Raw genomic sequence first — 55,868 nt, 5'->3', positions numbered from 1 at the left:
GTTTATTTTTTCCCCTGAAAAAGCAAGAAAAAGTCATACACAATAAGGTCATTTATTGGTGAGTGCAAAATTGATCTTATTTTTTGTATTGAGAGTTTTTAGAGGTTCCCTACTGTTTAGTAAATATAAAAATATCAGTGTTCACTATACCCCTTGCGACAGTTTAGTTTAACACGAGGTAAACATGGCAATAGTTCGTATAAAAATTAATGTATATTATGAGCAGAGAGAAACCATTACCGCCCATACAGCTTTGATGGATTTGTTTCATATTACACGGCAAATTGATGTCTTTTTTAACCAAGGAAAAGCTTGGTACTTAACTGGCTACTCCCGAAAGGAGGCCCTAAAACATCTTGTGTTTGATGAACAGGGAGCAACGGAGGTTGCCATAAAAAGTTTCGAAAAAGATTATAAGAAAAATTTTCCTGCTCTTATTAATGGAATATGGGATGGTGAAAAGGATGAATTATCCAGTGGCATGAGTTATAGAAAAATGTTAATTGATCGCCCTAATTGGGTCTGGCTGGAAATGAACCTAAGGATTGACAGTCATCAGTTTGATGTTTCTCGATTAATTGATTTTGTCAAATATTTAGCGGCTAGTCGTGATTTTCCTTATATTCAAGTCGAAAATAATGGTTATACCGTAAAAGGCAAACAAGTTTTCCCTGATCGCCTCAGTGTTGGCTGGATGCTTTACCAGCCCTGCATTATTGACAAATCTTATCTGCCTATGGCGGAGGATGTGCTTCCTGTGTATCAAAATAATGAACAGATAGGCACCCTGATTATTACCAAAAGAGGCATCTTTGATGGAAGGAATCAGGATGATATTGATAAATCCAATGATGTTGAAATTCAGTTGGTGAATCTGGGATTACTGCCATTAATTACCGAAATTTGATGAGGAATGATGCTATTTACCAATCGAAAAACGATGGAGAACTTTAATGTCAAAGGCGGTTATTCTGCTGGGTGATACAACAGATCATGGCGGTAAGGTGATTACCGCTATTGATGAATATACTCACAATGGTGTTCCTATTATTGTAAAAAATAAGATAAGCAGGAGACGTTAATATGCCAATACCATTATTAGCCCCTGTTGCAGTGGGAGCGGCTGAATATGTCGCAAGCGCCTGTGCCGGGGTATTAATTGCCGTCGGTATCATGGAAGCGGGTAAAGATAAATCCGTAATAGATGATGACAATATTCAACATAAGAAAACGGATTTTGTAATCAGCCCTGACATCACGGATGAAGATCGAAATATTGTCTGGAGTGCTGAAGCTCATGCGGATTTTTGGGAGGACGATGATTTAGGGGAAGAATCCGTTGATACCAGTGCAGTTCAGACTAAAGTCCAGTCTAAGACGGAAGAGTGTGAAGAGTCGGGTACTAAAAAAGAGTGTCAGGCTTGCCTGGCTATTCCGGTGACAGGTGAAAAATATCGTAAGGTTAGTCGCTGGAGCGCCATCACAATTAACTATCAGCGATTTATTGCTAAAACTAAATATGACCTGACCAGACAAATGATTCAGGAGTTTCAGTGCCTGAAAGTGACCTTTGATGGCTGGCGACCGGCGTATTGCCTGTTTCTGGAGGCCAAAGCGCGGTATGACCAGTTTTTTGATATTCAGGGTAAACCCAAAAATTGGTGGAAGGGGATGAAAGCAGGAAGAAAACAAGGTGCTCGACAACAAGCTGTATGTGACGTATTAGATAATACTCCTCATGTGGAATGGCATTTTTTACAGCCCATAAGTTGTGCTTATTTTAAGTCACTGTTTATTGAACATAAAAACATTAGTGTTCACTATACACCCTGCTACGATTTGATGGCAACAGTTTAACCCGAGGTAAATATGGCGATAATTCGTATAGAAATCAATGTACGTTATGAACAGCAGGAAACCATTATTGTTAATACTGCGTTAATGGATTTATTTCGTATCACACGACAAGTTGATATATTTTTCGGGCGGAAAAAAACGTGGTATTTAACTGGTTATTCACGACAAGAAGCACTAACGCACATTGTGTTTGATGAACAAGGGCCAACAGAAAAGACCGTGAGCTATTTTGAAAAATCTTATAAAAAGGATTTTCCATTACTTATTGAAGATATGTGGGATGGCGAAGAGGACAACCTATCTAGTGGTATTAGCTATAGTAAACAGTCAATAAAACGTCCTAACTGGGTTAAATTAGAACTGAACCTAAAAATTGACAGCAGTCAGTTTGGTATTTCCCAGTTAATTGAGCTTGTCAAATACCTAGTGACTAGCCGTGATTTTCCTTATATTCAGGTCGAAACCAACGAATATACATTACGGAATAAACAGGTTTTCCCTGATCGTCTCAGCGTTGGCTGGATGCTTTACCAGCCCCGTATTATTGATAAAGCCTATCTGCCAATGGCGGAGGATGTGCTCCCTGTGTATCAAAAAAATGAACAGGTCGGCACGCTGATTATTACCAAAAAAGGCATTTTTGATGGAAGGAATCAGGATGATATTGATAAATCCAATGATGTTGAAATTCAGTTGGTGAATCTGGGATTATTGCCATTAATTACCGAAGTTTAATAGGGATATTATTTCTCAATTGAAAAACGATGGAGAACTTTCATGTTAAAAGCAGTTATTCTGTTAGGTGATCCGACAGATCATGGCGGTAAGGTTATTACCGTTATTGATGAATAGACTTACAATGGTGTGCTTATTATGGCAAAAAATAAGATAACCAGGAGACGTTAATATGCCAATACCCTTATTAGCTCCGGTCGCAGTGGGTGCGGCTGAATATGTCGCAAGCGCCTGTGCCGGGGTATTAATTGCAGTCGGTATCATTGAAGCGGGTAAAGATAAATCCGTTATAGATGATGACAGTATTCAACATAAGAAAACTGACTTTGTAATCAGCCCTGACATCACGGATGAAGATCGAAATATTGTCTGGAATGCTGAGGTCTATGCGGATTTTTGGGAGGACGATGATTTAGGGGAAGAATCCGTTGATACCAGTGCGGTTCAAGTTAAGGCTCAGTCTAAGACGGAAGAGTGTGAAAAAACGGAAACTAAAAAAGAGTGTCAGGCTTGTCTTGCTATTCCGGTGACGAGTGAAAAATATCGCAAGGTGAGTCGCTGGAGCGCCATCACGATTAACTATCAGCGATTTATTGCGAAAACTAAATATGACCCGACCACACAAATGATTCAGGAATTTCAGTGCCTGAAAGTGACGTTTGATGGCTGGCGGCCAGCGTATTGTTTATTTCTAGAGGCCAAAGCGCGGTATGACCAGTTTTTTAATAGTGAGGGGAAACCCAAAAGTTGGTGGAAAGGTGATGAATCAGGCAAAAAACAGGCTGAAAGGCATCAAAAAGTCTGTGATGTTCTAGAAGGCACACCTTATGTAGAATGGCATTTTTTACAACCAATCAGTTATGCTTATTTTAAGGTACAGTTTAGCGAGTATAAAAATATCAGAGTTCATTATACCCCCTACGACAGTTTATTTTAATCTGAGGTCAACATGACAATAGTTCGTATAGAAATAAATGTACGTTATGAACAGCAAAAAACTATTACTGCTAATACGGCATTGATGGATTTGTTTCATATCACACAGCAAATCGATATATTTTTCGGGAAGAAAAAAACATGGTTTTTAAAAGGATATTCCCGAAAAGAGGCATTAAAACATATTGTGTTTGATGAACAAGGGCCTACAGACGAAGCAGTAAGTTATTTTGAAAAATCTTATAAAAAAGACTTTCCTTCACTTATTGAAGGTATATGGGATGGTGAAAAGGATGAGTTATCTAGTAGTGTTAGTTATAATAAATTGTCAACAAAAGGTCCTAACTGGGTTAGGTTAGAACTCAATTTGAAAATTGACAGTAGTCAGCTTGGTATTTCCCAGTTAATTGAGCTTGTCAAATATCTAGTGACCAGCCGTGACTTCCCTTATATTCAGGTCGAAACCAACGAATATACATTACGGAATAAACAAGTTTTCCCTGATCGCTTAAGTGTTGGTTGGATGCTTTACCAACCCCGCATTATTGATAAGTCTTACCTGCCTATGGCGGAAGATATGCTCCCTGTGTATCAAAATAATGAACAGGTCGGCACTCTGATGATTACCAAAAAAGGTATTTTTGATGGAAAAAATCAGGATGATATTGATAAATCTAATGATGTTGAAATTCAGTTGGTGAATCTGGGATTGCTGCCATTAATTACCGAAGTTTAATGGGAGTGATGTTATTTACCAATCGAAAAACGATGGAGAACTTTCATGTCAAAAGCGGTTATTCTGTTAGGTGATATGACAGATCATGGCAGTAAGGTTATTACCGTTATTGATGAATGTACTCACAATGGTGTACCTATTATGGCAAAAAATAAGCTAAACAGGAGACGTTAATATGCCAATACCCTTATTAGCTCCTGTCGCCGTGGGTGCGGCTGAATATGTCGCAAGCGCCTGTGCCGGAGTATTAATTGCAGTCGGTATCATGGAAGCGGGTAAAGATAAATCCGTAATAGATGATGACAGTATTCAACATAAGAAAACGGATTTTGTAATCAGCCCTGACATCACGGATGAAGATCGAAATATTGTCTGGAGTGCCGAAGCTTATGCGGATTTCTGGGAGGATGATGATTTAGGGGAAGAATCCGTTGATACCAGTGCGGTTCAAGTTAAGGCTCAGTCTAAGACGGAAGAGTGTGAAAAAACGGAAACTAAAAAAGAGTGTCAGGCTTGTCTTGCTATTCCGGTGACGAGTGAAAAATATCGCAAGGTGAGTCGCTGGAGCGCCATCACGATTAACTATCAGCGATTTATTGCTAAAACTAAATATGACCCAGCCACACAAATGATTCAGGAATTTCAGTGCCTGAAAGTGACGTTTGATGGCTGGCGGCCAGCGTATTGTTTATTTCTAGAGGCCAAAGCGCGGTATGACCAGTTTTTTGATAGCGATGGTAAACCCAAAAGGTGGTGGAAAGGCCGTATATCAGGGAAAAACCAAGCAGATAGGCAACAAGCTGTATGTGATGCATTAGATGAAACGCCTCATGTGGAGTGGCATTTTTTACAGCCTGTCAGCTATGGATATTTTAAAACGCTATTTATTGAACATAAAAATATCAGTGTTTATTATACTCCTTGCAAAGATTTAATTTAATTCGAGGTCAACGATGGCAATAATTAATTTGGAAATCAATGTGCGTTATGAACAACAGGAAACTATTACCTTAAATATGGTGTTAATGGATTTATTTCATATTACACGGCAGATTGATATTTTTTTCGGGCAGAAAAAGACGTGGTACTTAACAGGTTACTCTAGAAAACAGGCTTTACAACATATTGTGTTTGATGAACAGGGACCAACTGAAGTTGCTATCAAAGACTTTGAAAAAGAATATAAGAAAAGTTTTCCTTTTTTCAATAATGCTATATGGGATGGTGAAAATGATGAATTATCTAGTAGCATTGATTATTATAAATCGAAGCCAAACCATCCTAACAAGGTTTGGTTAATATTAAACTTAAGAATTGACAGTACCAAACTTGATACTTCCCGATTAATTGATTTAGTTAAATATTTAGCGACTAGTCGTGATTTTCCGTATATTCAAGTAGAAACCAACGGCTATATCTTAAAAGGCAAACAAGTTTTCCCTGATCGTCTCAGCGTTGGTTGGATGCTTTACCAGCCCTGCATTATTGATAAATCTTACCTGCCTATGGCGGAAGATGTGCTCCCTGTGTATCAAAATAATGAACAGATCGGCACGTTGATTATTACCAAAAAAGGTATTTTTGATGGCAGAAATCAGGATGATATTGATAAATCCAATGATGTTGAAGTTCAGTTGGTGAATCTGGGATTACTGCCATTAATTACCGAAGTTTAATGAGGGATGATATTATTTGCCAATTGAAAAACGATGGGGAACTTTCATGTTAAAATCAGTTATTCTGTTAGGTGATATGACAGATCATGGCGGTAAGGTTATTACCGCTATTGATGAATATACTCACAATGGTGTTCCTATAGCAGGTAAAGAAGATTTGGTCGCGTGTCCCCAATGTAAAGGCATTTTTCCTATTATTCAGGGTACTGATTCTTTAAAATATAAAGGAAAAGCGATTGCGCTTGAAGGAATGCAAACTGCCTGTGGGGCAAAATTAATTGCCAGTCAGAGTAAACTTACCCATGATTTTTGAAATGTTTAACCCTGATCTTCAGCACTCTTTGCCAATCAAGACAGCCTTGGAATCCCCTGATCAAAAATCCGAGCAGCAGTTTAAAGATATTCTTTGTATTGCAAAAAATAAGCTAACCAGGAGACGTTAATATGCCAATACCATTATTAGCCCCTGTTGCAGTGGGAGCGGCTGAATATGTCGCAAGCGCCTGTGCCGGGGTATTAATTGCAGTCGGTATCATGGAAGCCGGTAAAGATAAATCCGTTATAGACGATGACGACATTCACCATAAGAAAACGGATTTTGTGATAAGCCCTGAAATCACCGACGAAGATCGAAATATCGTCTGGAGTGCTGAAGCCCATGCGGATTTTTGGGAGGACGATGATTTAGGGGAAGAATCCGTTGATACCAGTGCGGTTCAGACTAAAGCCCAGTCTAAGACGGAAGAGTGTGAAAAAACGGAAACTAAAAAAGAGTGCAAGGCTTGCCTTGCTATTCCCGTGACGAGTGAAAAATATCGCAAGGTTAGTCGCTGGAGCGCTATCACGATTAATTATCAGCGATTTATTGCTAAAACTAAATATGACCCGGCCACACAAATGATCCAAGAGTTTCAATGCCTGAAAGTGACCTTTGATGGTTGGCGACCAGCATATTGCTTATTTCTAGAGGCCAAAGCGCGGTATGACCAGTTTTTTAAGGATAATAAACCTAAAAGATGGTGGAGAGGACGTTATTCAGCTAGAAATCAAGCAGAAAGGCATCAAACGGTTTGTGATGTACTAGAGGGGACACCTCACGTGGAATGGCACTTTTTGCAACCAATCAGTTATGGATATTTTAAGGTACTGTTTAGTAAACATAAAAATATTAATGTCCACTATACCCCCTGCGACAGTTTAGTTTAATCCGAGGTCAACATGGCGATAATCCGTTTAGAAATCAATGTGTATTACCAACAGCAGGAAACCATTACCGCGAATACGGTATTAATGGACTTGTTTAATATCACACGGCAAATTGATATCTTTTTTGGGCAGAAGAAGACTTGGTATTTAACAGGTTACTCTAGAAAACTAGCTCTGCAACATGTCGTGTTTGATGAGCAGGGGCCAACTGAAGCTGCTATAAAAAGTTTCGAAAAAGATTACAAAAAAAACTTTCCGGCGCTTATTACTGGCATATGGGATGGTGAAAAGGATGAATTATCTAGCGGCATAGATTATAGCAAAATGCCAAGTGTTCGTCCTAACTGGGTTTGGCTGCAATTGAGTCTAAATATTGACAGTCATCAACTTGATGTATTGCGGTTAATTAATTTGGTTAGCTATTTGGCCTTAAGCCGCAATTTACCCAATATTCAGGTAGAGTCGAATGAATATACCTTAAAAAGCAAACAGGTTTTCCCTGATCGCTTAAGCGTCGGTTGGATGCTTTACCAGCCCCGTATTATTGATAAATCTTACTTGCCTATGGCGGAAGATGTGCTTCCTGTGTATCAAAATAATGAACAGATAGGAACTCTGATTATTACCAAAAAAGGCATTTTTGATGGAAGAAATCAGGATGATATTGATAAGTCTAATGATGTTGAAATACAGTTGGTCAATTTGGGATTACTGCCATTAATTACCGAGGTTTAATGGGGATATTATTTACAATTGAAAAACGATGGAGAACTTTCATGTTAAAAGCAGTTATTCTGTTAGGTGATACGACAGATCATGGCGGTAAAGTTATTACCGCTATTGATGAATATACTCACAATGGTATTCCTATAGCAGGTAAAGAAGATTTGGTCGCGTGTCCCCAATGCAAAGGTGTTTTTCCTATTATTCAGGGTGCTGATTCTTTAAAATATAAAGGAAAACCTATTGCGCTTGAAGGAATGCAAACAGCTTGTAGAGCAAAATTGATTGCCAGTCAGAGTAACGGCCTATCCCAATAGGGCTATTTTATTTGCCATTTTGAACCTGGGCAGTGCTCAAAATCCTCACGTACTACGTGTACGCTCCGGTTTTTCCGCGCTGTCCGTGTTCAAACTGTCTGCAACAATTACTCCTATTGGGATAGGCGCTAAATTTACCCATGACTTTTGAAATCAATGGAGCTGACGTCCAATAAGACGGGCTCCACGATAAGCAAACTCCATAAGATCTCTAGAATAGTGATGAATTGGTTTTTTCAGTCACACTAATCACGTTCAATACACATGAATATTGAATATAGGAGCCCATAAATTAAAGATAGTGTCTGTTCAGTTCACTTTATTGGCTATTATCACCGTAATATGAAGTTGAAAATTTAAATCACTTTATGTGGGCCAAAACATTCATAGTGAATAAATTGTTCATCTATTCCCATATCCAATAACTGTTTCGCTACATATTGCATAAAGGGAACTGGACCACAGAAATAGAAGTGCATTCCTTCTGTTTTCAATGCCTCATTCAGAACGGCCAGATCCATAAAACCTTTGTATTGATAATGGATACCTTGTTGATCTTCATCCCTTGGTTCGCGATACCAAATTATGCTGTCGAAATTCGGCATTGCTTGCGCAATCGCGGCGACTTCATTACTAAACGCGTGATGGCCGCCGTGTTCTGCCGCATGTAACCAGTTAATTTGGCTATTATGGTTTTGCTGGTGGAGGTGATGCAACATGCTCATCATGGGAGTCAGGCCAACGCCCGCAGAAATCAAAGTAACCGGCATTTCTGATTTAATATCAAGGAAAAAATCGCCGCGTGGGGCGGCCAGCCAGACGGTATCGCCTTGTTGCATCTTATCGTGCATATGGTTGGAAACGATTCCTTGTGGCTCACGTTTAATCGCAATCCGGTAGCTGGAACCGTTTGGGGCTGCCGTCAGTGAATACTGGCGAATTTCTCGGTTAGCAAAACTATCATCTGCCAGATAAATGCTCAGATACTGACCAGGTTTGTAATCCATCACTTTCCCGCCATCCTGTGGCACAAATTCAAAGCTGCAAATTACCTCACTTTTTACCTCTTTCCGGCTGATACGGAATGGACGTAAGCCACGCCAGCCACCATCTGTTGATTCTCCGCTATGATAAATTTGCTCTTCACGATTGATAAAAACATCAGCGAGCACGCCGTAAGCTTTTCCCCAAGCATCCAGAATCTCATTTCCTGGCTGGAACATTTCATCCAGCGTTGCCAATAGGTGCGTACCGACAATCTGATAATGCGCTGGTTGGATATTCAAACTGGCGTGTTTATGAGCAATTTTTTCCACTGCCGGCAGTAGTACTTCTAGGTTATCAATATTGGCTGCATAGGCGCAGATCGCATTGAACAGAGCTTCACGTTGATCGCCATTAAGTTGATGACTCATATTAAAAATGTTTTTCAACTCAGGATTGTGTTTGAACATCCGCTCGTAAAAATGAGCAGTCAGTTTTGGGCCAGTAGCAGAAAGTAAGGGAATAGTGGATTTGACAGTGGCAATAGTTTGGCTATCCAGCATGGTGAAGCTCCTGAATTTCTTTCAAGTGGGTAATGAAATTTATAACATGTAATTTAAATGCAACTTATACCTTTTTGGGGATCTTGTAAATATAGAATGTGGTCTTTATGGTAAAAAAATAGTCATAATGGATATTTGTACTAAGGGAGGGACTTCTTTAGGCCGTAAATTCTGACAAAGAGGAAAAATGGAGCGTAATTTTCATTACCCTACTTTAGAGCAGATACTTTGCTTGCAATCGATATGCAATCGTTTGCGTAAAATATTTTGTCAAGACTATCTCATTAGGTGAAAAGGGTTTACACTGTGTGCCATTCGGCCCCTTGGGGTGTTGTTTGAAGAGAAGTTAGCTGAGTCAGGAGAACCCAATGTTAAAGCGTGAAATGAATATTGCTAGTTATGATCCCGAACTATGGCAGGCGATGGAGCAAGAAGTTGTTCGTCAAGAAGAACATATCGAATTAATTGCCTCTGAAAACTATACCAGCCCAAGAGTTATGCAGGCACAGGGCTCTCAACTCACTAACAAATATGCCGAAGGTTATCCGGGTAAACGCTATTACGGTGGTTGTGAATATGTAGACGTTGTTGAACAATTAGCTATCGATCGTGCTAAGGCGCTGTTTGGTGCTGATTATGCCAACGTTCAGCCACATTCTGGTTCTCAAGCAAATGCGGCAGTTTATATGGCTTTGTTGCAACCGGGCGATACGGTTCTGGGGATGAATTTGGCACATGGCGGTCATTTGACCCACGGCTCTCCGGTTAACTTCTCTGGTAAGTTATATAACGTTGTGCCTTACGGCATCGATGAAAACGGCAAAATCGATTATGACGATATCGCGGCACAAGCTCAAAAACATCAGCCAAAAATGATTATCGGCGGTTTCTCGGCTTATTCCGGTGTGGTTGACTGGGCAAAAATGCGTGAAATTGCAGACAGCATTGGTGCTTATTTGTTCGTTGATATGGCACACGTTGCCGGCCTGATTGCCGCAGGAGTATATCCTAACCCAGTTCCTCATGCTCACATCGTGACTACCACGACGCACAAAACATTGGCGGGTCCACGCGGTGGTTTGATCTTGGCGAAAGGCGGCGACGAAGATCTGTATAAGAAGCTGAACTCTTCAGTGTTCCCTGGCTGTCAGGGTGGGCCCCTGATGCATGTGATTGCAGGCAAAGCGGTGGCATTGAAAGAAGCAATGGAACCAGAGTTCAAAGCGTATCAACATCAGGTTGCTGATAACGCGAAAGCGATGGTTGAAGTGTTTTTGGCACGTGGTTACAAAGTCGTTTCTGGCGGTACAGAGAACCATTTGTTCCTGCTGGATCTGGTTGATAAAGACATCACTGGTAAAGATGCCGATGCTGCGTTGGGTCGAGCTAACATTACGGTAAACAAAAATAGCGTGCCTAATGATCCGAAGAGCCCATTTGTAACTTCTGGTGTGCGTATCGGTACGCCTGCGATTACCCGCCGTGGCTTTAAACAAGCAGAAGCGCGTGAATTGGCTGGCTGGATGTGTGATGTATTGGACAACATCAATGATGAAGCGACTATTGAAACAACTAAGCAGAAAGTTCTGTCTATTTGCGCAAGATATCCTGTTTACGCATAAATTAAAATTTCAATAAGTCTTACAAAACCTGCTCCGGCTAACATTGTTTGCTTAAGTGGGATATTGAGGAGTGATGCGTGGATTTTCCCCCGGGGAATATCTACTTCAAGATAACTCTCAGTATCTTAATTTCTTGAGCTAATCAAGTTAGGTAAGGGCGGGTTTTTTGCATTTTTTACCAGGGAGGACTAATGGTTATTCGATCGACGCGCTGGCTAGCGTTAGATTACTTCACATATTTCTTTTCTTACGGGATATTTTTACCTTTCTGGGCAACCTGGCTACAGGGTGAAGGTATAGAGCACGATATGATAGGGGTTCTATTGGGTGCAGGTTTGATTTCCCGTTTCTTGGGCAGTTTATTAATCGCACCTACAGTTAAAGATCCCGCAAAACTTATTTTTGCGCTACGTATATCAGCATTGATAACCTTTATTTTCATCGTTGGCTTTACATTAGGAAATCATTGGGCGTGGCTCCTGTTCGTCATGGTTGGCTTCAATCTATTTTTTTCGCCGATGATGCCATTGAGTGATGCGCTGGCGGGAACATGGCAAAAACAATTTCCTTTTGATTACGGCAAGATACGGGTTTGGGGTTCAATTGCCTTTATTATCAGCTCAGCATTAACCGGGGAATTGATCTCTGTCTGGGGACATCGTGCCATCCTCATCACGATATTGTTTAGCGTCTTCTCTACGTTGTTGGTGACATTACTTAGGCCCTCTATCATGCCTGTTGGTGAAGTCAAATCCGCCAAAGTGGATGTTGTGTCATTTAAGCAGTTGTTGTCTGAAAAACCGGTATGTCGGTTCCTGTTATGTGTCGCTTTATTGCAGGCGGCTCATGCGGGATATTACAGCTTCAGTGCGATTTACTGGAAAAATGCAGGCTATTCTGCCTCGGTAGTCGGTTATCTCTGGTCATTGGGCGTAGTGGCTGAAGTTATTATTTTTACTTTGAGTAATAAATTATTTCGGCGTTGGAATGCTCGTAATCTTTTGCTGCTTTCTGGTATATGTGGCGTTGTTCGCTGGGGATTGATGGGAACATTCACCTCATTACCGGTGTTAATTATCGTTCAAATTTTGCATTGTGGTACGTTCACTGTCTGCCATTTGGCAGCGATGCGTTTTATCGGTGCGAGAAGAGAAGGGGAAATTGTGCGTTTACAGGCGGCTTATTCTGCGTTGGCAATGGGGGGAGGTATCGCTGTCATGACGGTAATTGCTGGATTTATGTATGATTATCTGCACAGTGGCATTTTCTGGATGATGGCTTTGGTTGCTTTTCCTGCTATTTTCTTACGACCACAGGTTAAAGCTCATAATTATTAACAATATACATTTAGTTTCTTACAATATTTTTGTAAGAAACTAAATACCTCAATAAGATTTTTATGAGATATCATGTTGAATAAATTAACAATAAAAGATATCGCGCGCTTGGCTAATGTCAGTAAATCAACTGTCTCGCGAGTATTAAACAATGAGAATAGTGTAAGCCCACAAGCACGTGAAAGAGTTGAAATGATTATCCAACAAAATAATTTTATTCCATCTAAATCAGCAAGAGCGATGCGAATAAAGAGTGACAAAATCATTGCCTTAATTGTGTCGCGTCTGGGATCTTTCTCAGAGAATTTATCGATAAGTGCCATGTTACCCCTGTTTTACCAGCATGGTTACGACCCCATTATTATGGAAAGCAATTTTGATCCACAGCTTTTACAGGAACATCTACGTCAGTTGGCATTACGTCATGCAGATGGCATTATTTTGTTCGGTTTTACTGGATTGTCAGAAGAGTCCCTCTTCCCTTGGCGTGACAAAATAGTGGTATTTGCCCGTGAATATATGGGTTTTTCTTCTGTATGTTATGACGATATTGGTGCTGTCCGTTTATTGATGAATGAATTCTATCGGCGGGGGCACAGAGATATTAGTTTTCTTGGCGTAGATGATAGTGATACCACGACAGGTTTTCTTCGCCATCAATCTTATCTAACTTGTTGTGAACAGCAAGATTTGCGTCCGCTTGCTGTTCAATGTGATTTAAGCTATCAGAGTGGGTTTCAGCATGTTAATAAGGTATTGAGAAAGAAAACGACAGCTTTAATCTGTGCAACCGATAGTTTGGCATTAGGTGCATATAAATATTTGCAGCAAAATAATCGGGAAGATGTACAAATAGGTAGCATTGGTAATACACCTTTATTGAATTTTTTATACCCCAACACGCTTTCCATTGATTTGGGTTATGGTGAGGCGGGTAAATATGCGGTTGATCAATTAATTTCTCAAATAAATCGTCAATACCCAAAACAACAAGTAATCATTCCGAGTAAGTTGGCTTAAAAATAAGAAATATTTTCGTCTCAATGTGATCTTCAACCCATTTTTGGGAACGTTCCCATGACAAGCATAACCAAATGATATTAGGATAAAATTAGTTTACTAAGCATGCTAATTAGTAATTGATACTAACTTATGATGACTGGCTATTATGAAAAACAAAATAAATTCTAAAGATATAGAAAAACTAATTACATTAATCGGTGGTTGTGAAAATATAGCCAGTGTAACTCATTGTATTACCCGATTGAGGTTTATATTAGTTGAACCAGTTAAAGCCAAGCCGGATGAGATAAAGAATTTATCGATGGTTAAAGGCTGTTTTACCAATGCAGGGCAATTCCAGGTAGTGATAGGTACGAATGTTGGTGATTATTATCAGGTTTTAAATCGTTATCTTGGTCAATCTGAATTGAATAAAAAAGATAAACAGCAGGTTGAGAAGAAAAACATGAAATGGCAAGAGCGCTTCATTTCTAAGTTTGCGGAAATATTTTTTCCTCTCTTACCAGCATTAATTAGCGGTGGGCTTATTCTAGGTTTCCGTAACATTATTGGTGATATTCCTTTTAGTGAAGGCAAAACTTTAGCTCAAATATATCCTATTTGGAAAACGATATATGATTTTTTATGGCTGCTAGGAGAGGCAATATTTTTCTATCTGCCAGTGGGTATTTGTTGGTCGGCGGTTAGGATGATGGGTGGAACACCGATATTAGGCATTGTATTGGGAATAACACTGGTCTCGCCGCAATTAATGAACTCTTATTACTTAGGGCAACAAATCCCTGATATATGGAATTTCGGCCTGTTCACGATTGGAAAAGTGGGTTATCAGACGCAGGTTATTCCGTCACTTTTGGCGGGTATTACTTTGGGGTGGATTGAAATTCAGTTAAAACGGGTGGTTCCTAGTTATCTCTATTTGGTGATTGTTCCAGTAGTCTCGTTAATATTGGCAACCTTTTTAGCACATAGTCTTATTGGGCCATTTGGTCGGTTACTTGGTGATGGAGTAGCTTGGGTTGTTAAGGCGTTGATGACCGGAAGTTTTGCTCCTATTGGTGCAGCTTTATTTGGATTCCTTTATGCGCCGTTGGTGATTACCGGTATACATCAGACCACATTAGCCATAGATATGCAGATGGTTCAAAGTATAGGTGGAACACCGATCTGGCCTATTATTGCATTATCCAATATTGCTCAGGGATCGGCGGTTGTTGGTATTATTTTAGTCAGTAAGAAGCATAATGAACGTGAATTATCCGTACCTGCGGCTATCTCCGCTTATTTGGGCGTTACTGAGCCGGCAATGTACGGTATTAACATTAAATATCGATTTCCTATGTTCTGTGCCATGATTGGTTCCGGTTTAGCTGGGTTGATTTGTGGGTTGAGTGGTGTATTGGCAAACGGTATTGGCGTGGGTGGGCTGCCAGGTATTCTTTCGATCAAACCGCAATTTTGGCTAATTTACGCATTAGCTATGCTTGTCGCCATCATTGTTCCGTTGATTCTCACGACCGTTGTTTATCGAAAGAAGAATATGACCGGTATGTTAGCTGTTGAATAATGCTGTTAAATCTTCACAAGTAACAGATATAAAAATATACCCTATGGATTTCAAGATGGATCGCGACGGCAAGGGAGCGAATCCCCGGGAGCATAGAGAACTATGTGACCGGGGTGAGTGAGTGCAGCCAACAAAGAGGCAACTTGAAAGATGACGGGTATAACCATGTGGTTATTCAATTCAGGAAATATATTAATAAGGTGTTTTTGATGGACAAAATCATTCCGTGGTGGTTACAAGGCGTCATCTATCAGATATATCCTAAGAGTTTCCAGGATACTACGGGTAGCGGAACAGGCGATCTTAATGGCATTACTTACCGGCTTGATTATTTGAAGAAACTGGGCGTAGATGCTATTTGGGTGACGCCTTTTTACCTCTCACCACAGGTAGATAACGGTTATGATGTCGCTGATTATTATGCGATTGATCCGGCTTACGGCTCAATGGATGATTTTAAGCGTTTGGTTGATGAGGCACATCAACGTGATATCCGTGTCATCGTGGATATTGTTTTCAACCATACCTCGACTCAACATCCTTGGTTTAAACAAGCGCAAGATATTGATAGCCCTTATCGGCAATATTACATTTGGCGGGATGGGGTACCTGGAACCCCGCCTAATAATTGGTTATCGAAATTTGGTGGTAATGCTTGGGCGTGGCATGAAGCAAGCAAACAGTATTATTTGCACCTGTTTGCTGTTGAGCAGGCTGATCTAAATTGGGAACATGAGCCAGTACGGGCTGAACTGAAAAAGATTTGTGAATTCTGGGCTGGCCTCGGTGTTGATGGCTTCCGTCTGGATGTCATTAACTTGGTTTCTAAGCAGCAAGACTTCCCTGAATCAACTCAGGGGGATGGGCGTCAGTTCTACACTGATGGCCCGCGTATTCATGAATTTCTGCAAGAAATGAACAGAGAGGTATTCCAGCCTGCCGGAGTGATGACCGTCGGGGAAATGTCTTCTACTTCACTGGAACATTGTCATCGCTATTCTTCATTAGATGGTGAAGAGTTGTCGATGGTTTTTGCTTTTCATCACTTAAAAATCGATTACCCTAATGGTGAAAAATGGGTTGCAGCGCCACCCGATTTTATTGAATTGAAGAAAATTTTTGCCAAGTGGCAGCAAGGCATGTACGAACGGGCATGGAATGCGCTGTTCTGGTGTAATCACGATCAACCCCGTATTGTTTCACGCTTTGGCGGTGAAGGTGTTTGGCGGGTGCCGTCCGCTAAAATGTTAGCAATGGTACTGCATGGTATGCAGGGAACCCCTTATATCTATCAAGGGGAAGAGCTGGGAATGACTAACCCTCACTTTTCTCATATTGAAGAGTACCGGGATATAGAAAGTTTAAATATTTATCAAGAGAAGATTGAGCAGGGCAATGATAAACAACAAATCTTATCGGTCTTAGCGAAGAAATCTCGTGATAATGGGCGAACGCCAATGCAGTGGGATACGACTGCTAATGCAGGGTTTACTCAAGGGGAGCCGTGGATAGCGCTGAATAGTGATTACCAGGATGTGAATGCTGAAAACGCTATGCAGGATGATGATTCAGTTTTTCATTGTTATGCCCGTTTAATCAAGTTGCGTAAGGAATATCCTGTATTGACTTATGGCAGCTATGAAGACTTATTACCATCTCATCCTTCTCTTTGGTGCTATGTGCGTCGTTGGGAAAATCAGACGTTGTTGGTTATTGCTAATCTCAGTGTTGAAGTGCAGGAATGGTCGCTGGACGCTTCTTTATCCGATTGCTCATGGGTTAAATTGATGGGGAACTATCCTGAAAACCATTTACCTGCAAAAGATATGCAGCTACAGCCTTATGAAGCTGTTTACTGGTTAGTGGAGTAACAACGGTCTTTGTTGCTATACCCGTCATCTTTCAAGTTGCCTCTTTGTTGGCTGCACTCGCTCACCCCGGTCACATAGTTTGCTATGCTCCCGGGGATTCGCTCCCTTGCCGTCGCGATGCATCTTGAAATCTTTAGGGTATAGAATTTACTGGAATTAACGTTTCAATGCTTCTGATAATTCATCACGCATTTCAGCCAGAATATCTTTAACAACGCGTGGATTACCTGCAACAATGTTGCCGGAATGAATATAATTATGACCGCCAACGAAATCAGTTACGATACCGCCAGATTCGCGAACTAGCAGTTCGCCACCCATAAAATCCCACGGTTTTAGGCCAATTTCAAAGTAACCATCCACCCGACCAGCCGCAACATAAGCCAAATCCAGAGCAGCGGAGCCTGTACGACGGAAGTCAGCACAACGAACAAATAATTTACCCAAAGTATTAATAAAAACAGTGGAATGATGTTTTGCTTTGAATGGGAAACCTGTTGCCAGAATAGTGCCATCCAGATCACGGGCATTGGTACCACGCAGACGGTAGCCATTCAACTGCGCCCCTTGACCACGGGTTGAGGTGAAAAGCTCATTACGCATTGGGTCATAAACAACTGCAACTTCAGTACGGCCTTTAATGCGTACCGCAATAGAGACGGCGAAGTGAGGGAGGCGTTTGATAAAGTTAGTCGTGCCATCCAGTGGATCGATTACCCATTGAATATCAGCCTCTTCGCCTAAAAGCTCGCCACTCTCTTCGGTAATAATCGAGTGTTTAGGATAAGATTTGCGAATAACGTCGATAATGAGTGCTTCTGCGGCTTTGTCAACGTTGGTAACAAAGTCGTTACTGCCTTTTTGGCTAGCTTCAACCGCATCGGGAGTTTCATAATTTTTGGCAATTAAGTTGCCGGCTTTACGCGCTGCGCGTATAGCGATAGTCAGCATCGGATGCATGGGATATCTTCCACCAGGATGTTAAAGAACGGGTAATTAATCGGCGCGTAGTATAGCAGTAATTCGGAAAAATGACTAATGCTGTGTTAAGATATTTGGCTCTTATAACTATCCAGACTATTCAGAAGTTGTCATGTTAGAAAATATCCGCATTATCCTGGTTGAAACTTCCCACACTGGAAATATGGGGTCAACCGCCCGGGCAATGAAAACAATGGGATTAACCAATCTTTATCTGGTTAATCCTTTGGTTCTGCCAGACTCTCATGCGATTGCGCTTTCTGCGGGTGCTAGTGATGTTATTGGTCATGCGACGATTGTCGATAGTTTGGATAAAGCGCTGGCGGGTTGCGGCTTGGTGATTGGTACCAGCGCCCGTTCCAGAACGTTATCATGGCCGGTGGTCGAGCCTCGTGAATGTGGTGAGCGTAGTGTTCAGGAGGCTGCACATGCGTCGGTTGCCATTGTTTTTGGCCGTGAGCGGGTAGGGTTGACCAATGAAGAATTGCAGAAGTGCCATTATCATCTGAATATTCCAACTAACCCGGAGTATGGTTCATTAAATCTGGCAATGGCGGTTCAACTTGTCAGTTATGAAATCCGTATGGCCTATTTGGCGCGTCAGGATAAAAATGAGCAAAAAACCGATGAAGTGGAATATCCATTAACTGATGATATGGAACGCTTTTATCATCATCTCGAATCTGTGTTAAATGATTCTGGTTTCATTCGAAAAGCACACCCAGGCCAAATAATGAATAGATTAAGGCGGCTTTTTACCCGTGCCCGGCCTGAAGCGCAGGAACTGAATATTTTGCGTGGTATCTTGTCCTCCGTTGAAAAATGGGCGAAGAAATAGTTGAGTAAATTACTAGGTTAAATAGTTGACTAAAACACTCAGGAATGACACAATTTCTTCATATTTCACCACGGGGTAATTCATTTATGAGATTGACATCTAAAGGGCGTTATGCGGTAACTGCTATGCTTGATGTGGCGTTGCACTCACAAGAAGGCCCGGTACCATTGGCCGACATTTCTGAACGTCAGGGTATTTCCCTCTCCTATCTTGAACAGTTATTTTCTCGCCTGCGCAAAAATGGTCTGGTTTCAAGTGTCCGTGGTCCGGGTGGCGGTTATTTATTGGGCAAAGATTCCAGTGAAATTGTTGTTTCCGAAGTGATTTTTGCTGTTGATGAATCGGTAGATGCTACCCGTTGTCAGGGTAGGGAAGGGTGTCAGGGCGGCGATCGTTGTCTGACTCATACTTTATGGCGCGATTTAAGTGATCGTATTACCGGTTTCCTGAGCAGTATCAGTTTAGAAGAATTAGTCAATAACCAAGAAGTATTGGACGTTGCTGATCGCCAGGATAACGATAAACGCCGTGCACCTAACGGCAGAGCACAAGAAACAATTAATGTCAATCTGCGCCCATAAGCAGAACTTGTGATGAATTGAAGTATTAGAAGTAGGGAGCATGTGAGTAATGAAATTACCAATTTATTTAGACTACTCAGCAACGACACCGGTTGATCCGCGTGTTGCTGAAAAGATGATGAACTATCTGACTAGGGACGGGATATTTGGTAACCCCGCTTCTCGTTCACACCGTTTTGGCTGGCAGGCTGAAGAAGCGGTTGATATTGCCCGTAATCAGATAGCTGATTTAGTGGGAGCGGATCCGCGAGAAATTGTTTTTACTTCTGGCGCAACGGAATCTGACAATCTTGCCATTAAAGGGGCGGCTAATTTTTACCAGAAAAAGGGTAAACACATCATCACCAGCAAAACCGAACATAAAGCGGTGCTGGATACTTGCCGTCAATTGGAACGTGAAGGATTTGAAGTCACTTATTTGGCACCTCAGAGCAACGGGTTGATTGATTTAAACGATCTGGAAGCCGCGGTGCGTGATGACACCATTCTGATTTCTATCATGCATGTTAACAATGAAATTGGCGTGGTACAGGATATTACCGCTATCGGTGAAATGTGTCGCAGCCGCGGAATCATTTTCCATGTTGATGCCACTCAGAGCGTAGGCAAACTGCCAATTGACTTAGCCAAACTGAAAGTTGATTTGATGTCTTTCTCGGCCCATAAGATTTATGGGCCGATGGGGATTGGCGCACTGTACGTTCGCCGTAAACCCCGCATTCGCATTGAAGCACAACAACATGGTGGCGGTCATGAACGTGGGATGCGTTCTGGTACTTTGCCTGTTCATCAAATTGTGGGTATGGGTGAAGCTTACCGTATTGCCAAGCAGGAAATGGAGAGTGAATCTCAGCGTCTGCTTGGTCTGCGGTTGCGTCTGTGGCAGGGTATCAAAGATATCGAAGAGGTCTTCCTTAACGGAGATTTAGAGCACGGTGCACCGCATATTCTGAATGTCAGCTTCAACTATGTTGAAGGTGAATCACTGATGATGTCATTAAAAGATCTGGCGGTTTCTTCGGGTTCTGCATGTACTTCTGCCAGCTTGGAGCCTTCCTACGTATTGCGTGCGTTGGGGATGAATGACGAACTGGCTCACAGCTCTATCCGTTTCTCTTTAGGGCGCTTTACGACAGAAGAAGAGATCGACTACGCCATTGAATTGATTCACAAATCTATTGGCCGCCTGCGTGAACTTTCTCCACTGTGGGAAATGTTTAGACAAGGTGTGGATCTAAATAGTATCGAATGGTCTCATCATTAATCAGAGGGTTTCAGGAGTAATAACATGGCTTACAGCGAAAAAGTAATTGATCACTATGAAAATCCACGTAACGTCGGTTCTTTCGATAGTGAAGATCCAATGGTTGGCAGCGGCATGGTCGGTGCCCCTGCGTGTGGTGATGTGATGAAACTGCAAATCAAAGTCAATAATGAAGGCATTATTGAAGATGCGCGTTTCAAAACTTACGGTTGCGGTTCTGCGATTGCTTCCAGCTCTTTAGTCACTGAATGGATGAAGGGCAAATCTCTGGAGCAGGCAGAAGCGATTAAAAATACTGAAATTGCAGATGAATTAGAACTGCCGCCAGTGAAAATCCACTGTTCTATTCTGGCAGAAGATGCGATTAAAGCAGCGATTGCGGATTACAAAAGTAAATGCCAGGGCAAATAATTGCCCTTGATAATAAGAAAATAGAAAAAAATTTGGTGGATACGGGCTGTTACATACCATCCGGTATCCGCCTTTGCTGGTTTTAATAAGTGAGGTTGTTGTATGTCAATTTCCCTTACAGAAAGTGCCGCACAACGCGTTTCGTCATTCCTGAGTCACCGTGGAAAAGGTGTTGGTTTGCGTCTGGGCGTCAGAACATCAGGCTGCTCAGGTATGGCCTATCTGCTTGAATTTGCCGATATGATTAACGAAGATGACACCGTGTTTGAAGATAAGGGTGTCAAAGTTATCATAGATGGCAAGAGCATGGTCTATCTCGACGGTACGGAACTGGATTTTGTTAAAGAGGGCCTTAATGAAGGCTTTAAATTCAACAACCCAAATGTTTCCAGCGAATGTGGTTGTGGAGAGAGTTTTAACGTTTAATTCCGTTTTTCGGCCAAATCCAGAGTAAGTTTAGATTATGGACTATTTCACTTTATTTGGGCTGCCGGCTCGTTATGCTGTTGATCGAGAACAACTGGCAAGCTGTTATCAAGAATTGCAGCGTCAGTTTCATCCGGATCGCTTTGCTAGTCAGCCAGAGCGTGAAAAAACGCTGGCATTGCAGCAGGCAGTGACTATCAATGACGGTTATCAAACACTTAAACATCCACTGAAACGCGCTGAATATATGCTCTCTCTGCATGGTTTTGATTTAGCCAATGAACAGCACACCATGAATGACAATGCTTTCCTGATGGAACAGCTTATGTTGCGGGAAGAATTGGAATGTATTGCCAGTGAAACCAATGCAGAAGTGGCATTGGCTGATTTTGCTACTCGCCTGAATGGGATGATTAAAACCCGTAATCAGCTAATGGTGCAGCAATTGGATGAACAGCAGTGGGAGCAAGCAGCCGATACGGTGCGTAAATTACGTTTTTTGGATAAATTGCAACAGCAGGTTGAGCAACTAGAAGAACGTTTATTGGACGACTTTTAAGGAAAGCGTATATGGCTTTATTACAAATTAGCGAGCCGGGTTTATCCGCTGCACCACATCAACGTCGTTTAGCTGTTGGTATTGATTTAGGCACGACACATTCATTAGTTGCCACTGTTCGCGGTGGGCAAGCGAAAACATTGACGGATAGTGAAGATCGTGACCTGCTTCCTTCGGTTGTTCGCTATCATGAAAAGGGCCTTGAAATTGGTTGGCAGGCCCGTCAACAGGCGGCGTGTGATCCTGCGAATACCATCAGCTCAGTAAAACGTATGATGGGACGCTCTCTGGCTGACATTCAGCAACGTTATCCAAATCTTCCTTATCAATTTCAAGCGAGTGAAAGCGGGTTGCCGTTAATCAACACCGCAACGGGTTTGGTCGATCCTATTCAGGTTTCTTCTGAAATTCTTAAATCGTTGGCGCAGCGTGCAGAAGAAACACTGGATGGTAAGCTTGACGGTGTTGTGATCACGGTTCCTGCCTACTTTGATGATGCACAGCGTCAGGGAACAAAAGATGCGGCGCGTTTAGCCGGATTGCACGTTCTGCGTTTGCTTAATGAACCGACTGCGGCTGCGATTGCTTATGGACTGGATTCTGGTCAAGAAGGTGTGATTGCGGTTTATGATTTAGGCGGCGGAACATTTGACATTTCTATTCTTCGGTTAAGCCGTGGTGTCTTTGAAGTGCTGGCAACCGGTGGTGACACCGCACTGGGTGGTGATGATTTCGATTTGATACTGGCTGACTGGATACGTGAACAGGCAGGGATTGATAATCGAGATGACCATAGTCTGCAACGTCAGCTACTGGATATGGCTACTCAGGTAAAAATCGCCTTGAGTGATGCTGATATTGCAGAGATAAACATTGCCGGTTGGCAGGGTAAAATCACCCGTTGCGAATTTGAAGCCCTGATAACCCCATTGATAAAACGGACTTTACTGGCAAGCCGCCGGGCATTGAAAGATGCAGAAGTCTCTGCGGATGAAGTTTTACAGGTGGTTATGGTGGGTGGTTCAACCCGTGTACCGCTGGTTCGTCATAGAGTTAGCGAATTTTTTGGCCGCGAACCGCTGACTTCCATTGATCCAGATAAAGTGGTGGCTGTGGGGGCTTCGATTCAGGCGGATATTCTGGTGGGTAACAAGCCAGATAGCGACATGTTGTTGTTGGATGTGATTCCTCTTTCACTTGGGTTGGAAACGATGGGGAGCTTGGTTGAAAAAGTTATCCCACGTAACACGACCATTCCGGTTGCTAAAGCGCAGGAATTCACCACCTTCAAAGACGGCCAGAGTGCAATGAGTATTCATGTAGTGCAAGGGGAAAGAGAATTGGTAAGTGATTGCCGTTCACTGGCCCGTTTTACCCTACGTGGTATTCCGCCATTACCGGCTGGTGGGGCCCATATCCGGGTCACTTTCCAGGTCGATGCTGATGGCTTGCTGAATGTCAGTGCGTTGGAGAAATCCACTGGCGTCGAAGCTTCTATTCAGGTGAAGCCTTCCTATGGCTTATCTGATGAAGAAATTGCTCGTATGATAAAAGATTCTATGGCAAATGCTCAGGAAGATATCAGTGCGCGCCAACTGGCAGAACAAAAAGTGGAAGCGGCACGGGTACTGGAAAGTGTCACCAGTGCGTTAGAAAAAGATGCTGATCTACTGAATGAACAAGAACAGGCGGCAATTGATGCGGCCGTAGAAACACTTATAAAAAGCGTTCAGGGCAATGATCCTGAAATTATTGAAAACGCAATTAAACAACTGGATAAGCAAACGCAGGAATTCGCTGCACGCCGGATGGATTCATCTATTCGTCGGGCGTTGGCGGGCCATTCTGTGGACGAGATTTAATTATGCCGAAAATTGTATTTTTACCTCATAACGATCTTTGCCCTGATGGCGCAGTTCTGGAAGCCAAAGAGGGGGAATCCATTCTGAATGTTGCATTGCGCAATGGGATTGAAATTGAGCATGCTTGTGAAAAATCCTGTGCTTGCACAACTTGCCATTGCATTGTTCGTGAAGGTTTCGATTCACTGGAAGAGAGCTCTGAACTGGAAGATGACATGCTGGATAAAGCTTGGGGGCTAGAGCCGGAAAGTCGTCTGAGTTGTCAAGCTAGAGTCTCTGATGAAGATTTAGTGGTAGAAATTCCCAAATACACCATTAACCATGCCCGTGAGCACTGAGCACTGATTGGCAGGAGAAAAATAAATGAGCCTGAAATGGTCCAATAGCCGTGAAATCGGTGAAGCGCTATATGACAAATTTCCTGAGGTAGATCCAAAAACGGTTCGCTTTACTGATATGCACCAGTGGGTTTGCGAGCTGGACGATTTTGATGATGTGCCTGAGAAATCCAATGAAAAGATTTTAGAAGCGATTCTGCTCGTTTGGTTGGATGAATTTGAATAACAAATAGCATTAATTTGTTATTTATCTGTCATCGTTTTAAGTTAGGCTGAACTTCTGAAAAACTGGCTTTGGCCGGTTTTTTTGTAGGATGAATATCGGGCAGGCGAAGAATTATGTAGGTAATACCCAATGGATTTCAAGATGGATCGCGACGGCAAGGGAGCGAATCCCCGGGAGCATAGGTAACTATGTGACCGGGGTGAGTGAGTGCAGCCAACAAAGAGGCAACTTGAAAGATAACGGGTATAGAAGCTTGAATAAGCTCCTTACTGCCATTAAGCGGTAATAATAAGAGGTGAGAAAAGAATGACCAAACAAATCATGCCAATAACACTGTCTTATGAACCAGCAGCAGCTTGCTGGGGTGAAAAAGCGCTGATTAGTTCCAGTGAGCAAGGGGTGATGATTCACCTGGTTGGTAAAGGTAAATTAGGGGCGGTTCAATGTGCCGGGCGTAAAATTGACGGGCAGGGAATTCGTCATGTGGCTCTGGTTGGCGAAGGTTGGGACTTGGAGAAAAGTTGGGCTTTCTGGCAAGGGTTCCGTGCGCCAAAAGGTAATCGCTCTATCGAATGGCCTCAATTGCCCGCGGCTGAAAAACAGGAGCTGGAAAGCAGAATTAAAATTATTGATTGGGTGCGTGACACCATCAATATGTCAGCGGAAGAGCTTGGGCCGGAACAATTGGCGAAGCGTGCGATTGATCTGATGTGTGGTATGGCTGGTGAGTCAGTCAGTTATCGCATCATTAAAGGCGAAGATTTACGTGAACAGGGTTATATGGGTATTCACACCGTTGGCCGTGGTTCTTCTCGTGATCCGATCTTATTGGCGTTGGATTACAACCCAACTGACAACCCACAAGCGCCGGTATTTGCCTGCCTGGTAGGTAAAGGCGTCACATTTGATACTGGCGGCTACAGCCTGAAACAATCTTCCTTTATGGATTCCATGAAATCGGATATGGGGGGAGCAGCCACTCTGACAGGTGCATTGGCACTGGCAATCAGTCGTGGCTTGAAACAACGGGTTAAACTGTTCCTCTGCATAGCGGATAACATGGTCAGTGGTAACGCCTTTAAACTGGGTGATATTATTCGTTACCGCAATGGCAAATCTGTTGAAGTGATGAATACGGATGCGGAAGGTCGTCTGGTGTTGGCTGATGGTTTAATTGATGCCAGCAGAGAAAAAGCGAAGTTAATCATTGATGCGGCAACCTTGACCGGAGCGGCGAAAACGGCTGTGGGTAATGACTACCACTCTGTACTCAGCTTTGATGACAAACTGGCGGCTGATCTGTTGACGGCGGCTGCATCTGAGAATGAACTATTCTGGCGTTTACCATTGGCTGAATTCCATCGTAGCCAACTGCCATCGAATTTTGCTGACTTGAACAACGTTGCTGGGTCATCGCATACTGCGGGTGCCAGTACTGCGGCGGCTTTCCTGTCTCATTTTGTGGAAGAATACCAAAAAGGTTGGATTCACATTGATTGCTCGGCAACTTATCGTAAATCTGCGGTAGAACATTGGTCCGCTGGTGCAACGGGTTATGGGGTTCGTTCGATTGCTAATTTGCTGTTGGCGAAGGCGAAATAAATTTATTTTATCTAAAAAACTGATTGGAGATTTTTATGGGTTCATTAAGTGAATTAGTTTCGGTTGAGATTGATGTTCCAAGTGGTAGTAAAATAACACTTAGCCAACCGGAAGAATATCCTTCGCAGCTCATTGAAGCTTTGGTCAGTTTATTTAGCCAACGTAAACCTGTTCGCCGTGCTTTTATCATACAAACTCATGATAAAAATGTGGATGAAAACCCCAATTTATTAATTGGACTGGAAATAAATGGCACCGCAGACGAAATTGAACAACTGATCCATGAAGCGGGCACTATTGCTTGTGAATACACATCGGAAGAAGAGCCGATTGACTTCTGTTTGGTTGATGAAAAAGAGCGTGGCATCAGCCATTATTTGATTCAGCATACGCAGCCATTTTACCAGCGTAAATTAGGCAGTTGGTTACGTGGAAGCATTCCGGTAATGAATAAGTGACTGTTTAGCGAGTGATAAATAGTTGTCGGTAGAATTGAAGTCTCCTATTTATTACCACAACCATTACTGATTCAAGTAAAAATTAGAGAGTCTGAGTCCAGTAAAATACAGGGCTCAGACCTTGATGATCGCGTGATTTAATTACTCTTATTAAATATTTTTTTGCAAAAAATAATTTTAATAATTACTTTATAAATTTTTCTTTTAACTCGAATGGATAAAATAAACTAAAAATCATAAAGATATAATTACAATCTAGTTTTATTTTTTATATATAATAAGACAATATTAAATCGGTAATTGCAAATAATAAACTAAAAATCAAAAGAATAATATGAAATAGAGATATTTTTTATAAAGAAAATGATAGTAAAATTCAATACCAAAGATAATAACGAAACAAATAAACTCAAATCCTGATAACCTGTAAATAACTCAGTGCCTCCATCATATATTAACTTCTTGTCTTTTAAATAAATCAAATTATTCTCAATTGACATTTCCATTTTTTACAATAAATATAATTTAATTCTCTCAGGGAAAAACTTTACATAATAGATAAAGTATTATCTGATAATACTTGTTTTCTTTGTTTTCGACTTGTTCCAATAGTTACTTAATAAAATTATTAATAAATGATTTTATAAAATTTTTGAAATTCACCACATAAATAGTTAAATAGATAATAATTTTAAAAGAAAATATTGTTAAAAATTAGCAATATTTTCTGTCTTAAATATCTATGTTATATAAAACAATTGTTTATTTGTTTTATGCTATTTTTATCACGTTTATATTAAAAAAATATGTTAATTATTTTTTACGTAATTAGCTTTAGTGTTACTTTTATGGGTAGGGATTTTTAATTGCGTGGCCGGGATAGCCCATTGTGTATAGGTTTTATTGACAGGTGTTTAATTAAATAGAAAGGTTTTATACCCTATGGATTTCAAGATGCATCGCGACGGCAAGGGAGCGAATCCTAGGGAGCATAGGTAATTATGTGACCGGGGTGAGCGAGTGCAGCCAACAAAGAGGCAACTTGAAGGATAACGGGTATATATCTAAGCTTTGAACTTATGGAGAAATATATGTCTGTAAAGAGGAAAGTTTCATATTTGGAAGAAGTTAGTGGTTCAGCAAAGGTAAACGAGGTATTGACCTGGCTACAGGCTTATATTCCAGGTAAAGATCCTAATATTGTCGTTAGGCATGAGCCCAGTAAAGATGCGGCGAAAGAATTAATCCGCAGTGATTACCGTTGGGGGCATCAGAGTGATGACAAATCTGAAACTTTCCAATTAACGTATAACTTCCTGGAGAGTGAACCAGATGATATGCCGTGGATTATTTCTGGATTTTCAGCATTTAATGAAGAACAGAAAGCTGCTGCAAAGCTGTCAATTCAATCTTGGGCTGATGTCGCGAATATTAAATTCACCGAAACCTATGATATCAAGGAAGCGAATATCACTTTTGGTTTCTTTGATTTTAGTTTAACAGATGATTATGCGTTTGCTGAGATGCCGAATTCAGGTTTTAAACAAGTAGGAACTTGGTATAACGCGGAAAGCCGTACTTTCTTAAAAAATGATATTGGCGTGAATGGTTATGGTCGCCATACATTTACTCATGAGATCGGCCATACACTGGGGTTGGATCATCCGGCTGATTATGATGCATCTGATAAGATAATTCCGACTTACAAGAAAAGCGCTACCTATTTTGAAGATAGTAGTGCTTATACCGTCATGGGTTATTTCAGTGAAAAAAATACCGGGCAAGATTTTAAAGGTATTTATTCCGCCGCGCCATTACTTAACGATATTTCTGCCATTCAGTCGGTGTATGGCGTGAATAATACTACCCGTACCGATGACACGGTATATGGTTTTAATTCCAACACAGATCGCGATTTCTTTACGGCAAAAGATGCCAATAGCAAACTCGTGTTCACTGCCTGGGATGCGGGTGGTAATGATACCTTTGATTTCTCTGGTTTTACTCAAGATCAACGTATTAACTTGAATGAAGCCTCTTTCTCGGATGTGGGTGGTCTGAAAGGAAACATCTCTGTCGCCCGTGGTGTCACGATTGAAAATGCGATGGGTGGCAGTGGTAATGACATTCTGATAGGGAATGATGCCAATAATACTCTGAAGGGTGGTGCAGGTGATGACATCATCTACGGTGGGCTGGGAGCAGATCATCTTTGGGGTGGGGAAGGCAAAGATACATTTGTCTACTTGAACGCCAAGGAGTCACCTTTCCTTGAGCGTGATTGGATTCATGACTTTGTTTCCGGTGAGGACAAGATTGATGTGTCATTGTTCGATCTGGATGAAGTAGGAAAAGGCACTATTAAGTTTGTCGAGGAATTCACTGGCGCTATTGGGGAAGCCGTGATCAGCTATGATAGCGTTAACAAGGTAAATGATTTCGTTATTAATATGGGGGGAGAATTATCTCAAGATGGTTTTGGGGTGAAGATCGTTGGAGAGCCGCTGACAGAGGCTGATTTCATCCTTTCATAACGCTTTCATAACACAAAAACACAACCGCATCTGACTGGATGCGGTTATTCGTTCAATGTGCACTTTCCTCTCTTCTGGTTGACGTCAAACCCTTTCAAGCTGGCAATATTCGTTTTACGAATAACCTGATTTTTGGGGAAACCATATCAATATGAGCTGATTTAACTAGTGGTTGGAGTTCCTAATTTACTATTTTTCTATTATACCCGTCATCTTTCAAGTTGCCTCTTTGTTGGCTGCACTCGCTCACCCCGGTCACATAGTTACCTATGCTCCCTAGGATTCACTCCCTTGCCGTCGCGATGCATCTTGAAATCCATAGGGTATATATAATAAGTCAAATACATTTGAATAAGTAATTAATGGTGTGATTTTTTTATTTTGGAACAATAAACAAATAATCTATTTTTAATTTAAAATTATTTATTGATGATATTGAGTGTAATTAATGTATACATTGTTCGTATTATTTCATTATGACAAAACAATATATGTGGAAGTTAGTTTTGGTTTGAAATTGTTTCATGTCGGTGTTAAATGTAATTAACGTTTACATTAGTTGTATAATTTGATTATTATAAAATAATATGTAATCAGACTAGTTGATAATTTTTATGTGTATAAATATACATTAATCAATGTAACCAAATGATAAATAATGTCTTTTTATGGTGAAATCTGTTTCCTATTGGAATGCGGATAGGTCCATTTTTCAAAGAATTATCAAAGTAAATTGGGTGTTAATTGGGGAACAGGAGGTTTAGTTTGTCTTGCTAATTACTTAATTATTTGTGAAATAATTTACATTGGATATTAATTCAAAATGGACAAAATACAGCAGGGATTTAGCATTCATGCCAGTGAATATATTCAATAAATCCATTTTTATTTAGTTGTGAAATTCAGTGTAGGCCAATAAAAAATTGCACAAAATCAAAGGCGCTTATTAAAAAAACAGGAACAAAAATGGAATATCTTTTGCCGGTTCACTTGGTGAATCGTTTATTCCGTTATCAGGAAAATAATTGTCGAAGAATTGCTAATTATACGGCTATTAACCGGGCTATTACCGCCGGCGTCCAAGAGAATGTGCTGTCTGAGGATTTTAATTGATGCTTGGTGTGTGCCCGTTTTTATTTCTTGGAGGGAAGAAATAATGGCAAAACATTTGTGATGACTGTTGAGAATGACAGTTTTCAAATAACTAACAGATTCGTTGAGGTAGTAAGTAGATGAAAGATAGCATGGCTAAAAAGGAAATTATCTTTGACGCTGGATTAGTGCAAGTACCGTCAGACAAGGTCGGTGACGACATATCTGCTCAGAAACTTAATTTGTTATCAGAGGCTGAACGTACACTGTTGTTGGAAACTTGGAATGCCACTGAAACCGTCTATCCTGACCAGTTAGGTATCCATCAATTGTTTGAACGACAAGTGGAGAAAACCCCGACCGCGACGGCGTTAATCGCAGGAGATAAGACCCTGAGTTATGCGGAATTGAATGCTTGTGCTAACCGACTGACTCATCAACTGATTAAACAGGGGATTTGCCAGAATGATCATGTGGCAATCCTGTTAGAGCGATCTATCGAATTGGTGGTAGCTCAATTGGCTATTCTCAAGGCGGGGGCGGTTTATGTTCCTATCGATACCGGCATGCCGGACGAGAGAAAAAATGGGTTGATAAACGATTGCTTAGCCAAATTGTTGCTCACCGACGCACAAGCGAATATCCCGACTAATCTGGATGTCCCGCTAATTCGTCTCTCTGATGAGACAGGCGCGAACAAGGCGGAAGAGAGTTTCAATCCTGACTTACTTTATTCCAGTACTGCGCCAGCGTATATCATGTACACCTCCGGCTCGACTGGCACCCCAAAAGGGGTGATCGTGCCTCACCGCGCTGTGGTCCGACTCGTTATTAATAATGGTTATGTTGAAATTGAACCCAATGATCGGGTTGCTTTCGCGGCTAACCCGGCTTTCGATGCCAGTACTTTTGAAGTGTGGGCACCTTTACTCAATGGCGGGGCATTGGTGGTTATCGACCACACCACTTTGTTGACGCCGCCGGAATTTGTACAGGCATTAGACCGTTATCAAATTAATCTCTTATGGTTAAGCGTCGGCCTGTTTAACCGGCTAGCGGCGGAATTGTCCCCAGTGTTGCCACAGTTGAAAAATCTGATTATCGGCGGCGATATTCTTGACTCCCATGTGATTTCCCAGGTTTTACGCAAGAACCCGCCTCAGCAGTTATTGAATGCCTATGGGCCGACCGAGGGCACCACCTTTACCACCACATACCGGATTGAAACGTTATCCCCAGGAACAACCAACATTCCTATTGGTCGACCCATTGCCAATACGCGGGTTTACTTACTGGATGAGCAGGGCCAGCCCGTGCCATTGGGGAGGATGGGCGAGATTTATGTTGGTGGCGACGGGGTGGCCTGTGGTTATCTCAATCGCCCTGAATTGACCACTGAACGCTTTTTGGTTGATCCATTTAGTGATGCACCGGATGCGCGAATGTACCGGACCGGCGATTTAGCTCGCTACCTGCCGGATGGCAATCTGGAATTTTTGGGCCGCAACGATCAGCAAGTGAAAATCCGCGGGTTTCGGATTGAACCGGGAGAAATTGAAGCCCGATTGGTGGAGTATTCCGCAGTACGTGAAGCGGTGGTATTAGCGTTAGGTGAGGGGCAGGACAAGCAGTTAGTTGCTTATGTGTTGGCAGAGTCGGATAACGAATTGCCTACCCACTTGCGTGAACACCTAAGTGCGCGGTTGCCTGATTATATGGTGCCGGTGGCCTTTGTGCGGTTGGATGAATTCCCGTTAACTCCTAATGGCAAACTGGATCGTCGGGCATTACCGGCACCGGGGGAAGACGCCTTTGCTCGTCAGGTTTACGCCGCACCGCAAGGGGAGCGGGAAATTGCATTGGCGACTATCTGGCGTGAGTTACTGGGTATTGAGCAGATAAGTCGGCATGACAGCTTCTTTGCCTTGGGCGGCCATTCACTGCTCGGCGTGCGCATGATTGAACAGCTACGCCATTTAGGGCTGACATTGGCTGCCCGCGACCTGTTTCAATTGCCAATACTGGCAGAGTTGGCCCAAACATTGGGGCAGCATCAGATTGTGACAGTGCCGCCGAATGTCATTACCCCGGCGACCATTGAATTGACGCCAGCGATGTTGCCGTTAATTGATTTGACTCAGCCTGATATTGATTACATCGTCGGGCAGGTACCGGGTGGAGTGGTCAATATTCAGGATATTTATGCGCTGTCACCGTTGCAGGACGGTATCTTGTTTCACCATCTACTGGCGAAAGAAGGTGATCCTTACTTGCTGGCCTATCCAATGATCTTTGCTGACCGTGGTTTGCTAGACCGCTATTTATTTGCGGTACAACAGGTGGTTGACCGTCATGATATTTTGCGTACCGCTTTTATCTGGCAAGGATTATCCGTTCCGGCGCAGGTGGTTTGGCGTCAGGCCCCATTGTCAGTCACTGAACTGACGCTGAACCCGGCTGACGGACCGGTTGGTGATCAACTGGCGCAACGTTTTGATCCGCGGCAATACCGTTTCGATTTAAGTCAGGCACCGTTGTTACGCTTTGTGATAGCACAGGAAGAAGATGGCCGCTGGTACGTACTGCAATTACAACATCACCTGATTGGCGACCATACCACGCTGGAAGTCATGAACCTCGAAGTTCGGGCCTATCTTGAGGGACAGGGCGATAACCTGCCGACACCGGTACCGTTCCGTAATCTGGTGGCTCAGGCTCGGCAAGGGGTTGACCAGACAGAACATCACCGATTCTTTACCGACATGTTGGCAGAAGTGGATGAACCGACGTTACCGTTTGGGCTGACCGAGGTACATCGTGATGGTTCTCAGGTCACACAAGCGCACCGGATGTTGTCTCCCATGCTGAATGATCGTTTACGTGCTCAGGCGAGACGTATAGGTGTCAGTCTGGCAACCCTGTGCCATCTGGCTTGGGCACAGGTGCTGTCGCGTACCAGCGGACAAGAGAAAGTGGTGTTCGGCACCGTGCTATTTGGGCGTATGGCCGCCGGGGAAGGGGCCGACAGCGGTATGGGGCTGTTTATCAATACATTACCATTGCGGCTGGATATCGATGATACCCCGGTACACAATAGCGTCAGGGTAGCGCATACCCGGTTAGCCGGATTACTGGATTATGAGCATGCTTCATTGGCGTTGGCTCAACGTTGCAGTGGGGTACAGGGCGGCACACCGCTTTTTAGTGCCCTGTTGAATTACCGGCATAATGAGCAACCGATGGTCCCGCATGAGATGGTGCCGGGTATTGAATTTCTCGGCGAACAGGAGCGGACCAACTACCCGTTTGTGCTGTCGGTGGAGGATGGTGGCGATACACTGGGGCTGACTGCTCAGGTAGTACAACCGTTTGATTCAGAACGAGTATGCGGTTACATGCAACAGGCGCTGGAAAGTCTGGCGGATGCCCTTGAACAGGCGCCGGAAACGCCGGTACGGGCGCTAAACGTTTTGCCTGCATCGGAACGCACGTTATTGCTGGAAAACTGGAACGCGACTGAAACACCGTATCCTGAGCAACTCTGTATTCATCAGTTGATTGAACATCAGGTGGAAAAAAAACCGGAAGCCACGGCGCTGGTGTATGAAAATCAAACGCTCAGCTATGGACAATTGAATATCAGCGCTAACCGGCTTGCTCATCAACTGATTGCCTTGGGCGTCGTGCCAGATCAACCAGTGGCGATTTGCATGGCAAGTTCACTGGCGCGGGTAATAGCGGTGCTGGCGGTGCTGAAAGCGGGCGGAGCCTATGTGCCGTTGGACCCGGCTTATCCGGGAGAACGACTGTCACATATCCTGACCGATGTAGCCCCGGCTAGGGGGTTGAAGGTAATGGAGGTGAGGACAATAGTGCTGGCGGATAGTACCGGGCGGGCTGCATTGGGTGAGCAAACGCTTGCGGGACTGACGGTACTAGACCCGAATATCTTACCTGACCAGCCGGACAACAATCCGCAGGTTTCTGCCTTAACTTCTCGCCATCTGGCCTACGTGATTTACACTTCTGGATCGACCGGGATACCCAAAGGGGTAATGATTGAGCATCGTGGGCTAGTCAATCTTATCCGGGATAAAATCACCCAATTCGACATTCGCCCTGTTAGCCGGATGTTACAGTTTGCTTCATTTGGCTTTGATGCCGGTGTCTGGGAAACCATGATGGCATTAGGCAGTGGAGCCTGTCTGGTTATTCCGGCCGAAACTGTTCGTCAAGATCCGAGTCGCCTCTGGCATTACCTGGAAGAACAATCGGTGACGCACGCCTGCTTGACCCCGGCTTTGTTACGAGAAGGGTCCGATTTGCCAACGATAGCAATAAAACCGACATTAATATTGGGCGGTGAAGCGCCCAGTCCCGTGCTACTACGAGCGTTAAGTCATCAAGCAATCCTATTTAATGCCTATGGCCCGACAGAAATTACCGTCTGTGCCACCAGTTGGCGTTGTCCATCACACTATACTGATGTGTTGGTTCCCATTGGGCGCCCGACAGCGAATACACGTATTTATCTACTGGATAACCGCGGCCAGCCAGTTCCATTGGGCGCAGTGGGGGAACTCTATATTGGTGGGGATGGTGTCGCTCGTGGCTATTTCAATCAGCCAGATCTGACTGACGAACGTTTTCTAGCTGATCCATTTAGTGATGCTGCCGATGCCAGGATGTACCGGACCGGGGATTTGGTGCGCTACTTACCGGACGGCAATCTGGTGTTTGTTGGCCGTAACGACCAGCAGATTAAAATCCGTGGTTTCCGCATTGAGCCGGGAGAAATTGAAGCTCGGTTGGCAGAACACCCTATGGTGCGTGAAGCGCGGGTCGTGGCCTTGGGAGATGGGCAGGATAAACGTTTAGTTGCCTATGTTGTAGCCGATGCGGATAGTGGACTGGCGGCCAGTTTGCACACTCATTTGAGCGCTATATTGCCTGATTATATGGTGCCGGCGGCCTTTGTGCGTTTGGCGGCCTTCCCGCTGACGCCAAACGGTAAATTGGATCATCAGGCATTACCGGCACCGGGAGAAGATGCCTTCGCCCGCCAGATTTATGTCGCGCCACAAGGGGAAATGGAAATCGCAGTAGCGGCTATCTGGTGCGAATTATTGGGCGTTGAGCAGATAGGCCGACACGATAATTTCTTTGCCTTGGGCGGACATTCCCTGTTGGCAGTGCGGATGATGAACCGGATAGCCGCTTTCAGTGTTGACCTGCCGTTGGCCGCGTTGTTTATGTCTCCGTCATTGGCGACATTTACCGGGAAGATTTGCGCACAACGTAATACGGGCAGTGATAAATTGCCTGAAATTAGGCCAATATCCCGTGATAGTATTTTGCCGTTATCGTTTGGTCAGCAGCGTATGTGGTTTCTGGCGCAATTTGAGGGGGTTAGTGATACCTACCATATTCCGACAGCCCTGCGTTTACGTGGACGGCTAAATCTTTCTGCTTGGCAGCAGGCCCTGAATCGACTGTTTGCTCGCCACGAGGCGCTCCGTTCTGTTTTTATCACCGTTGATGGTCAGCCTCAGGTTGAACTGTTACCTGCGGAATTTGGTCTACCGGTGAAAAAATACGATTTGCGTAAAGCATCTAACGTGAACGAACAATTTAAGCGCTTGTGTGTACAGGAAGCTGAAACGCCGTTTTATCTTGCTCGTGGCCCCCTAATTCGTTGCGCACTGATCCAACTGGCCGATGAAGAGCATATATTCTTACTGACTCAGCATCATATTATCTCCGATGCTTGGTCTTTAAAGATACTTGAATCAGAACTGGCTGCACTTTACGCTGCTTGTCTAAATCAACAGCCTGATCCGTTGCCGCGATTGACCATTCAATATCCTGATTATGCGGCCTGGCAGCGGCAGGTATTTTCTGGTGAAGGAGTACAGGCACAGCGTGATTACTGGCGTCGGACGTTGGCAGATGCACCGGTATTGCTTGAGTTGCCGATAGACAAACCTCGACCCTCCCAGCAATCATTTACCGGAGGTCGGGTCGCGGTGCACATTGATGCCACGTTGGTACAGGCGCTAAAACATCTGGGACAACAGCACGGTACCACACTGTTTATGACAGTGTTGACCGCTTGGGCTGTGTTGCTGTCGCGTTTGTCCGGGCAGGATGATGTCGTTATTGGTATACCGAGCGCTAACCGTAATCGGCGGGAAATTGAACCGCTGATTGGTTTCTTTGTTAACACATTGGCGTTGCGTATCGATTTATCCGATATGCCGGATGTGGTCACTCTACTGCGGCGTGTACGGCAGACGACACTAGAAGCGCAGGATCATCAGGACCTGCCTTTCGAGCAGGTGGTAGAAATTGTTCAACCGCCACGCAGACCGGAGCATACGCCACTGTTCCAGGTAATGTTTGCCTGGCAGGAGAATGAAACAGAGGAATGGCAATTACCGGAATTGGCGGTAACGTCATTCGAGCTAGGATACGATATAGCGAAATTCGATCTGCAACTGGAATTAACGGAAAAGGCAGGCGAAATTGTTGGAGAACTGAACTACTCTTCGGCCCTGTTCGACCATGAAACCATCGAAAGACAGGTTGGTTATTTGCAGGCCATATTGCGGGTAATGGTGAACCAATCTCAGCAACCTGTCACGGCTATCGATATTTTGTCATCCGCTGAACGGCAGTTATTGCTGGAGAATTGGAATGCGACCGAAGAACCATACCCTACTCAGGTGTGTGTTCATCAGTTGTTTGAACAACAGGCAGAGAAGACCCCGGATGCCATAGCGGTGGTGTATGAAAATCAGACGCTTAGCTATGCAGAACTGAATGCCCGCGCCAACCGGCTAGCCCACCAGCTTATCGCCTTAGGCGTAACGCCGGATCAGCGGGTAGCGATTTGTGTGACACGCTCACTCGCGAGGGTCATCGGGTTGTTGGCGGTGATGAAAGCGGGCGGGGCCTATGTGCCGTTAGATCCAGCCTATCCCGGTGAACGTCTGGCTTATATGCTCACTGATGCGACACCGGTTATTTTACTGGCGGATAATGTTGGGCAGGCCGCGCTAGGTGAGGACGTTTTGGCGACGTTGATTGTGCTCGATCCGAATACCTTGCTGGAGCAGCCAGACCATAATCCGCAAGTCTCTGGACTGACCCCACAGCATCTGGCCTATGTGATTTACACTTCCGGCTCAACGGGCAGACCAAAAGGTGTGATGATTGAACATCGTAGCGTGGTTAATTTGACGCTGACACAAATTACTCAGTTTGATGTTTGTGCCACCAGCCGAATGTTGCAGTTTGCTTCATTTGGGTTCGATGCCAGTGTCTGGGAAATCATGATGGCGCTGAGCTGTGGGGCCATGCTGGTTATTCCTACAGAAACCGTGCGGCGAGATCCACAGCGCCTTTGGCGTTACCTGGAAGAACAGGCAGTGACCCATGCCTGTTTGACGCCGGCTATGTTTCATGATGGAGCCGATTTACCGGCGATAGCGATCAAGCCAACATTAATATTTGCAGGAGAAGCACCGAGTACTGCGTTATTTCAGGCACTGTGCAGCCGGGCCGATTTGTTTAACGCTTATGGGCCGACGGAAATTACCGTGTGTGCGACCACCTGGAATTGCCCGTCAAATTATACCGGGGGATTAATCCCCATCGGCAGCCCGACCGCCAACAAACGCCTTTATCTGCTGGATGAACACGGCCAGCCAGTCCCATTGGGCACCGTGGGGGAATTGTATATTGGTGGCGTTGGGGTAGCGCGTGGCTATCTCAATCGCCCTGAATTGACGGCTGAACGTTTCCTGCATGATCCGTTTAGAGATGAAGCGGATGCCCGAATGTACCGTACCGGGGATTTGGCCCGCTACTTGCCGGACGGCAATCTGGTATTTGTTGGTCGTAATGACCAACAGGTTAAAATCCGTGGTTTCCGCATTGAGCCGGGAGAAATTGAGGAACGATTGATTGAACACTCTGAGGTAAGTGAAGCGCTGGTATTGGTGTTGGGTGACGGGCAGGATAAACGACTGGTGGCTTATGTGGTGGCGCCAGCGGATGACGGACTGGCGGCCAGATTGCGTGAGCACCTGAGTGATATTTTGCCTGACTATATGATACCGGCGGCTTTTGTGCGTTTGGATGCCTTTCCGCTGACCCCTAACGGTAAGCTGGATCGCCGGTCGCTGCCAGCACCGGGGGAGAACGCCTTTGCTCGCCAAGCTTACCAAGCGCCACAAGGGGAAATGGAGATAGCATTAGCCACTATCTGGCGCGAATTGCTGAATGTTGAACAGGTTGGCCGACATGACAGTTTCTTTGCCTTGGGCGGTCACTCGCTGTTGGCAGTCAGGATGATTGAGCGTTTACGGCGTATAGGATTGGGCCTGTCGGTGCAAACACTATTCCAGCATCCGACATTAAGTGTATTGGCCCAATCTTTGGTGCCGCATCGTGAAATTAGCGTGCCTGATAACGGTATTACCGCGGATACGACTGTGCTGACGCCAGCCATGTTGCCGCTGATTGATCTGACTCAAGCTGAAATTGATCGTATTGTTGAGCAAGTACCGGGTGGAATTGCCAATATTCAGGATATCTATGCGCTGTCACCGTTACAGGATGGCATTTTATTCCACCATCTATTGGCAAATGAGGGTGATCCCTATCTACTGATTACTCAACAGGCTTTTGCTGATCGACCCTTACTTGACCGCTATCTGGCTGCGGTTCAACAGGTGGTTGACCGCCATGATATCTTGCGTACCGCCTTTATCTGGGAAGGGTTGTCTGTGCCGGCTCAGGTAATTTGCCGTCAGGCGCCTTTGTCCGTAACGGAATTGACGCTCGACCCGGCTGATGGGCCGATCAGTAACCAACTGGCTCAACGTTTTGACCCGCGCCGGCATCGAATTGACCTGAATCAGGCGCCGTTATTACGTTTTGTTGTGGCGCCGGAGAGCGATGGTCGTTGGATTGTGTTGCAATTGCTGCATCACCTCATTGGCGACCATACCACGTTGGAGGTGATGAACAGCGAAGTGCAAGCTTTTCTCTCTGGGCGAATAGACACCGGGCGAATAGACAGCTTGCCTACGCCGGTCCCATTCCGCAATCTAGTGGCGCAGGCTCGTTTGGGTGTCAGCCAGACAGAGCATACCCGTTTCTTTACCGACATGCTGGCTGAGGTGGATGAGCCGACACTGCCATTTGGGTTGGCGGAAGCACATCATGATGGTTCACAAGTGACGGAATCTCACCGGATGCTGACAGCAGGACTGAACAAGCGCTTACGTGGTCAGGCGCGGCGGTTAGGCGTCAGTGTAGCGGCGCTATGTCATCTGGCTTGGGCACAGGTGCTATCGCGTACCAGTGGGCAAACGCAAGTGGTGTTCGGTACGGTGCTGTTTGGACGTATGCAAGCGAGAGAAGGATCTGATAGTGGCATGGGGCTATTTATTAACACCTTGCCGTTGCGATTGGATATCGATAATACCCCGGTGCGGGACAGTGTACGCGCCGCACATAGCCGACTGGCGGGATTGTTGGAACATGAGCACGCTTCACTGGCGCTGGCGCAACGTTGCAGTGGCGTAGACAGTGGAACGCCACTTTTTAATGCGCTGTTGAACTACCGACATAATACCCAGCCGGTCACACCAGATGAAATTGTGAGTGGCATCGAATTCCTTGGCGCACAGGAGCGGACCAACTATCCATTTGTGTTGTCGGTAGAGGATGGTGGCTCTGATCTAGGGCTGACGGCTCAAGTGGTGCAACCATTCGATCCAGAACGGATATGTGACTATATGCAACAGACGTTGACAAGTCTGGTGCAGGCGCTTGAGCAGGCGTCCGATATGCCGGTACAGCAGTTAGAAATTCTGCCGACAACTGAACGCACATTATTGTTAAAAACCTGGAACACCACTGAAACGGCGTACCCTGAGCGGTTGTGCATTCATCAACTGTTTGAACAGCAAGTGGAGAAGACCCCGGATGCCACGGCGCTGATACATGAAAACCAATCCCTTAGTTATGTGGAATTGAATGCTGATGCTAACCGATTGGCTCACCAACTTATTGCGCTGGGTGTCGCGCCGGATCAGCGGGTGGCGATTTGCGTAGCAAGTTCACCGGCGCGGATAGTGGCGCTGTTGGCGGTGTTGAAAGCGGGAGGCGCTTACGTGCCATTGGACCCGGCCTATCCGGGTGAACGTCTGGCCCATATTTTGACTGATGCTGAACCGATTATTTTATTGGCAGATAGTGTTGGACGTTCAGCTTTAGGTGAGCAAATGCTTGTGGGGCAGACAGTGATTGATCCGCATTTATTGCCTGATCAATCGGATAACAACCCACAACTATCTACATTGACCTCCCGTCATCTGGCTTATGTGATTTACACCTCTGGTTCGACCGGCACGCCAAAAGGGGTGATGGTGGAGCATCGTGGGTTAGTCAACCTTATTCAGGATAAAATCGCTCGATTTGACATTTTCCCCGCTAGCCGGATGTTGCAGTTTGCTTCATTTGGTTTTGATGCGGGTGTCTGGGAAATGATGATGGCGCTATGCGGTGGTGCCGCTCTGGTTATTCCTGATGAGTCTGTTCGCCAGGACCCACACCGCCTTTGGCATTATCTGCAAGAGCAGTCAGTGACGCACGCTTGTTTGACTCCGGCTTTGCTGCGGGATGGGGCTGATTTGCCGGTGATAACGGTAAAACCTACCTTGATATTGGGCGGTGAAGCGCCCAGCGTGGCGTTGCTTAAAGCGTTGCGCAACAAGGCTACGGTATTCAATGCTTATGGTCCAACGGAAATCACCGTTTGTGCAACCAGTTGGCGTTGCCCACTAAACTATACCAATGTGTTAATTCCCATCGGGCGCCCAACAGCCAACACCCGTCTCTATCTGCTAGATGCCCTCGGTCAGCCCGTGCCGCTAGGGGCAGTGGGTGAACTCTATATTGGTGGCATCGGTGTGGCGCGTGGCTATCTCAATCGTCCTGAACTGACCGACGAACGTTTCCTTGCAGACCCATTTAGTCATATTGCTGATGCCCGGATGTATCGAACTGGGGACTTAGTTCGCTATCTGCCGGATGGCAATCTGGTGTTTGTTGGTCGTAACGACCAGCAGATTAAAATCCGCGGTTTCCGCATTGAACCGGGAGAAATCGAAGCCCGGCTGACAGAATACTCCGGGGTGCGTGAAGCGCTGGTACTGGCCTTAGGCGATGGGCCGGATAAACGGCTGGTGGCTTATGTGGCGGCGGAAGCAGATGACGGGTTGGTTAACCGTCTGCGTGAACATCTGAGTGGGTTGTTACCTGATTACATGGTACCGGCGGCCTTTGTGCGGTTGGATGCTTTTCCGTTGACGCCTAACGGCAAGCTGGATCGCCGGGCGTTACCCGCACCGGGGGAAGATGCTTTTGCCCACCAGATTTACGCTGCGCCGCAAGGAGAAACCGAAACCGCATTGGCTGCTATCTGGCGTGAATTACTGGGCGTTGAACAGATTAGCCGGTACGACAGCTTCTTTGCCTTGGGGGGCCATTCGTTGCTTGCGGTACGGATGGTTGAACGTTTGCGTAATTTGGGTTTAACGCTGGCAGTACGTGATCTGTTCCAATCCCCGATACTGTCTGAACTGGCGCAAACATTGAGGCTGAATCAGACCGAAAAAGTGCCGGCCAACATGATTACACCGGCCACCACGGTGTTAACGCCAGAAATGTTACCGCTGATTGATCTCACTCAGTCTGAAATTGATCACATCGTCGAACAGGTACCGGGCGGGATAGCCAATATTCAGGATATCTATGCGTTGTCGCCGTTACAGGACGGTATCCTGTTCCACCATTTGCTGGCAAACGAAGGCGATCCCTATCTGTTGGCAGGTCAAATGGCTTTTGCTGACCGGCCTCTGCTGGATCGTTATCTGGCGGCGGTTCAGCAGGTGATTAACCGTCATGACATCCTACGGACCGCCTTTATCTGGCAAGGAATATCCGTTCCGGCGCAGGTCGTTTGCCGTCAGGTGTCGTTGTCGGTGATGGAATTGCCATTAGATCCGGCTGACGGACCGATCAGCGAACAATTAGCACAACGGTTTAACCCACGTCAATATCGTCTCGATTTGGGGCAGGCGCCGCTGTTGCGCTTTGTGGTGGCACAGGAGAGTGATGGTCGTTGGATTGTTTTGCAACTGATGCATCATTTGATTGGCGACCATACCGCGCTGGATGTGATGAGCCACGAAGTTCAGGCGTACCTTGACGGGCAGGACGGCAACCTGCCAGCCCCAGCGCCATTCCGTAATCTGGTGGCGCAGTCCCGATTAGGGATAAGTCAGGAAGAACATACCCGTTTCTTTACCGAGATGTTGGCTGAGGTTGATGAACCGACGTTACCGTTTGGGCTGGCGGAAGTTCGCCATGATGGCTCGCAGATGACCGAATCGCACCGGATGTTGACCCCTGAGTTAAATAACCGTTTACGTGGTCAGGCTCGGCGATTGGGGGTGAGCTTGGCTGCCCTATGTCATCTGGCCTGGGCACAGGTGTTATCACGTACCAGCGGACAGCAGCAGGTAGTATTTGGCACCGTCTTATTTGGGCGCATGGCGGCGGGTGAAGGGGCTGAAAATGGCATGGGGCTGTTTATCAATACCTTGCCGCTACGGTTGGATATGGATGATACCTCGGTACGAGACAGCGTACAGGTAGCACATCACCGGCTGGCGGGATTATTGGAACACGAATATGCCTCGTTGGCACTGGCTCAACGTTGTAGCGGGGTGCAGGGAGGAACGCCTCTATTTAGTACCTTGCTGAACTACCGACACAATATAGCTTCGGTGGAATCGAATGAGATCATGAGCGGTGTTGAATTTCTCGGTGCACAGGAGCGGACTAACTATCCGTTTACGCTGTCAGTAGAAGATTTTGGTGATGCACTGGGGCTGACAGCGCAAATCGTCCAGCCGTTTGATGCCGAGCGGGTGTGTGGCTATATGCAACAGGCGTTGGAAAGTCTGGTGGGTGCACTGGAGCACGCCTCGGAAACCCCGGTTCAGCGGTTGGAAATTTTATCGGCAGTAGAAAGGAAACGGCTACTGAAAGTCGGCAATGGCCCGCAAACGACATATTCCAACTCGTTGTGTATTCATCATCTGTTTGAACAGCAAGTGGCGAAAAATCCTGAGGCAACGGCACTGGTCTATGAAGAGCAGACTCTTAGCTATGCAGAATTGAATGCATATGCTAACCGACTGGCTCATCAGTTAATTGAACTCGGAGTGGAACCCGATCAACGGGTGGCGATTTGTGTCACGCGTTCACCGTCAAGAGTGGTGGCGCTACTGGCGGTACTCAAAGCGGGTGGGGCTTATGTTCCCTTAGATCCAGCCTACCCGGGTGACCGGCTAGCTTATATGCTCACGGATGCGACACCGTCGGTGGTACTGGCAGATAATGTGGGCCGTACTGCGCTAGGTGAACAGGCGCTGACGGCGTTAACGGTACTTGATCCGAATGTTCTGCCTGATCAGCCGGATAATAATCCGCACGTCCCGGCGCTAACCTCACGACATCTGGCGTATGTGATTTACACTTCTGGTTCCACCGGTACACCAAAAGGGGTGATGGTCGAACATCATGGCTTGGTCAATTTAATTTGGGAGAAAATCACCCAATTTGACATTTGCTCGGATAGCCGGATGTTACAGTTTGCTTCATTTGGTTTCGATGCCAGTGTCTGGGAAATCATGGTGGCACTGTGTGGGGGAGCTACCCTAGACATTCCGGTTGATAGCGTTCGTCAAGACCCGCTGCGCCTGTGGCGTTATCTGGAAGAACGGCGGGTAACACACGCCTGTTTGACCCCGGCTCTGTTACGGGATGGGGCCGATTTACCGGCGATAACGATAAAGCCCACCTTGATACTGGGCGGAGAAGCACCCAGTGCGGCGTTGTTGCAAGCATTACGTGGTCGGGCAACGTTGTTTAATGCTTATGGCCCGACAGAAATCACCGTCTGTGCAACCTGCTGGCGTTGCCCGCCAGACTATACTGATATGCTGATCCCGATTGGGCGTCCGACAGCGAATACCTCTATTTATCTCTTGGATAATCACGGCCAGCCAGTGCCATTTGGGGCAGTGGGGGAATTGTACATTGGTGGTGCCGGTGTCGCGCGTGGCTATCTCAACCGCTCTGATTTGACGACTGAACGTTTCCTGACAGATCCGTTCAGCGATCAACCGGATGCTCGTATGTACCGAACCGGGGATTTAGCCCGCTATCTGCCAGATGGTAATCTGGTCTTTGTTGGTCGTAATGATCAACAGATTAAAATCCGGGGTTTCCGCATTGAACCGGGTGAAATCGAAGCGCGGTTGATGGAGTACCCTGATGTGCGTGAGGCGATTGTATTGGCACTGGGAGATGGTCAGGATAAACGTCTGGTGGCTTATGTCGCAGCTGAGGCGGATGATGGACTGGCTAGCCAATTACATCGTCATTTAAGAGCTTTATTGCCTGACTATATGGTGCCGTCAGCCTTTGTGCGTCTGGACGCCTTTCTGTTGACTCCGAACGGCAAGTTGGATCACCGGGCATTACCGGTGCCTGATCAGAACGCGTTTGCCCGTCAGATCTATGAAGCGCCGCAAGGCGAAGCAGAGATCGCCTTGGCGGCTGTCTGGCGTGAATTACTGGGGGTTGAGCGAATTGGCCGGCATGACAACTTCTTTACCTTGGGTGGACACTCGCTGCTTGCTATGCGGATGATCAATCTGGCCGCAGAACGAGGGTTGATTTGCTCATTAAATAATCTGTTCCAATTCCCGGTGCTAGCGGAATTGGTGTCAGAGATCACCTCAGATCCGCTGTCTCAATTGCAAAACAGCGCCATACCGGTGCGACCGGATGGAACCGAACCGCCGCTCTTCTTCGTGCCGAGTGGCATGGATGACTATTCCTATGTTTTTGGGCTGGCTCAGCATATTCAGGCGGATTACCCGATTTATGCGCTACCTTGGCCGTCTATCAATGAGGAACAGGCATCGACCATTGAAGCTCTGGCGACCAGAATGATCACCTTTATGAAGGCAGTGCAACCAGAAGGCCCGTATCGGATATACGGCTACTCTTCTGGCGGTATACTGGCTTATGCCATTGCTCAGCAACTGTTGTATGCCGGAGAGACCGTTAATTTCTTGGGGCTCATTGATACACCTGCTCCGCACTGTTTCAAGACACGAGTTGATCAACCTAAACTTCAGTTCCTTGCTGAATTGGCAAGGCAGTCAGTGGATGAGCATCCTCAAGAGATTGCCGCATTGCATCAGAAAATGGACGAACTGAATTTAGTGCAATTTATTGCAGCAGCGCAGAAGTTGGAATTATACCCATCAAATCTGCGCCCTGACTTAATTGCCAAACGTTGGGTACAGATGGGAAATTATGTCCAGATGGTTAAGGAGTATGAGCCGAAAGCGCTGGCGATAACGCTACATCAATTCTATGCAATGGAATCTTATCCACAGATTCCATTTGTTACCGATGTTGCGCTACAGTCCGTAACGATGGAACCGTCGTTAGGTTGGGAACAGATAATTCCTGACTCTTCGTTACAGTTAACCTCGGTTCCGGGGGATCATTTTAGTCTGATGGAAGATAGTGAAAATAAAACTATTTTGGCTAAGACCTTAAGCAGGGCGTTGGCAATGAATTGTGAGGCGGAGGCGCTGTAATGCCAGTGATATTGTGGGATGAAAGGCTGTACTTAAATAAAAATAGTTAAAAATCAATTTGTCCGGTGAGCGGTTTTTATAATAGCCGGACAATCTTGCTGAATATATACCCGTCATCTTTCAAGTTGCCTCTTTGTTGGCTGCACTCGCTCACCCCGGTCACATAGTTTGCTATGCTCCCGGGGATTCACGTCCTTGCCGTCGCGATGCATCTTGAAATCCATTGGGTATAAATGAGGAAATAGCGTAATCGTTAACTGTTTTTGTTAACAGAATAGCTGTCAGAATAAATATCACCACAGATATTCCGATTAAAACATTTGGCTATATGGGTGAGAGCCATGATTATACTTTTCTCAGTGAAGAGGGAATGTTGCTATGAGGTTATCTTGATGTTATTAAATATTTTGTTCAACATGCTGTTATATCGGTGGTGACAATGGGGGGCATTAAAAAATTGTATTTTTTTGAAAAAAAGAGTTGATCTTTATCAGCACCCGTTAAGAAGATAGAAAAATTCAGAAATCGCTTATCCTGTTTATGCATGATGTTATGCAGCGGCTTTTGCAGTAGATGCTCCTTTGAAAGTAGCTAGTTCCAGTTTACCGAAGGATTTACGTATTGATATAGGGAGAATAATGGAAGTAAGTTTACAACGTGAATTCATTATTGCCGCTGAACTAGTCAATCGCTATGCCAACGGCATGCTGCTCAGTACGCTGTTTTTTCATGAAGCTCTCAACCGTGATGCGAAAAAAGATAGGCACTTATATTCTGTGGCAGTGATATTTCTCTGCCCATTATTATCCCGTTTTAACCTAAAAAGGAAAAGAGAAGGAAAAGAGAATGAAAACTGAAATATTAGCCAATATGCAGACTCGTTGTATCGGGCGTTATCTGATTGATATTCCCTTGGCATTTGAAAACATCATCAACAATGAGATATTTATTGGTGATGCAAAAATAGAAACCAAGCGTATGCATCTATCCGCATTTGAACAGCGCATAGAGATAAGAGAGCAAAAATTAAGGACGACTAAAACTGCCGATCCGAAAGATCTGCCCTTTTTAAAGAAAGTTTATCATCTCCAGGGAAAATTATATGGCGTGATTTTTGATAGAAATAATAGTGTCAGTGAACCCGGCTTTTCCAGAATATTAGAAGCCCATTTATATGATAATGAGGTTGCTTTTATTATAGAAATGAAATTTATAGAAATATCAGATGATAAATATAGTTATTCAAGAGACCTTTATATAAAATCTGGATTGAATGAAAGCCAATATAAAATACTTTCTCAAACTCTGGACAAAATGCAAAGGCTAATTGCCAGAATCAGTGGCAGAAAGGATAGCGATATTCCGATAGAGGCAGGGATCTGTATCCCTGATGGTTTTATTGCCGACTATAATAGTGAAAAAGAAAATATAAAGTTTGTCTATCAAGGAAATCAGGATGATAATTTCACATTCAGTCTTGAAATTATTAATGACTTTAAAGGGGAAGGCACTTTACTTGAACGTATTAGTGCGATTGAAAGGGATTGGTTTATTAACTATGGCAAGATAATAAGAAAGGGGGAAAGAGAAATAAATGGGATTCATGGGGATGAGTTATTAGCAGTAGATATGCAATCTCTTGACAATAATCCGCGTTATCAATTTGATTTTATTGCAAATGATATGGTATTGAATGATAAAAAAATCTGTGTTGTTATTATGTTAATGAATTACCAGTTACCTGCAACGCCATATACCGAAGATGAATTGATCGCGTTTTGGGATGCAATCACGAAAACCTTTCGTAGAGGACCGGATGCTTTCGAATAGCGATGAAGTGAGAGGGATAGTGTTTTAAATAATTCACTAATGGGATCATCCGTCCATCAAAGCGCTTTCGACGGGACAGATTATATTGGAATTGAAAATCAGAAATCCATGTTGATATTAATATAAAATGAATTTTCTCCCTTGTTTGTAAATTTCTGGTGCTATTATCTCGGTGTCGAAGTAAATAAATTTTTAAATAAGAAAAAAATAGAAAAATTATTTTAATTCGTTTTGCCATAATAGCGTTAATAATGTTGTTTCAGCGGTAGCCTTATTAATATACCCGTCATCTTTCAAGTTGCCTCTTTGTTGGCTGCACTCACTCACCCCGGTCACATAGTTCGCTATGCTCCCGGGGATTCGTTCCCTTGCCGTCGCGATGCATCTTGAAATCCATAGGGTATAGATCAAGGCTACCGCTATTTATTCTGGTACGTCCAGATTGAATATTATTGTCATGAACAGAATAGTTTAATAATAAAATTGTTATGACAATAAGAATTTTTCTGGTACATAATGATGAAAATTATTCGCTAAACAGTATTCTTCCAGTTGTTGGCTGGAATGAATCCCTATCTTGTTATATATCTGGGCCATATAGGTTTCAATGGTACGATAAGCAATATTTAATATCTGTCTAATTTGTTGTCTGGTGTATTTTTGTAAAAAGAAAAAAATGATATCCCATTCACGTGGCGTAAAAATATCGCTTGGGGGTTGAAGTATAATGGATGCGGGTAGTTTTTTATAATATTGATGTAGGCTGGCTAATGAGTAGCTTTTGGCTTCCCAACAATGATACATGACGCCAATACAATTTCCATCTTCATGATAAAAAGGCAATTTTTCACAGAAGTAAGATGATAACATTTGATCTTGTCCGAATATATGTGTTTCAACTGAACATATTCTCTGTCCTTTTGCCATGACCATACTATCTTGAATAATAAATTCCTTAGCAAATTCAGCTCCATCCCAAGGGAGTTCATGATCATAAAGTCCATCATAATTAAATGAGGCTTTAAAATTATGAATATATTTCTTTGTTGCTGAGTTACCATAAATGAAATTTGAAGAGCTATCTTTTATTCCCCACGGCTCATTGCTGATTTCCATCGTATTGATAATTTGAGGTGATATCGTATAGTTCTTCATAAAGACTCCTTGAAAATTTTCAGCTTAAATAAACGTTCTACTTTGAGATCCCCTAGCGCTTTCTGGGATATAGCGATAAAATTGATGTTTTTCATAAGAATTTTCTAGTGTTATATATTATGGCAGCATGAATTGTTGCTTGTTATTTGACTTATTGTTTTGGTTGCCTGTTTATTATATTTAAAACAATGAGTTATGTAGTAAGGCTTCTTGCAATCAAATAATTTATTAATATTATGAATGAATTATTTTGTTGCTGGATTGCCGTAAATAAAGCATGAAGAACTATCTTTTACTTCCCTACAGTTCATTACCTAATCTGAGGTGATATTGTATAGTTCTTCTTCATAATAAAAATTTTATTGTGATTTAGGGCCTAAGGAAATATTCTGCTTTTCGGTTTCACAAATCTCTCTGGCACGTAGAGGTCATAGTCATTCATGCGACAATAGTCTTCTAATTGACGACTGGAATGAACACCAATTCGTTTATATATTCGTGAGAAATGGCTTTCAACCGTACGATAGGAAATATTCAGTATTCTACCTATTTGCTTACTGGTATATTTATGTAACATGAGGAAAATAACATCCCATTCCCGTTGCGTAAATATATCGGTTGGTGGAGAGAACAGAATAGATGATGGTAGTTTTCCATAAAATAGACGGGTAAATGAGAAATCCTGAGCTTTCCATGCGTGGAGCATGGTACCGACACATTCGTTATCATCATTATAGAATGGATATTTTTCACAAAAATAAGATGATAAAAAATTATCTTTCCCATGAATATGTGTTTCAAGTGAACATACTCTTGCGCCTTTCTCCATTACAGTTTTATCATGAATAACAAATTCTTTTGCAAATTCAGCGCCATCCCAGGGAATTTCATCATCATACCGGCCTTCATAATCAAATGAATCTGAAAGATTATTGAGATGCTTAAGTGCTAAATTACCATAAATAATACATGAATTTTTATCTTTGATCCCCCAGGGGTCATTACTTTGCTTCAGGGTGTTAATGACTTGAGATGAAATATTGAGCTTATTAAATTTTCTCATAATGAGATCCTACTGTGTAATTAATATTTTATAAATTTACAATTCCTTACTACCGATAGTAATAAAACGTTCAGGAATATAAAGATGATAGTTATTCTTCTTACAGAAATCTGCTAATTCCATCTGTGGTGATAAATTAAATTTCTGGTAAATTGACTGAATATGATTAACAACATCTTCTGTGCTCATCGTTAATTCTTCACCGATGCTCTCTTCATCTTGTGAGCGCAGGGTTAGAAAAAGCACTTCCCACTCAGTTTGCGTCAATATATTATTTGGTGGCGTAAATTCCAGGTTTGATGGCGATGTTTTGTCATAATAGTAAGAAACAGAAAAATCTTGAGGTTGATACATATGAAAGAAGATCCCAATGCAATCATTATTCTCATCATAAAGGGGAAATTTATCACAAATATAGCTTTGTTTGACGTTATTTTCTCCAAACCGATGTGTTTCTAGTGAAGTGATGCGTTGCATAGTTTGGATGGCTTTTTGATCCTGACGGTGGACTTCTTCTGCATACTCGGCGATAGGCGAGGGTAATTCACCCGTGGTAAGCCCGATAATATCGAAATCTTCAGGAAGGTTGAGTAGTTGATAGAAAGCAGGGTTAGCATAAATAAATCTTGACTGATGATCTCTGGCGCCCCAAGGTTCATTGCTTTTGTCCCACATCAGGGTTAATTGTGGTGTAATGAGAGTGGATTTGTTTCGTATGTTTGACATAGTAACTCCTAAATTCCTATTTAAATCATTATCTGAATGGTTGCTTTTTCGATTATGTCTTAAGTGGACAGCCATATAATAGAATATAATGCTTTTCTCGTCAAAAAGCGTATGTTTATTAATTGAATTTTTACTATTTAATAATGAAACTTTAAATGGCAAGAAATATAACCATATATACTATTTTAGATGAAGATTATTTAAATGATTTATTGAAAGAGTAGGTAGAGGCTGTTGCTGTGCTCGCTGCTGTGCCTGATATCAGCTATTTTAGCTGAAAAATAGCTACTGTTAATGGTAAATAATTGCAGATTATAGTTGAAATTATCAGCATCCTCATTGTTGTCAGTTGTTAAATAATTATTTGTCCTAATGCTTAAGAGCTATTCTGTTAAACGATTTGATTTATTCGTCTTTGTAATAAAGAACAAATCTGAACAGCGGCGTGAAAAAAATAGTGGTTTTTGGTCATATTTTTGATGTGGCATTAAGATTGAACTAAATAGATTACGCCTATTGGGATAGGCTCTAAGTATATGCTCTTGGTTTTTTACCTTGTTTGTGCTCATTACCCTTTTAAAAGGGGTGTTGACAATAGTGACTCTCTTGGGATTAAGTAGTAAATACTTAATGAACAATGCTAGCATAAATTTGGTTTTTTATTGGAATTTAATTTTTTCTTGATGCTATCTGTTACTTCACATGTATATACCCTATGGATTTCAAGTTGCATCGCGACGGCAAGGGAACGAATCCCCGGGAGCATAGATAACGATGTGACCGGGGTGAGTGAGTGCAGCCAACAAAGAGGCAGCTTGAAAGATGACGGGTATAACACGCAAGTTTAATGGGAAGTAAAAAGATCGGCAAAGATGAGCTTGATATGACAAAAGGCACGGAGGTACGTTCTTATGATGCCTTTTAGGTCGTGGAAGATATCAACAGTGGATGGAACAGTAGAAACGCAACCATTGTTGTTGAACTTAGGGTTCAATATGGCTACCATCGATCGAAGGTACAGTTATCAATTTGATATACCCTATGGATTTCAAGATGGATCGCGACGGCAAGGGAGAGAATCCCCGGGAGCATAGATAACGATGTGACCGGGGTGAGCGAGTGCAGCCAACAAAGAAGCAATTTGAAAGATGACGGGTATAACTCGTCCTTTTTAGATGATTAGCGGGGAATAGGAGGAGGTTATATGCCAGCAAGATTGGTAAATCCTGAAAAGGTTAATGAGGTTTTCGCTCATCTGAATGAAAGCTCAGATAATCATACCCTCTATACTGCGTTGATGAATGGGGTTGATATTACTGATCAGATAAAAGGGTTGTTGCTTTCGCCTGGTTCGTGTTGATGGTCGATTTGGTAATCGTATCAGTCAATCCCACTTCGAGCTGGCGTTGGTTAACGATGTGTCTCAAGAAGTCGTCTACTATAACAGAGTTATTATACAGCCTGATGTAGTATTAAATCGCCGCCCTGTAACACAAATTCTTGTTTGGCGTATTCTGAAACGTGAACATCGAACGGTTTTGCATGAACTGGCTGGTCAGGTGTTCTTCGGTTACTTGCTCGAATCTTATAATGTGATTGTGTCAGATATGAACCAGACTTATGACGGTATTTCTTTTTGGCAGGCCCGTATGTATGACGCGCTGGCGTATAATATGCATGTTTATGCTTATGATATGATTACCTGTGAGTTGCGTAAGATTTTGACCCAGAATGATGTTAGTCGCCAAGAGTCTTGGTTATGGGGAGATCCTGAACATCATCAGAATAGATTGGCAATTATTTCGAAAAGTGAATTACCCATCCAATAGACCCACTTTGTGTTGAGGGTCCCCACAAATCATCGCTAATAAACCAACACCATATTTCGGTAGGTTTTAGCGAGGTGTTTTAATACATTTTTAAGTGTTATTTCTATTAAAATGAACGGAGAGTGTTGTAAGACATTCTCTGCTAACGTTAAATATGAAATGACTCGCCTTGATTTAACGCTATTTGCCTGATATCTCAAGTGTATACCCTATGAATTTCAAGATGCATCGCTACGGTAAGGGAACGAATCCCCGGGAGAATAGGTAACTATGTGACCGAGGTGAGTGAGCGCAGCTAACAAAGAGACAACTTGAAAGATAACGGGTATAAATAGTTATAGATATTTACATCTATAGTTAATTCATATAACAATTTGATTTAAATCAACAAAAAGGCTTTTATTTATTTTTTATTGTTAATAAGATGTGTTACATTTCAACCAGTGTTCTATAGAATTAAAAAGTGAGCAAGTTTATATGGTGAGTATATAAGGAATTATTGTTGTTTCCTTATATTGTCATTTCGATAGAAATGAAAAAAGAAAGGAAATATTAATATGCAGCTTGTAAATATAATAAAACCAACACATAGATGTAATTTGGCATGTAAATACTGTTATAATGAAGATGAAAGACAGCCTATTATGTCATTGGAAATATTGGAAAAAACAATTAAAGATACGTTTGAATATGCCAATAAAATAAAGGTTTTTACTTATGTCCATTTTATATGGCATGGTGGTGAACCGATGTTTCCAGGTATTAAGTTTTATGAAAATGTTATTGCATTTCAAAAAAATATAGTAACGGCATAAAGTATTTAAATGCCTTACAAACAAATGGAACATTTATAACTCAAAGATGGTGTGATTTCATTAAGGAAAATAATTTCTTTATGTCCATATCCATTGATGGACCAAAAGAAATAAATGATAAAAATAGAGTAACTCACAAAAATATTGGAAGTTTTGATAAGGTCTTTGAGGGTGTGAAAAAATTAAGAAGAAATAAAATTGAAGTTGGCTGCGCACTAGTAATTAGCAAATCAAGTCTAGGTTATATAGATGAAATATACAATTTCATGCTAAAAAATAATTTGCCATTTAATGTTATCCCATTAAATAAATCAGGAAACGCTGTAGATAATTATACAGATCTAGGATTAGATCCTGATGAATACTATATACCTTGGAGTAAATTATACGACAAATGGTTTTATGCAGCCCCTGAGAACTATATATTTATTTCTGATTTTGTAAGAAAAACTCAGGCAATATTAGCAGGAAGAGCAGCAGATTGTTTAGGAATGTCTCAATGCGGTAACACTACTTTCTCTGTTGATCCTATAGGCGATGTATATCCATGTGCAAGCCTTTCCGCTCAACCCGATATGAAATATGGCAATCTTCAGAATAACTCTATTCTAGAATTAATGACTGGGCCACGGGCCACTTTGTATAGAACACGGGAGAGTTTCGATTCATGTCAAAAATGTAAGTGGCAACATGTATGTCACGGTGGTTGCCCTGCAAGGGCATATAAATATAACGAGAATAATATATATAATAAAGACTATTATTGCCCAAGCTTATATAAGATATATGAGCACATAGAAAGAAGACTAAATGAAAAAGGTTTAACAGCAAGTAAGCTATATGATAAACACATGAGTGACGGTCTGCTTGGAACTGATGCTTTCTTAGAAGTCAAAAAGCATAAATCCAAGTTAATAGAAGTAGTAAACATTAACTAATTGATAATAAGGAACTAACTATGAAAGACTTAAAAAAGAGTAGCTCTTGGAATAAAGCATTGTTAGATTGCGTAGGGGGGTCAGGAAAGGATGTCGGAAAAACCGTAGAGCCTAAAGAAGTGAATAAACTTGTGAAAAAGGCTGCAAGTCCTGGTTGGGATGGTAATATATATAAATATAGTTTTTAATTAGTGAAAAGGAGGGGGTAATTCCCCTCCTACTGTTAAAGAGAGGATTGTATGGTAAACAAAGAGAAAAAATTAATATTTCTTATTATTCTAATCGTATCTATACTGACTTCTTGTGTAGGTTTTGTGATTCATGTTATCAACTCCGAGTGGGTAGTTCCTTATATAAGGCATGAAGTAAGCAATATAACTGTAGCCCCGTCTTGGGATGTTAGATATCTTGCTGCATTAACAAGTTTAGAGACAGGATTGGGTATAACATTTTTATATATTCTCATAAAAAAGAGTCTTCCTACATATACCCCTATCACAAGAGGTATCCTTATGTGGTTAATTGAATTAGCAATCATGGGACGGCTTGTTAGGCAACCATTGATGGACTATGCTATAGGAAATCCATTTACAATATCTGTTTTACAGAATTCAGTATCATGGATTAACTGGTTTTTTATTTGCCTTATAACCACGTGTTTGTATGACTATCTAATTAAAATTTGGGGCCAAAATAATAATGGATGATAGTATTTTTAGAAATTTAAATAAAGAGAACGATGAAAATAGGTGGGTTGCAAATACAATAATTAAAATTTACCCATCTTCTCTTTTCTTATATTCAATAGTGTTTTTTTTGATATTTTTTCTTTTTATTTTAATATTTGTACTAAAAATAAACAATAGGGTTTTGATTGAAGGTGAGATCCATTCATTTCCCTCTACTATAATCATAAGATCACCAATAAAAGGTTATATAGAATCTTCTACTTTTGATGTGCTAAAACCAGAAAAAGTATTGGAAGGAGATATTATTTTTAGAATAAAAAATATTGATGAGGATATTAATGGTGATCTTAAATTGCAAAAGATAAAACAATTAAATTCAATGGCTGACAAAGTAAATGGCAATATAATCAAAAAAAAAGAACTAAAAATTAAGGTTATAGAATTTTATGAGAGAAGCATAAAATTTACTGAGAAAGAAATACAAAAATTAAGTAAAGAATTAGAAGAATCAAACAGATTGATTCAGGATTATAATAAAACAAGAAAAAAATTTGAAGATTACTTGAAGAAAGGACATGTAACTATAGAACAGCTTAATTCAATAAACAACAATTATACTCAAAATAAGATTAGCTATATAAGCATGTATCAACAATTAAATTCTTTACAAGAAAAAAATAGTCAGCTTATTATAGATAGAGATAATAAATTAAGCGATATTGAAAATTCGATAG

At 43.1% G+C, this 55,868-nt stretch carries 45 protein-coding genes and 4 pseudogenes (1 of these 49 cut by a window edge); 42 read left to right on the top strand and 7 right to left on the bottom strand.

The window, feature by feature from the left end:
* Positions 1 to 184 precede the first annotated feature (184 nt).
* From ACGF49_RS06660 to ACGF49_RS06600, 13 genes are all read left to right on the top strand, one after another.
* Entirely contained in the window at positions 185 to 907 is a 723-nt protein-coding gene (locus tag ACGF49_RS06660; protein ID WP_113043746.1) for an Imm52 family immunity protein, read from the top strand.
* A gap of 46 nt (positions 908 to 953) precedes the next feature.
* The gene (locus ACGF49_RS06655) at positions 954 to 1,082 is read left to right on the top strand and encodes a hypothetical protein (protein WP_387490240.1); all 129 of its coding nucleotides are present in this window, start codon (positions 954 to 956) and stop codon (positions 1,080 to 1,082) included.
* A 1-nt stretch (position 1,083) separates the two neighbouring features.
* A complete protein-coding gene (locus tag ACGF49_RS06650; RefSeq protein WP_387490237.1) occupies positions 1,084 to 1,857 on the top strand; it encodes a Tox-REase-5 domain-containing protein in 774 nt (257 codons plus the stop codon).
* Between the two features lie 12 nt (positions 1,858 to 1,869).
* The gene (locus ACGF49_RS06645; RefSeq protein ID WP_228900791.1) at positions 1,870 to 2,592 is read left to right on the top strand and encodes an Imm52 family immunity protein; all 723 of its coding nucleotides are present in this window, start codon (positions 1,870 to 1,872) and stop codon (positions 2,590 to 2,592) included.
* Between the two features lie 172 nt (positions 2,593 to 2,764).
* Positions 2,765 to 3,529 carry a restriction endonuclease fold toxin 5 domain-containing protein gene (locus ACGF49_RS06640; protein ID WP_113043743.1) on the top strand — a complete coding sequence of 255 codons (765 nt, stop codon included), beginning with the start codon at positions 2,765 to 2,767 and terminating at the stop codon, positions 3,527 to 3,529.
* Positions 3,530 to 3,541: 12 nt separating this feature from the next.
* On the top strand, positions 3,542 to 4,264 hold the full coding sequence (locus tag ACGF49_RS06635; RefSeq protein WP_387490232.1) for a hypothetical protein: 723 nt from the start codon (positions 3,542 to 3,544) through the stop codon (positions 4,262 to 4,264).
* A gap of 45 nt (positions 4,265 to 4,309) precedes the next feature.
* Positions 4,310 to 4,438, top strand: a complete 129-nt coding sequence (locus tag ACGF49_RS06630) for a hypothetical protein (protein WP_262405177.1) — start codon at positions 4,310 to 4,312, stop codon at positions 4,436 to 4,438.
* 1 nt (position 4,439) lies between these two features.
* Positions 4,440 to 5,204, top strand: coding sequence for a restriction endonuclease fold toxin 5 domain-containing protein (locus ACGF49_RS06625; RefSeq protein ID WP_271859825.1), 765 nt, complete (start codon positions 4,440 to 4,442; stop codon positions 5,202 to 5,204).
* A gap of 13 nt (positions 5,205 to 5,217) precedes the next feature.
* The gene (locus ACGF49_RS06620) at positions 5,218 to 5,940 is read left to right on the top strand and encodes an Imm52 family immunity protein (protein ID WP_113044414.1); all 723 of its coding nucleotides are present in this window, start codon (positions 5,218 to 5,220) and stop codon (positions 5,938 to 5,940) included.
* Between the two features lie 46 nt (positions 5,941 to 5,986).
* Complete coding sequence (locus tag ACGF49_RS06615) at positions 5,987 to 6,253, top strand: PAAR domain-containing protein (protein WP_387490227.1); 267 nt, start codon at positions 5,987 to 5,989, stop codon at positions 6,251 to 6,253.
* Positions 6,254 to 6,384: 131 nt separating this feature from the next.
* A complete protein-coding gene (locus tag ACGF49_RS06610) occupies positions 6,385 to 7,146 on the top strand; it encodes a restriction endonuclease fold toxin 5 domain-containing protein (RefSeq protein ID WP_228900786.1) in 762 nt (253 codons plus the stop codon).
* 12 nt (positions 7,147 to 7,158) lie between these two features.
* On the top strand, positions 7,159 to 7,881 hold the full coding sequence (locus ACGF49_RS06605; protein ID WP_113041698.1) for an Imm52 family immunity protein: 723 nt from the start codon (positions 7,159 to 7,161) through the stop codon (positions 7,879 to 7,881).
* Between the two features lie 41 nt (positions 7,882 to 7,922).
* Positions 7,923 to 8,186 carry a PAAR domain-containing protein gene (locus ACGF49_RS06600; protein WP_113041699.1) on the top strand — a complete coding sequence of 88 codons (264 nt, stop codon included), beginning with the start codon at positions 7,923 to 7,925 and terminating at the stop codon, positions 8,184 to 8,186.
* A gap of 356 nt (positions 8,187 to 8,542) precedes the next feature.
* Here the strand turns inward: ACGF49_RS06600 and hmpA are convergent.
* Positions 8,543 to 9,736 (bottom strand): annotated as a pseudogene (gene hmpA, locus ACGF49_RS06595) (NO-inducible flavohemoprotein); the annotation flags it as partial.
* 365 nt (positions 9,737 to 10,101) lie between these two features.
* Between hmpA and glyA the strand changes: the two are divergent.
* The 5 genes from glyA to treC all read left to right on the top strand — a co-directional run bounded on the left by glyA (position 10,102) and on the right by treC (position 17,153).
* The gene (gene glyA / locus ACGF49_RS06590) at positions 10,102 to 11,355 is read left to right on the top strand and encodes a serine hydroxymethyltransferase (protein WP_113041701.1); all 1,254 of its coding nucleotides are present in this window, start codon (positions 10,102 to 10,104) and stop codon (positions 11,353 to 11,355) included.
* A 191-nt stretch (positions 11,356 to 11,546) separates the two neighbouring features.
* Complete coding sequence (locus ACGF49_RS06585) at positions 11,547 to 12,692, top strand: 3-phenylpropionate MFS transporter (RefSeq protein ID WP_113041702.1); 1,146 nt, start codon at positions 11,547 to 11,549, stop codon at positions 12,690 to 12,692.
* Between the two features lie 72 nt (positions 12,693 to 12,764).
* Entirely contained in the window at positions 12,765 to 13,712 is a 948-nt protein-coding gene (treR, locus tag ACGF49_RS06580; RefSeq protein ID WP_387490220.1) for a trehalose operon repressor TreR, read from the top strand.
* Between the two features lie 148 nt (positions 13,713 to 13,860).
* A complete protein-coding gene (gene treB / locus ACGF49_RS06575) occupies positions 13,861 to 15,282 on the top strand; it encodes a PTS trehalose transporter subunit IIBC (RefSeq protein WP_262978161.1) in 1,422 nt (473 codons plus the stop codon).
* 209 nt (positions 15,283 to 15,491) lie between these two features.
* Positions 15,492 to 17,153 (top strand): alpha,alpha-phosphotrehalase, encoded by a 1,662-nt coding sequence (treC, locus tag ACGF49_RS06570; protein ID WP_387490247.1) that lies wholly within the window; start codon positions 15,492 to 15,494, stop codon positions 17,151 to 17,153.
* A gap of 156 nt (positions 17,154 to 17,309) precedes the next feature.
* Here treC and suhB read toward each other — a convergent pair whose 3' ends face one another.
* A complete protein-coding gene (gene suhB, locus ACGF49_RS06565; RefSeq protein WP_214052948.1) occupies positions 17,310 to 18,113 on the bottom strand; it encodes an inositol-1-monophosphatase in 804 nt (267 codons plus the stop codon).
* Between the two features lie 133 nt (positions 18,114 to 18,246).
* Between suhB and trmJ the strand changes: the two genes are divergently transcribed.
* The 17 genes and pseudogenes from trmJ to ACGF49_RS06480 all read left to right on the top strand — a co-directional run bounded on the left by trmJ (position 18,247) and on the right by ACGF49_RS06480 (position 47,919).
* Positions 18,247 to 18,972, top strand: a complete 726-nt coding sequence (gene trmJ / locus ACGF49_RS06560; protein ID WP_262978163.1) for a tRNA (cytosine(32)/uridine(32)-2'-O)-methyltransferase TrmJ — start codon at positions 18,247 to 18,249, stop codon at positions 18,970 to 18,972.
* An 86-nt stretch (positions 18,973 to 19,058) separates the two neighbouring features.
* Complete coding sequence (iscR, locus tag ACGF49_RS06555) at positions 19,059 to 19,553, top strand: Fe-S cluster assembly transcriptional regulator IscR (protein ID WP_113041708.1); 495 nt, start codon at positions 19,059 to 19,061, stop codon at positions 19,551 to 19,553.
* Between the two features lie 49 nt (positions 19,554 to 19,602).
* Positions 19,603 to 20,817, top strand: coding sequence for an IscS subfamily cysteine desulfurase (locus ACGF49_RS06550; protein ID WP_387490214.1), 1,215 nt, complete (start codon positions 19,603 to 19,605; stop codon positions 20,815 to 20,817).
* Positions 20,818 to 20,841: 24 nt separating this feature from the next.
* Positions 20,842 to 21,228, top strand: coding sequence for a Fe-S cluster assembly scaffold IscU (iscU, locus tag ACGF49_RS06545; protein WP_112876332.1), 387 nt, complete (start codon positions 20,842 to 20,844; stop codon positions 21,226 to 21,228).
* Between the two features lie 102 nt (positions 21,229 to 21,330).
* Positions 21,331 to 21,654, top strand: a complete 324-nt coding sequence (gene iscA, locus ACGF49_RS06540) for an iron-sulfur cluster assembly protein IscA (RefSeq protein ID WP_113041710.1) — start codon at positions 21,331 to 21,333, stop codon at positions 21,652 to 21,654.
* A 37-nt stretch (positions 21,655 to 21,691) separates the two neighbouring features.
* The gene (hscB, locus tag ACGF49_RS06535; protein ID WP_113041711.1) at positions 21,692 to 22,213 is read left to right on the top strand and encodes a co-chaperone HscB; all 522 of its coding nucleotides are present in this window, start codon (positions 21,692 to 21,694) and stop codon (positions 22,211 to 22,213) included.
* An 11-nt stretch (positions 22,214 to 22,224) separates the two neighbouring features.
* The gene (gene hscA, locus ACGF49_RS06530; protein ID WP_387490209.1) at positions 22,225 to 24,075 is read left to right on the top strand and encodes a Fe-S protein assembly chaperone HscA; all 1,851 of its coding nucleotides are present in this window, start codon (positions 22,225 to 22,227) and stop codon (positions 24,073 to 24,075) included.
* 2 nt (positions 24,076 to 24,077) lie between these two features.
* On the top strand, positions 24,078 to 24,413 hold the full coding sequence (gene fdx / locus ACGF49_RS06525; protein ID WP_036779209.1) for an ISC system 2Fe-2S type ferredoxin: 336 nt from the start codon (positions 24,078 to 24,080) through the stop codon (positions 24,411 to 24,413).
* A gap of 25 nt (positions 24,414 to 24,438) precedes the next feature.
* The gene (gene iscX, locus ACGF49_RS06520; RefSeq protein ID WP_113041713.1) at positions 24,439 to 24,639 is read left to right on the top strand and encodes a Fe-S cluster assembly protein IscX; all 201 of its coding nucleotides are present in this window, start codon (positions 24,439 to 24,441) and stop codon (positions 24,637 to 24,639) included.
* Between the two features lie 88 nt (positions 24,640 to 24,727).
* Positions 24,728 to 24,925, top strand: a complete 198-nt coding sequence (locus ACGF49_RS06515; RefSeq protein WP_146748067.1) for a hypothetical protein — start codon at positions 24,728 to 24,730, stop codon at positions 24,923 to 24,925.
* A 20-nt stretch (positions 24,926 to 24,945) separates the two neighbouring features.
* The gene (gene pepB / locus ACGF49_RS06510; RefSeq protein ID WP_113041714.1) at positions 24,946 to 26,241 is read left to right on the top strand and encodes an aminopeptidase PepB; all 1,296 of its coding nucleotides are present in this window, start codon (positions 24,946 to 24,948) and stop codon (positions 26,239 to 26,241) included.
* A gap of 65 nt (positions 26,242 to 26,306) precedes the next feature.
* Positions 26,307 to 26,699, top strand: a pseudogene (locus ACGF49_RS06505) (enhanced serine sensitivity protein SseB C-terminal domain-containing protein); the annotation flags it as partial.
* 1,091 nt (positions 26,700 to 27,790) lie between these two features.
* The gene (gene prtA, locus ACGF49_RS06500) at positions 27,791 to 29,233 is read left to right on the top strand and encodes a serralysin (RefSeq protein WP_113041717.1); all 1,443 of its coding nucleotides are present in this window, start codon (positions 27,791 to 27,793) and stop codon (positions 29,231 to 29,233) included.
* 966 nt (positions 29,234 to 30,199) lie between these two features.
* Entirely contained in the window at positions 30,200 to 30,346 is a 147-nt protein-coding gene (locus ACGF49_RS06495) for a hypothetical protein (RefSeq protein WP_158536515.1), read from the top strand.
* A 119-nt stretch (positions 30,347 to 30,465) separates the two neighbouring features.
* Complete coding sequence (locus ACGF49_RS06490) at positions 30,466 to 46,089, top strand: amino acid adenylation domain-containing protein (protein WP_387490202.1); 15,624 nt, start codon at positions 30,466 to 30,468, stop codon at positions 46,087 to 46,089.
* 638 nt (positions 46,090 to 46,727) lie between these two features.
* A complete protein-coding gene (locus ACGF49_RS06485; protein ID WP_228901679.1) occupies positions 46,728 to 46,946 on the top strand; it encodes a hypothetical protein in 219 nt (72 codons plus the stop codon).
* Positions 46,936 to 47,919, top strand: a complete 984-nt coding sequence (locus ACGF49_RS06480) for a T6SS immunity protein Tli4 family protein (RefSeq protein WP_387490198.1) — start codon at positions 46,936 to 46,938, stop codon at positions 47,917 to 47,919. The genes ACGF49_RS06485 and ACGF49_RS06480 overlap by 11 nt, the downstream gene beginning before the upstream one ends.
* Before the next feature lie 216 nt (positions 47,920 to 48,135).
* On the opposite strand, the gene ACGF49_RS06475 is transcribed toward ACGF49_RS06480, so the two are convergent.
* The 4 genes from ACGF49_RS06475 to ACGF49_RS06460 form a co-directional block, all read right to left on the bottom strand.
* Positions 48,136 to 48,330 (bottom strand): hypothetical protein, encoded by a 195-nt coding sequence (locus ACGF49_RS06475; protein WP_146748068.1) that lies wholly within the window; start codon positions 48,328 to 48,330, stop codon positions 48,136 to 48,138.
* Between the two features lie 75 nt (positions 48,331 to 48,405).
* The gene (locus ACGF49_RS06470; protein ID WP_113041721.1) at positions 48,406 to 49,074 is read right to left on the bottom strand and encodes a LuxR C-terminal-related transcriptional regulator; all 669 of its coding nucleotides are present in this window, start codon (positions 49,072 to 49,074) and stop codon (positions 48,406 to 48,408) included.
* Positions 49,075 to 49,450: 376 nt separating this feature from the next.
* On the bottom strand, positions 49,451 to 50,137 hold the full coding sequence (locus ACGF49_RS06465) for a PAS and helix-turn-helix domain-containing protein (RefSeq protein ID WP_228901678.1): 687 nt from the start codon (positions 50,135 to 50,137) through the stop codon (positions 49,451 to 49,453).
* Positions 50,138 to 50,173: 36 nt separating this feature from the next.
* Positions 50,174 to 50,863, bottom strand: a complete 690-nt coding sequence (locus tag ACGF49_RS06460) for a PAS domain-containing protein (protein WP_349010587.1) — start codon at positions 50,861 to 50,863, stop codon at positions 50,174 to 50,176.
* Between the two features lie 680 nt (positions 50,864 to 51,543).
* Between ACGF49_RS06460 and ACGF49_RS06455 the strand changes: the two genes are divergently transcribed.
* Together ACGF49_RS06455 and ACGF49_RS06450 are read left to right on the top strand one after the other, a co-directional pair.
* Positions 51,544 to 51,711 (top strand): hypothetical protein, encoded by a 168-nt coding sequence (locus ACGF49_RS06455; protein ID WP_271859144.1) that lies wholly within the window; start codon positions 51,544 to 51,546, stop codon positions 51,709 to 51,711.
* A 356-nt stretch (positions 51,712 to 52,067) separates the two neighbouring features.
* Positions 52,068 to 52,692 (top strand): annotated as a pseudogene (locus ACGF49_RS06450) (hypothetical protein).
* A gap of 35 nt (positions 52,693 to 52,727) precedes the next feature.
* On the opposite strand, the pseudogene ACGF49_RS06445 reads toward ACGF49_RS06450, so the two are convergent.
* Positions 52,728 to 52,901 (bottom strand): annotated as a pseudogene (locus tag ACGF49_RS06445) (IS4/IS5 family transposase); the annotation flags it as partial.
* A 348-nt stretch (positions 52,902 to 53,249) separates the two neighbouring features.
* On the opposite strand from ACGF49_RS06445, the gene ACGF49_RS06440 reads away from it, so the two are divergent.
* The 5 genes from ACGF49_RS06440 to ACGF49_RS06420 form a co-directional block, all read left to right on the top strand.
* Positions 53,250 to 53,507: a radical SAM protein gene (locus ACGF49_RS06440; RefSeq protein WP_113041724.1), complete on the top strand. Its 258-nt coding sequence runs from the start codon at positions 53,250 to 53,252 to the stop codon at positions 53,505 to 53,507.
* An 80-nt stretch (positions 53,508 to 53,587) separates the two neighbouring features.
* Positions 53,588 to 54,445 carry a radical SAM protein gene (locus ACGF49_RS06435; protein ID WP_113041725.1) on the top strand — a complete coding sequence of 286 codons (858 nt, stop codon included), beginning with the start codon at positions 53,588 to 53,590 and terminating at the stop codon, positions 54,443 to 54,445.
* 20 nt (positions 54,446 to 54,465) lie between these two features.
* Positions 54,466 to 54,633 (top strand): dynobactin A family peptide antibiotic, encoded by a 168-nt coding sequence (gene dynB, locus ACGF49_RS06430; RefSeq protein ID WP_217469848.1) that lies wholly within the window; start codon positions 54,466 to 54,468, stop codon positions 54,631 to 54,633.
* A gap of 51 nt (positions 54,634 to 54,684) precedes the next feature.
* Positions 54,685 to 55,152 carry a hypothetical protein gene (locus tag ACGF49_RS06425; protein WP_387490189.1) on the top strand — a complete coding sequence of 156 codons (468 nt, stop codon included), beginning with the start codon at positions 54,685 to 54,687 and terminating at the stop codon, positions 55,150 to 55,152.
* Positions 55,145 to 55,868 carry the 5' portion of an HlyD family secretion protein gene (locus tag ACGF49_RS06420; protein ID WP_387490186.1) on the top strand. The gene runs 542 nt beyond the window's last position, so the window shows 724 of its 1,266 coding nt (coding positions 1–724); it begins with the start codon at positions 55,145 to 55,147; its stop codon lies beyond the right edge, outside the window. Before ACGF49_RS06425 ends, ACGF49_RS06420 begins: the two co-directional genes overlap by 8 nt.

The sequence above is a fragment of the Photorhabdus sp. RM96S genome (genome assembly GCF_042879335.1).
GTDB classification, from domain to species: Bacteria; Pseudomonadota; Gammaproteobacteria; order Enterobacterales; family Enterobacteriaceae; genus Photorhabdus; species Photorhabdus kayaii.
This window is presented reverse-complemented; position numbering and strand designations above follow the sequence as displayed.

Bases quoted from the DNA above. Each gene is read 5' to 3' on its own strand.
- ACGF49_RS06660 (WP_113043746.1), top strand. From the start codon at position 185: ATGGCAATAGTTCGTATAAAAATTAATGTATATTATGAGCAGAGAGAA.
- ACGF49_RS06655 (WP_387490240.1), top strand. From the start codon at position 954: ATGTCAAAGGCGGTTATTCTGCTGGGTGATACAACAGATCATGGCGGT.
- ACGF49_RS06650 (WP_387490237.1), top strand. From the start codon at position 1,084: ATGCCAATACCATTATTAGCCCCTGTTGCAGTGGGAGCGGCTGAATAT.
- ACGF49_RS06645 (WP_228900791.1), top strand. From the start codon at position 1,870: ATGGCGATAATTCGTATAGAAATCAATGTACGTTATGAACAGCAGGAA.
- ACGF49_RS06640 (WP_113043743.1), top strand. From the start codon at position 2,765: ATGCCAATACCCTTATTAGCTCCGGTCGCAGTGGGTGCGGCTGAATAT.
- ACGF49_RS06635 (WP_387490232.1), top strand. From the start codon at position 3,542: ATGACAATAGTTCGTATAGAAATAAATGTACGTTATGAACAGCAAAAA.
- ACGF49_RS06630 (WP_262405177.1), top strand. From the start codon at position 4,310: ATGTCAAAAGCGGTTATTCTGTTAGGTGATATGACAGATCATGGCAGT.
- ACGF49_RS06625 (WP_271859825.1), top strand. From the start codon at position 4,440: ATGCCAATACCCTTATTAGCTCCTGTCGCCGTGGGTGCGGCTGAATAT.
- ACGF49_RS06620 (WP_113044414.1), top strand. From the start codon at position 5,218: ATGGCAATAATTAATTTGGAAATCAATGTGCGTTATGAACAACAGGAA.
- ACGF49_RS06615 (WP_387490227.1), top strand. From the start codon at position 5,987: ATGTTAAAATCAGTTATTCTGTTAGGTGATATGACAGATCATGGCGGT.
- ACGF49_RS06610 (WP_228900786.1), top strand. From the start codon at position 6,385: ATGCCAATACCATTATTAGCCCCTGTTGCAGTGGGAGCGGCTGAATAT.
- ACGF49_RS06605 (WP_113041698.1), top strand. From the start codon at position 7,159: ATGGCGATAATCCGTTTAGAAATCAATGTGTATTACCAACAGCAGGAA.
- ACGF49_RS06600 (WP_113041699.1), top strand. From the start codon at position 7,923: ATGTTAAAAGCAGTTATTCTGTTAGGTGATACGACAGATCATGGCGGT.
- glyA (WP_113041701.1), top strand. From the start codon at position 10,102: ATGTTAAAGCGTGAAATGAATATTGCTAGTTATGATCCCGAACTATGG.
- ACGF49_RS06585 (WP_113041702.1), top strand. From the start codon at position 11,547: ATGGTTATTCGATCGACGCGCTGGCTAGCGTTAGATTACTTCACATAT.
- treR (WP_387490220.1), top strand. From the start codon at position 12,765: ATGTTGAATAAATTAACAATAAAAGATATCGCGCGCTTGGCTAATGTC.
- treB (WP_262978161.1), top strand. From the start codon at position 13,861: ATGAAAAACAAAATAAATTCTAAAGATATAGAAAAACTAATTACATTA.
- treC (WP_387490247.1), top strand. From the start codon at position 15,492: ATGGACAAAATCATTCCGTGGTGGTTACAAGGCGTCATCTATCAGATA.
- suhB (WP_214052948.1), bottom strand. From the start codon at position 18,113: ATGCATCCGATGCTGACTATCGCTATACGCGCAGCGCGTAAAGCCGGC.
- trmJ (WP_262978163.1), top strand. From the start codon at position 18,247: ATGTTAGAAAATATCCGCATTATCCTGGTTGAAACTTCCCACACTGGA.
- iscR (WP_113041708.1), top strand. From the start codon at position 19,059: ATGAGATTGACATCTAAAGGGCGTTATGCGGTAACTGCTATGCTTGAT.
- ACGF49_RS06550 (WP_387490214.1), top strand. From the start codon at position 19,603: ATGAAATTACCAATTTATTTAGACTACTCAGCAACGACACCGGTTGAT.
- iscU (WP_112876332.1), top strand. From the start codon at position 20,842: ATGGCTTACAGCGAAAAAGTAATTGATCACTATGAAAATCCACGTAAC.
- iscA (WP_113041710.1), top strand. From the start codon at position 21,331: ATGTCAATTTCCCTTACAGAAAGTGCCGCACAACGCGTTTCGTCATTC.
- hscB (WP_113041711.1), top strand. From the start codon at position 21,692: ATGGACTATTTCACTTTATTTGGGCTGCCGGCTCGTTATGCTGTTGAT.
- hscA (WP_387490209.1), top strand. From the start codon at position 22,225: ATGGCTTTATTACAAATTAGCGAGCCGGGTTTATCCGCTGCACCACAT.
- fdx (WP_036779209.1), top strand. From the start codon at position 24,078: ATGCCGAAAATTGTATTTTTACCTCATAACGATCTTTGCCCTGATGGC.
- iscX (WP_113041713.1), top strand. From the start codon at position 24,439: ATGAGCCTGAAATGGTCCAATAGCCGTGAAATCGGTGAAGCGCTATAT.
- ACGF49_RS06515 (WP_146748067.1), top strand. From the start codon at position 24,728: ATGAATATCGGGCAGGCGAAGAATTATGTAGGTAATACCCAATGGATT.
- pepB (WP_113041714.1), top strand. From the start codon at position 24,946: ATGACCAAACAAATCATGCCAATAACACTGTCTTATGAACCAGCAGCA.
- prtA (WP_113041717.1), top strand. From the start codon at position 27,791: ATGTCTGTAAAGAGGAAAGTTTCATATTTGGAAGAAGTTAGTGGTTCA.
- ACGF49_RS06495 (WP_158536515.1), top strand. From the start codon at position 30,200: ATGGAATATCTTTTGCCGGTTCACTTGGTGAATCGTTTATTCCGTTAT.
- ACGF49_RS06490 (WP_387490202.1), top strand. From the start codon at position 30,466: ATGAAAGATAGCATGGCTAAAAAGGAAATTATCTTTGACGCTGGATTA.
- ACGF49_RS06485 (WP_228901679.1), top strand. From the start codon at position 46,728: ATGGAAGTAAGTTTACAACGTGAATTCATTATTGCCGCTGAACTAGTC.
- ACGF49_RS06480 (WP_387490198.1), top strand. From the start codon at position 46,936: ATGAAAACTGAAATATTAGCCAATATGCAGACTCGTTGTATCGGGCGT.
- ACGF49_RS06470 (WP_113041721.1), bottom strand. From the start codon at position 49,074: ATGAAGAACTATACGATATCACCTCAAATTATCAATACGATGGAAATC.
- ACGF49_RS06465 (WP_228901678.1), bottom strand. From the start codon at position 50,137: ATGAGAAAATTTAATAAGCTCAATATTTCATCTCAAGTCATTAACACC.
- ACGF49_RS06460 (WP_349010587.1), bottom strand. From the start codon at position 50,863: ATGTCAAACATACGAAACAAATCCACTCTCATTACACCACAATTAACC.
- ACGF49_RS06440 (WP_113041724.1), top strand. From the start codon at position 53,250: ATGCAGCTTGTAAATATAATAAAACCAACACATAGATGTAATTTGGCA.
- ACGF49_RS06435 (WP_113041725.1), top strand. From the start codon at position 53,588: ATGTCCATATCCATTGATGGACCAAAAGAAATAAATGATAAAAATAGA.
- dynB (WP_217469848.1), top strand. From the start codon at position 54,466: ATGAAAGACTTAAAAAAGAGTAGCTCTTGGAATAAAGCATTGTTAGAT.
- ACGF49_RS06425 (WP_387490189.1), top strand. From the start codon at position 54,685: ATGGTAAACAAAGAGAAAAAATTAATATTTCTTATTATTCTAATCGTA.